The sequence below is a fragment of the Streptomyces sp. NPDC048479 genome (genome assembly GCF_040651435.1).
Lineage (GTDB): Bacteria > Actinomycetota > Actinomycetes > Streptomycetales > Streptomycetaceae > Streptomyces.
In genome coordinates this window covers 338,184-392,767 of the sequence record NZ_JBEZKA010000005.1, presented here as the reverse complement: position 1 = coordinate 392,767, position 54,584 = coordinate 338,184, and the positions used below count along the sequence as shown (strand labels likewise).

The 54,584-nt window shown below is 71.0% G+C and carries 44 protein-coding genes (1 of these 44 only partly in view); 22 read left to right on the top strand and 22 right to left on the bottom strand.

Features of this window, described 5'->3' with window-relative positions; genetic code table 11:
• Nucleotides 1-450 precede the first annotated feature (450 nt).
• Nucleotides 451-900: a PTS glucose transporter subunit IIA gene (locus tag AB0D12_RS11385; RefSeq protein ID WP_362679699.1), complete on the top strand. Its 450-nt coding sequence runs from the start codon at nucleotides 451-453 to the stop codon at nucleotides 898-900.
• 78 nt (nucleotides 901-978) lie between these two features.
• Nucleotides 979-2,649 (top strand): phosphoenolpyruvate--protein phosphotransferase, encoded by a 1,671-nt coding sequence (gene ptsP, locus AB0D12_RS11380; protein WP_362679696.1) that lies wholly within the window; start codon nucleotides 979-981, stop codon nucleotides 2,647-2,649.
• A gap of 81 nt (nucleotides 2,650-2,730) precedes the next feature.
• On the opposite strand, the gene AB0D12_RS11375 is transcribed toward ptsP, so the two are convergent.
• Nucleotides 2,731-3,681, bottom strand: a complete 951-nt coding sequence (locus AB0D12_RS11375) for a hypothetical protein (RefSeq protein ID WP_362679693.1) — start codon at nucleotides 3,679-3,681, stop codon at nucleotides 2,731-2,733.
• 22 nt (nucleotides 3,682-3,703) lie between these two features.
• The gene (locus AB0D12_RS11370) at nucleotides 3,704-4,912 is read right to left on the bottom strand and encodes an MFS transporter (RefSeq protein WP_362679690.1); all 1,209 of its coding nucleotides are present in this window, start codon (nucleotides 4,910-4,912) and stop codon (nucleotides 3,704-3,706) included.
• Nucleotides 4,913-5,024: 112 nt separating this feature from the next.
• Between AB0D12_RS11370 and AB0D12_RS11365 the strand changes: the two genes are divergently transcribed.
• Nucleotides 5,025-6,344: an aminotransferase class I/II-fold pyridoxal phosphate-dependent enzyme gene (locus tag AB0D12_RS11365; protein ID WP_362679687.1), complete on the top strand. Its 1,320-nt coding sequence runs from the start codon at nucleotides 5,025-5,027 to the stop codon at nucleotides 6,342-6,344.
• A gap of 187 nt (nucleotides 6,345-6,531) precedes the next feature.
• On the opposite strand, the gene AB0D12_RS11360 is transcribed toward AB0D12_RS11365, so the two are convergent.
• Nucleotides 6,532-8,508, bottom strand: coding sequence for an acetoacetate--CoA ligase (locus AB0D12_RS11360; protein WP_362679684.1), 1,977 nt, complete (start codon nucleotides 8,506-8,508; stop codon nucleotides 6,532-6,534).
• A 217-nt stretch (nucleotides 8,509-8,725) separates the two neighbouring features.
• Here AB0D12_RS11360 and AB0D12_RS11355 point away from each other — a divergent pair, with 217 nt between their 5' ends.
• Nucleotides 8,726-11,086: a glycoside hydrolase family 31 protein gene (locus tag AB0D12_RS11355; protein WP_362679681.1), complete on the top strand. Its 2,361-nt coding sequence runs from the start codon at nucleotides 8,726-8,728 to the stop codon at nucleotides 11,084-11,086.
• 72 nt (nucleotides 11,087-11,158) lie between these two features.
• Here AB0D12_RS11355 and AB0D12_RS11350 read toward each other — a convergent pair whose 3' ends face one another.
• Entirely contained in the window at nucleotides 11,159-11,662 is a 504-nt protein-coding gene (locus tag AB0D12_RS11350; RefSeq protein WP_362679678.1) for an NUDIX domain-containing protein, read from the bottom strand.
• A gap of 59 nt (nucleotides 11,663-11,721) precedes the next feature.
• On the opposite strand from AB0D12_RS11350, the gene AB0D12_RS11345 reads away from it, so the two are divergent.
• The 6 genes from AB0D12_RS11345 (at nucleotide 11,722) to glpK (ending at nucleotide 17,206) form a co-directional block, all read left to right on the top strand.
• Nucleotides 11,722-12,531, top strand: coding sequence for a M15 family metallopeptidase (locus tag AB0D12_RS11345; protein WP_362679675.1), 810 nt, complete (start codon nucleotides 11,722-11,724; stop codon nucleotides 12,529-12,531).
• 31 nt (nucleotides 12,532-12,562) lie between these two features.
• Nucleotides 12,563-12,910 (top strand): DUF962 domain-containing protein, encoded by a 348-nt coding sequence (locus tag AB0D12_RS11340; RefSeq protein WP_362679672.1) that lies wholly within the window; start codon nucleotides 12,563-12,565, stop codon nucleotides 12,908-12,910.
• Nucleotides 12,911-12,975: 65 nt separating this feature from the next.
• Nucleotides 12,976-13,407, top strand: coding sequence for a zinc ribbon domain-containing protein (locus AB0D12_RS11335; RefSeq protein WP_362679740.1), 432 nt, complete (start codon nucleotides 12,976-12,978; stop codon nucleotides 13,405-13,407).
• Entirely contained in the window at nucleotides 13,404-14,594 is a 1,191-nt protein-coding gene (locus tag AB0D12_RS11330) for a lipid-transfer protein (RefSeq protein ID WP_362679669.1), read from the top strand. Before AB0D12_RS11335 ends, AB0D12_RS11330 begins: the two co-directional genes overlap by 4 nt.
• A gap of 305 nt (nucleotides 14,595-14,899) precedes the next feature.
• Nucleotides 14,900-15,661, top strand: coding sequence for an MIP/aquaporin family protein (locus AB0D12_RS11325; RefSeq protein WP_362679666.1), 762 nt, complete (start codon nucleotides 14,900-14,902; stop codon nucleotides 15,659-15,661).
• Nucleotides 15,662-15,691: 30 nt separating this feature from the next.
• Complete coding sequence (glpK, locus tag AB0D12_RS11320) at nucleotides 15,692-17,206, top strand: glycerol kinase GlpK (RefSeq protein WP_362679663.1); 1,515 nt, start codon at nucleotides 15,692-15,694, stop codon at nucleotides 17,204-17,206.
• A 116-nt stretch (nucleotides 17,207-17,322) separates the two neighbouring features.
• Here glpK and AB0D12_RS11315 read toward each other — a convergent pair whose 3' ends face one another.
• From AB0D12_RS11315 to AB0D12_RS11300, 4 genes are read right to left on the bottom strand one after another with little or no spacing between them, the layout of a single operon-like run.
• Nucleotides 17,323-17,928 (bottom strand): ATP/GTP-binding protein, encoded by a 606-nt coding sequence (locus tag AB0D12_RS11315; protein ID WP_362679660.1) that lies wholly within the window; start codon nucleotides 17,926-17,928, stop codon nucleotides 17,323-17,325.
• Nucleotides 17,909-18,313, bottom strand: a complete 405-nt coding sequence (locus tag AB0D12_RS11310) for a DUF742 domain-containing protein (RefSeq protein ID WP_362679657.1) — start codon at nucleotides 18,311-18,313, stop codon at nucleotides 17,909-17,911. Before AB0D12_RS11310 ends, AB0D12_RS11315 begins: the two co-directional genes overlap by 20 nt.
• Nucleotides 18,314-18,322: 9 nt before the next feature.
• Entirely contained in the window at nucleotides 18,323-18,778 is a 456-nt protein-coding gene (locus AB0D12_RS11305) for a roadblock/LC7 domain-containing protein (RefSeq protein WP_362679654.1), read from the bottom strand.
• Complete coding sequence (locus AB0D12_RS11300; RefSeq protein ID WP_362679651.1) at nucleotides 18,775-21,525, bottom strand: nitrate- and nitrite sensing domain-containing protein; 2,751 nt, start codon at nucleotides 21,523-21,525, stop codon at nucleotides 18,775-18,777. The genes AB0D12_RS11305 and AB0D12_RS11300 overlap by 4 nt, the downstream gene beginning before the upstream one ends.
• A 415-nt stretch (nucleotides 21,526-21,940) precedes the next feature.
• Here AB0D12_RS11300 and AB0D12_RS11295 point away from each other — a divergent pair, with 415 nt between their 5' ends.
• On the top strand, nucleotides 21,941-22,381 hold the full coding sequence (locus AB0D12_RS11295) for a hypothetical protein (RefSeq protein ID WP_362679648.1): 441 nt from the start codon (nucleotides 21,941-21,943) through the stop codon (nucleotides 22,379-22,381).
• A 37-nt stretch (nucleotides 22,382-22,418) separates the two neighbouring features.
• On the opposite strand, the gene AB0D12_RS11290 is transcribed toward AB0D12_RS11295, so the two are convergent.
• The 4 genes from AB0D12_RS11290 to AB0D12_RS11275 all read right to left on the bottom strand — a co-directional run bounded on the left by AB0D12_RS11290 (nucleotide 22,419) and on the right by AB0D12_RS11275 (nucleotide 31,340).
• Nucleotides 22,419-27,833: a hypothetical protein gene (locus AB0D12_RS11290; RefSeq protein WP_362679645.1), complete on the bottom strand. Its 5,415-nt coding sequence runs from the start codon at nucleotides 27,831-27,833 to the stop codon at nucleotides 22,419-22,421.
• Nucleotides 27,834-27,867: 34 nt separating this feature from the next.
• On the bottom strand, nucleotides 27,868-28,767 hold the full coding sequence (locus AB0D12_RS11285; RefSeq protein ID WP_362679642.1) for a hypothetical protein: 900 nt from the start codon (nucleotides 28,765-28,767) through the stop codon (nucleotides 27,868-27,870).
• A gap of 268 nt (nucleotides 28,768-29,035) precedes the next feature.
• Entirely contained in the window at nucleotides 29,036-30,562 is a 1,527-nt protein-coding gene (locus AB0D12_RS11280) for a hypothetical protein (RefSeq protein ID WP_362679639.1), read from the bottom strand.
• Between the two features lie 61 nt (nucleotides 30,563-30,623).
• A complete protein-coding gene (locus tag AB0D12_RS11275; RefSeq protein ID WP_362679636.1) occupies nucleotides 30,624-31,340 on the bottom strand; it encodes a GntR family transcriptional regulator in 717 nt (238 codons plus the stop codon).
• Between the two features lie 161 nt (nucleotides 31,341-31,501).
• Here AB0D12_RS11275 and AB0D12_RS11270 point away from each other — a divergent pair, with 161 nt between their 5' ends.
• The 5 genes from AB0D12_RS11270 to AB0D12_RS11250 are packed head-to-tail and all read left to right on the top strand — an operon-like array spanning nucleotide 31,502 to nucleotide 35,853.
• Nucleotides 31,502-32,779, top strand: a complete 1,278-nt coding sequence (locus AB0D12_RS11270; protein WP_362679633.1) for an MFS transporter — start codon at nucleotides 31,502-31,504, stop codon at nucleotides 32,777-32,779.
• Nucleotides 32,776-33,579, top strand: coding sequence for a putative hydro-lyase (locus tag AB0D12_RS11265; protein WP_362679630.1), 804 nt, complete (start codon nucleotides 32,776-32,778; stop codon nucleotides 33,577-33,579). Before AB0D12_RS11270 ends, AB0D12_RS11265 begins: the two co-directional genes overlap by 4 nt.
• 20 nt (nucleotides 33,580-33,599) lie before the next feature.
• Nucleotides 33,600-34,364, top strand: a complete 765-nt coding sequence (locus tag AB0D12_RS11260; RefSeq protein WP_362679627.1) for a 5-oxoprolinase subunit PxpA — start codon at nucleotides 33,600-33,602, stop codon at nucleotides 34,362-34,364.
• A complete protein-coding gene (gene pxpB, locus AB0D12_RS11255) occupies nucleotides 34,361-34,990 on the top strand; it encodes a 5-oxoprolinase subunit PxpB (RefSeq protein WP_362679624.1) in 630 nt (209 codons plus the stop codon). Before AB0D12_RS11260 ends, pxpB begins: the two co-directional genes overlap by 4 nt.
• Nucleotides 34,987-35,853, top strand: coding sequence for a biotin-dependent carboxyltransferase family protein (locus AB0D12_RS11250; RefSeq protein WP_362679621.1), 867 nt, complete (start codon nucleotides 34,987-34,989; stop codon nucleotides 35,851-35,853). Before pxpB ends, AB0D12_RS11250 begins: the two co-directional genes overlap by 4 nt.
• 150 nt (nucleotides 35,854-36,003) lie before the next feature.
• Here the strand turns inward: AB0D12_RS11250 and AB0D12_RS11245 are convergent, their stop codons facing one another.
• The 6 genes from AB0D12_RS11245 to AB0D12_RS11220 all read right to left on the bottom strand — a co-directional run bounded on the left by AB0D12_RS11245 (nucleotide 36,004) and on the right by AB0D12_RS11220 (nucleotide 45,035).
• Complete coding sequence (locus tag AB0D12_RS11245; RefSeq protein WP_362679618.1) at nucleotides 36,004-39,600, bottom strand: hydantoinase B/oxoprolinase family protein; 3,597 nt, start codon at nucleotides 39,598-39,600, stop codon at nucleotides 36,004-36,006.
• Entirely contained in the window at nucleotides 39,597-40,580 is a 984-nt protein-coding gene (locus AB0D12_RS11240) for an SGNH/GDSL hydrolase family protein (RefSeq protein WP_362679616.1), read from the bottom strand. Before AB0D12_RS11240 ends, AB0D12_RS11245 begins: the two co-directional genes overlap by 4 nt.
• Nucleotides 40,577-41,737 carry a glycosyltransferase gene (locus AB0D12_RS11235; RefSeq protein ID WP_362679613.1) on the bottom strand — a complete coding sequence of 387 codons (1,161 nt, stop codon included), beginning with the start codon at nucleotides 41,735-41,737 and terminating at the stop codon, nucleotides 40,577-40,579. The genes AB0D12_RS11240 and AB0D12_RS11235 overlap by 4 nt, the downstream gene beginning before the upstream one ends.
• Nucleotides 41,734-42,858 carry a glycosyltransferase family 1 protein gene (locus tag AB0D12_RS11230; RefSeq protein WP_362679610.1) on the bottom strand — a complete coding sequence of 375 codons (1,125 nt, stop codon included), beginning with the start codon at nucleotides 42,856-42,858 and terminating at the stop codon, nucleotides 41,734-41,736. Before AB0D12_RS11230 ends, AB0D12_RS11235 begins: the two co-directional genes overlap by 4 nt.
• A 109-nt stretch (nucleotides 42,859-42,967) precedes the next feature.
• Complete coding sequence (locus AB0D12_RS11225) at nucleotides 42,968-44,386, bottom strand: HEAT repeat domain-containing protein (RefSeq protein WP_362679607.1); 1,419 nt, start codon at nucleotides 44,384-44,386, stop codon at nucleotides 42,968-42,970.
• A 256-nt stretch (nucleotides 44,387-44,642) separates the two neighbouring features.
• On the bottom strand, nucleotides 44,643-45,035 hold the full coding sequence (locus AB0D12_RS11220) for an ankyrin repeat domain-containing protein (RefSeq protein ID WP_362679605.1): 393 nt from the start codon (nucleotides 45,033-45,035) through the stop codon (nucleotides 44,643-44,645).
• 296 nt (nucleotides 45,036-45,331) lie between these two features.
• On the opposite strand from AB0D12_RS11220, the gene AB0D12_RS11215 reads away from it, so the two are divergent.
• Together AB0D12_RS11215 and AB0D12_RS11210 are read left to right on the top strand one after the other, a co-directional pair.
• The gene (locus tag AB0D12_RS11215; RefSeq protein ID WP_327322215.1) at nucleotides 45,332-45,526 is read left to right on the top strand and encodes a hypothetical protein; all 195 of its coding nucleotides are present in this window, start codon (nucleotides 45,332-45,334) and stop codon (nucleotides 45,524-45,526) included.
• 80 nt (nucleotides 45,527-45,606) lie between these two features.
• Nucleotides 45,607-47,157 (top strand): ATP-binding protein, encoded by a 1,551-nt coding sequence (locus tag AB0D12_RS11210; RefSeq protein ID WP_362679602.1) that lies wholly within the window; start codon nucleotides 45,607-45,609, stop codon nucleotides 47,155-47,157.
• 80 nt (nucleotides 47,158-47,237) lie between these two features.
• On the opposite strand, the gene AB0D12_RS11205 is transcribed toward AB0D12_RS11210, so the two are convergent.
• Complete coding sequence (locus tag AB0D12_RS11205) at nucleotides 47,238-48,737, bottom strand: PLP-dependent aminotransferase family protein (RefSeq protein WP_362679599.1); 1,500 nt, start codon at nucleotides 48,735-48,737, stop codon at nucleotides 47,238-47,240.
• 64 nt (nucleotides 48,738-48,801) lie between these two features.
• Between AB0D12_RS11205 and AB0D12_RS11200 the strand changes: the two genes are divergently transcribed.
• The 4 genes from AB0D12_RS11200 to AB0D12_RS11185 all read left to right on the top strand — a co-directional run bounded on the left by AB0D12_RS11200 (nucleotide 48,802) and on the right by AB0D12_RS11185 (nucleotide 52,275).
• A complete protein-coding gene (locus tag AB0D12_RS11200) occupies nucleotides 48,802-49,485 on the top strand; it encodes a hypothetical protein (protein WP_362679596.1) in 684 nt (227 codons plus the stop codon).
• The gene (locus AB0D12_RS11195; RefSeq protein WP_362679593.1) at nucleotides 49,482-50,246 is read left to right on the top strand and encodes a glycerophosphodiester phosphodiesterase family protein; all 765 of its coding nucleotides are present in this window, start codon (nucleotides 49,482-49,484) and stop codon (nucleotides 50,244-50,246) included. Before AB0D12_RS11200 ends, AB0D12_RS11195 begins: the two co-directional genes overlap by 4 nt.
• Before the next feature lie 43 nt (nucleotides 50,247-50,289).
• On the top strand, nucleotides 50,290-51,645 hold the full coding sequence (locus AB0D12_RS11190; RefSeq protein ID WP_362679591.1) for an MFS transporter: 1,356 nt from the start codon (nucleotides 50,290-50,292) through the stop codon (nucleotides 51,643-51,645).
• 255 nt (nucleotides 51,646-51,900) lie between these two features.
• Nucleotides 51,901-52,275 carry an RNA polymerase-binding protein RbpA gene (locus AB0D12_RS11185; RefSeq protein WP_161311542.1) on the top strand — a complete coding sequence of 125 codons (375 nt, stop codon included), beginning with the start codon at nucleotides 51,901-51,903 and terminating at the stop codon, nucleotides 52,273-52,275.
• Nucleotides 52,276-52,459: 184 nt separating this feature from the next.
• Here AB0D12_RS11185 and fxsA read toward each other — a convergent pair whose 3' ends face one another.
• The 3 genes from fxsA to AB0D12_RS11170 form a co-directional block, all read right to left on the bottom strand.
• The gene (gene fxsA / locus AB0D12_RS11180) at nucleotides 52,460-53,038 is read right to left on the bottom strand and encodes an FxsA family membrane protein (RefSeq protein WP_362679588.1); all 579 of its coding nucleotides are present in this window, start codon (nucleotides 53,036-53,038) and stop codon (nucleotides 52,460-52,462) included.
• A gap of 99 nt (nucleotides 53,039-53,137) precedes the next feature.
• The gene (locus AB0D12_RS11175) at nucleotides 53,138-53,905 is read right to left on the bottom strand and encodes a polyprenol monophosphomannose synthase (protein ID WP_362679585.1); all 768 of its coding nucleotides are present in this window, start codon (nucleotides 53,903-53,905) and stop codon (nucleotides 53,138-53,140) included.
• A 517-nt stretch (nucleotides 53,906-54,422) separates the two neighbouring features.
• Nucleotides 54,423-54,584: the 3' portion of an amidohydrolase gene (locus AB0D12_RS11170; RefSeq protein ID WP_362679582.1), read on the bottom strand. 1,479 nt of this gene lie beyond the right edge of the window; only the last 162 of its 1,641 coding nucleotides appear in the window; its start codon lies beyond the right edge, outside the window — the gene reads right to left on this strand; it ends in the stop codon at nucleotides 54,423-54,425.

The window sequence follows — 54,584 nt, the reverse complement described above, 5'->3', positions numbered from 1 at the left end:
GGAACCTCGAACCTGCCGAAACAGGCCGGGGTATCAACATATCTGGCGTTGACTTTTGGCACGCTGTTGAGTTCTCAAGGAACGGACGCTTCCTTCAGACCCTTTTCATGGGGTCCTCCGGGCGCTTCCCTTCGGTGTTTCCAAACTCTATCAGGCTCTTTCGCTCTTCCCGACCACCACCCTGCGGACATGCAGAGGTTTAGACCAGTTAGAATCTCGGCTTGATAGCTGCTGCCGACCCCCGACTCAACGTCGCGTTGGGGTCAGGCAGGGGTTCGACCCTACCGGTCGCCAGGAGACGAGGCAAATCGTTTCCGGTGCGCACCTAGGTCCGCCAACTGGTAGCTCTCACGCGGAACTAGGACTTCTTGTGACTTACCCTTCTGAACAGTGCGTCGTCCAGGACAGGCAGTGACGACGCCGTACGAATCTCCGCCCCTGGGAGGCTCCATGACCACAGTGACGTCCCCTCTTGCTGGACGTGCCATCGGACTCGCGGCTGTGCCTGATCCGGTGTTCTCCGGTGCGATGGTCGGCCCCGGTACTGCTATTGACCCCGTGCGTGAGCCGTCGGAGGTCGTCGCCCCCGTTGACGGCGTCATCATCTCCCTGCACCCGCACGCCTTCGTCGTCGTCGACGATCAGGGTCACGGAGTGCTGACGCACCTCGGCATCGACACTGTTCAGCTCAACGGCCAGGGCTTCGAGCTGCTCGTCAACAAGGGCGACACTGTTCAGCGCGGACAGTCTGTGGTGCGCTGGGACCCGTCGGCCGTCGAGGCTGCCGGGAAGTCCGCCATCTGTCCGATAGTGGCGCTCGAGGCCACGGCCGACTCCCTCTCCAACGTCCGCGAGGACGGCGACGTGAAGGCCGGCGACACCCTCTTCGGCTGGCAGTGACGCCGACGCCGCGGTGGCGGCGTCAGTTGGACATCCATCGCGGCGGCAGCTGCCGTCGCTCAATCGGAGACGGGTGAAATGCAGACAACGCTGCGAGGCGTCGGCGTGAGCCACGGTGTGGCGATCGGCGAGGTTCGGCATATGGGCACGGCGGTCCTGGAACCGCCGGCCAAGCAGATTCCGGCGGAGGACGCGGAGCGCGAACAGGGGCGCGCGCGCAAGGCCGTGGAAGCTGTGGCCGCCGACCTGATTGCTCGGGGCAATCTGGCAGGTGGCGAGGCGCAGGCTGTGCTCGAGGCGCAGGCCATGATGGCGCAGGACCCGGAGCTCATGGCAGACGTGGATCGGCGCATCGCCGTCGGCAGCACTGCTGAGCGCGCGGTGTACGACGCGCTCGCCGCGTACCGCGCACTGCTGGCGGGTGCCGGTGAGTACCTGGCCGGACGGGTCGCGGACCTCGATGACGTACGGAACCGGATCGTCGCTCGGCTGCTCGGAGTGCCGATGCCGGGTGTGCCGGACAGCGACGAGCCGTACGTACTGATCGCGCGGGATCTCGCGCCCGCGGACACCGCGCTGCTCGACCCGGCGTTGGTGCTCGGGTTCGTGACCGAAGAGGGCGGACCGACGAGTCACAGCGCCATTCTGGCGCGGGCGCTCGGAGTTCCCGCCGTGGTGGCGCTGCCGGGCGTCTGTGAGCTGGCCGAGGGCACGTTGATCGCGGTCGACGGCAGCACGGGCGAGATCTTCGTCGAGCCGAGCGACGAGAAGCGCGCCGAGATGGAGCGGGCCGCGGCGGAGCGGAAGGCCGCCCTTGCCGCTACCAGCGGGCCGGGGGCGACGTCGGACGGGCACAAGGTGCCGCTGCTGGCCAATGTCGGCGGACCCGCCGATGTGCCGGCCGCGGTGGAGGCCGGTGCCGAGGGTGTCGGGTTGTTCCGTACAGAGTTCCTCTTCCTCGACGACAGCAAGCAGGCGCCGTCCGAGGAGAAGCAGGTCGAGGCGTACCGCAAGGTGCTCGAGGCATTCCCCGAGGGCCGGGTGGTCGTGCGCGTACTGGACGCCGGTGCGGACAAGCCGCTCGACTTCCTGACTCCGGCCGACGAGCCGAACCCGGCGTTGGGTGTGCGCGGGCTGCGCAGTCTGCTGGACCACCCGGAGGTACTGCGGACGCAGCTGACGGCGCTGGCCAAGGCCGCCGAGGGGCTGCCGGTGTACCTCGAGGTGATGGCGCCGATGGTGGCCGATCGCACGGATGCCAAGGCGTTCGCGGACGCGTGCCGCGAGGCGGGGCTGCGGGCGAAGTTCGGTGCGATGGTGGAGATTCCGTCCGCCGCGCTGCGGGCGCGTTCGATCCTGCAGGAGGTCGAGTTCCTTTCGCTGGGGACCAATGACCTCGCGCAGTACACCTTCGCCGCCGACCGTCAGGTGGGTGCGGTGTCGCGGCTGCAGGATCCGTGGCAGCCGGCGCTGCTGGATCTGGTGGCGCTGTCGGCCGAGGCCGCGAAGGCCGAGGGCAAGAGCTGTGGTGTGTGTGGTGAAGCCGCCTCCGATCCGCTGCTCGCGTGTGTGCTCACCGGTCTCGGTGTGACCTCGCTGTCCATGGGTGCGGCGTCGATTCCGTATGTGCGGGCGACGCTGGCGAAGTACACGCTCGCCCAGTGCGAGCGAGCTGCCGCCGCGGCCCGTGCCACGGACACCGCCGAGGAGGCCCGCGTGGCCGCCCGGGCGGTGCTCTCCGGCGAGTAGTCGGTAGATCAGTAGGCGGGCTTCAGCAGACGGATGCCGAAGGGGCTTACTGCCGGGGACGGCAGGGAGCCCCTTGGGCGTTCAGTGATGGTTCCCCGGGTCGTCGGTGGTGATGTCGAAGCCCGCGCAGTACTCCACCCCGGGCTCCGGGGACAGTGGTTCGCCGGTGGTGGCGTCGGTGCAGTAGGCGCTGAAGACCTCGCCGGCGGTGAGCGGGAGGAGTCGGCCCTGGTGGAGCCGCCAGCCGTGGAGGTGGTCCGGGGCACCGGGAGCGCTCGTACGAAGGACTACTCCGCCAGGGCTCTGGAGGGCGATGCCTGCCGCGAGGACGGTGACGAACTCCGCGCCCTCGGAGGCGTCCAGGTGGGCGGGTGCCGCTGTGGCTCCTTCGGCGTGCAGGACGGCAAGGAGTTGTTCGTTTGGAGCGGGGACGCTGCAGACGAGGTGGTGTGTGCCGGGTCCGGCCTCCTCGAGCAGTCGCATCAGGATGCGGGAGGCCCGGTCGAAGGCGGCCCGGCCGATGTCCTGGCCGCAGTCGGCGCACTCTCCGCGGTCGGCGAGGAGCATCGTGGCGTACTCCCAAGTGGCCTGGCGGACTGCCTTGTTGATGAGCTGGGGCAGCAGGCTGTCGAGGGGCTGGCCGGTGTACGGGACGGTGGCGCCGCGGCCGGCGATTTCCGCGGTGTAGCGGGAGCGGCTCATGGCCGCGTCGGGATCGAGGCCCGCTTCCGCGCAGTACTCCGTGAAGTCATCGGGGTCGAAGAGGGCGACGGTGGTGTGCAGTTGCCGGGAGGCGAGAGTTCTGAGCAGATCGTCGACCTGCCGGAGGTAGCTCGCGTGGTCGTCGAAGGTGAAGGTGCGGTAGCGGCGCATCGCGGTGAAGTCCTGCTCGTCGGCCAGCAGGCCTACGGTGCCGGGGACTTCGCGGCGCAGGGTGCGCCGCATGGATGCGTTGTTCCTGGACCGCTGATGTGTGGACCGCGTTGACCGCTTGGGCCGCCTGGACTGCTTGGACTGCTTGGTGTACGCCATCTCTCCCCCTGAGCACTGTTGACTACTGGTGACTCACCGTAACTGGCGGCACTGACAATGCAGGGCCGGGCAGTTGGTTCCGTACGAGCCGGCTCTGGGCGAAGCAGGTGGCCACCAGTCCGGCACCCAGTAGTGCCCAGCCTGCGGGGCCTGCCGCGATGGCTCCGGTGACGATGAGCGGGCCGGCGCTTCGCTGGGCCGATGCGGCCACTCCGTGCACTCCGAGGTAGGCGCCCTGTGCCTCGTCGGGGGCGAGAGCGACGGACAGTTCCCAGGAGATGGTGGCGTGGAGGATCTCCGCCAGCGTGAGTGCGGCGGCGGCGAGGACGAGTGCGGTGATCGCGAGCCAGCGGCTGTCGGCTGCGGACACACTCATGGCGAGGGTGCCGGCGGCGAAGGCGACCGCGAGCGGTCCGAGCAGCCGCCGGGCGGCCTGTGTGGTGGCGCCGAATCGGGCGAGGGGGATCTGGAGGACCACCACCATCACGTTGTTCAGGACGAGCAGAAGCGGGGCCAGGCCGTGCGGGGCTTCGGTGGCATGCACGATCCAGAGCGGCAGCCCGACCATGAAGACCGCGTCGTCCAGGAAGAGCACCGCTTCACTGGCCACGTAGAGGAGATAGGTGCGGTCGCGCCAGGGGTTGGCGGGCTTTGCGGCGGCGGTCGTGCTGCCGGATCCGGTGACGACGCGCGACGGGGCGGGGGGCTCGCCGCAGCGCAGCGTCAGGAGGGCGGCGCACAGGGAGGTGAGCGCGTTGCCCACGAGGAGTGACTGGTACGCGGCTGTGGTGCCGATGCCGAGGGCGGCCGCAGCGGCGAGGCCGCCGATGGCGAAACCGGTGTTGCCGACTGTGCGGTTCACGGCCTGGTAGCGGACGCGCGCGGAGCCGGCGATGCGGGCGGCGTAGAGCTTGGTGAGGACGTTGGCCGCGCGGTCGCCGAGACTGCCGAAGGCCGCGATGACCAGCAGCAGTGCGAAGTGGTCGGTGGTGAGCAGGGCGAGGCCCGCGGTGGCGCGCAGGAGCTGGGCGGCGATGAGGACGCGGGTGATGGGCAGCCGGTCGGCGATACGGCCTGCGATCGGCGCGCCGGCGATGCCGATACCGGCGGAGACCGAGATGAGGAGACCCACCTCGGCGATGGACAGGCCGGTGACGTAGGTGAAGTAGAGCGCCTGTGTGGCGGTCCAGAGGCCGTTGCCCGTCTTGTCGACCAGGGTGATGCCAAGCATGCGACGACCGTCGCGGCCTCCTGGGATGCGGTCTTTCAGTGCGGCCCGGCGGTGGAGCAGGCTCACCGGTTCCCCCTTGACGTGAGTTATGTATTGATACATAGTTGGTTACGTGGCAGCACAATATTCGATCGAGGGTACGACCGCCAAGGGGATTGCCGCGTCCGTCGAACGGGCCGTGGCGGACGGGGGTTTGGGGCCCGGGGACGCCCTGCCGCCTGTCCGGCGGCTCGCCGACGATCTCGGGGTCAGCGCCGGGACTGTCGCGACGGCGTACAAGGAGCTGCGTCGACGCGGTGTCGTGGTGACGCGTGGACGGGGCGGGACGGTGGTCGCCGCGGCGCCGGCAGTGGCTTCCCGGCGGCCGCCGAAGGTGCCCGAGGGGCTGCGGGATCTGGCCGGCGGGCACCCCGATCCGGTCTTCCTGCCGGACCTGGTGCCGCCCGCGCGACTCTCCCCCGGGGCCCGCTCGCACCGTTCGGCCCCCAGGCTGCCGGAGCTGGAGCAGGCGGTCCGGACCTGGATCGGTGACGAAGGGGTGCCGGTCGAGCAGGTCACCTTCGCGCACGGGGCGCTCGACTGTGTGGCGCGGCTGCTCTCCACCGAGCTGCGACCGGGCGATGCGGTGGCGATGGAGGATCCGGGCTACCACCATCTACTCGATCTGGTACAGGCGTTGGGGCTGCGGTCGGTGGCGGTGGCGGTGGATGACGAGGGCATGCGGCCGGAGGCGCTGGACGCGGCGCTGCGGGCGGGGGCACGGGCCGTCGTGTCCAGTCCGCGGGCACAGAATCCGTACGGTGGCTGCTTCTCGGCCAGGCGGCGCGACGCGCTCGTGGACGTACTGCGGGACTCGCCCGAGGTACTGGTGATCGAGAACGACCATGCCTCGGACATCTCGGGCGCGCCGCTCAACTCGCTTACCGCGGGAGGCCTTTCACGCTGGGCGCATGTCCGGACCGTCACCAAGTACCTGGGGACTGATCTGCGGTGGGCCGCGGCCGCCTGCGATCCGACGACGCTGGCGCGGCACGACGGTCGGCTGCTCCTGACATCCGGCTGGATCAGTCATCTGCTGCAGCGGACCGTGCTCGGGCTGATGACCGATCGGGACACGATGGCGCAGGTGGGGCGGGCGCGTACGGCCTACGGGGAGCGGCGAGCGGCCCTGGTGGCCGCGCTGGACTCACATGGTGTCGACGCACATGGTGTGAGCGGTATGAATGTGTGGGTGCCGGTGCGGGACGAGTCCGCAGTCGTCAACGGGCTGCGGTCCAGGGGCTGGTGGGTTGCGGCAGGGGCGAGGTTCCGGATCGCCTCGGGGCCGGGCGTAAGGATCACGACGGCGGAGCTGGAGCCGGCGGAGACGGGGAGGCTGGCCTCGGACTTCGCGGCGGTCCTGGGTGAGTCCGAAGCCACGTACGGGGGGTAGTGCGGTTTGGCCGGGGCCGTCCGGCTGCCGTTTTGTCCTCAATCGCCGGACGGGCTTGATTTCCGGCGCCCGCACCTCGGAAACCGGACGGGCTTGATTTCCGGCCCCCGCACCTCGGAAACCGGACGGGCTTGATTTCCGGCCCCCGCGCCTCGGAAGCCGGACGGGCTTGATTTCGGGCTCCTTGCTAGCCGCGCTTGCGGGCGATGTCTTCGTAGAATCGCAGCAGTTCGAGATTGTCGACCGAGCCGGGGTTGACCGCCTTCGCCAGTGCCGTGCCCTGCAGGAGGCGCTTCACCGGCACCTCGATGCGCTTGCCGGTGAGGGTGTGCGGGACGCCGGGGACCTCGATGATGTCGTCCGGGACATGCCGCGGGGAGAGCTGTTCGCGGATCGTCTGCTTGATGCGCGTCCGCAGTCCGTCGTCGAGGGTGGCGCCTTCGGCGAGGTGGACGAAGAGCGGCATCCAATAGCCGCCGTCCGGTTCCTCCAGGCCGATGACCAGCGACTCGCGGATCTCCGGGAGGCGTTCGACGGCTTCGTAGATGTCGGCCGAGCCCATCCTGACGCCCTGACGGTTCAGCGTCGAGTCCGAGCGGCCGTGGATGACGACGGAGCCCCGGTCGGTGATGGTGATCCAGTCGCCGTGCCGCCAGGCGCCGGGGAACATCTCGAAGTAGCTCTCGCGATAGCGGCTGCCGTCGGGGTCGTTCCAGAACCGGATCGGCATGGACGGCATGGGATTGGTGACGATCAGTTCGCCGACCTCGCCGATGAGCGGCTTGCCCTGAGGGTCCCAGGACTGGAGGTCGGTGCCGAGACAGGCGGCCTGGAGTTCGCCGATGTGCACCGGCAGAGTGGGCACCGCGCCGGCGAAGCAGCTGCACACGTCCGTGCCACCGCTGACCGAGGCGATCCACAGGTCCTCGGCCACCTCGTCGTGCAGCCAGCGGAAGCCGTCGGGCGGGAGCGGGGAGCCGGTGGTGGCGACGCATTTGATACGGGAGAGGTCGTGGTCGCGCGCGGGGTGGACGTCCGCCTTGCGGCAGGCCATCACGTATGCGGCGGAGGTGCCGAAGAGGGTGGCCCGGGTGCGCTCGGCGATGCGCCACTGTGCGCCGGTGTCGGGATAGCCGGGGCTGCCGTCGTACAGGACCACCGTGGTGCCGGTGAGCAGGCCGGAGACGAGGAAGTTCCACATCATCCAGCCGGTGGAGGTGTACCAGAAGAAGCGGTCCTCGGGGCCGAGGTCGCAGTGCAGGCCGAGCTGCTTGAAGTGCTCCAGCAGGATGCCGCCCTGCGACTGGACGATGGCCTTCGGCAGGCCCGTCGTGCCGGAGGAGTACAGCACCCAGAGCGGGTGGTCGAAGGGGACCTGTTCGAAGACGGGTTCAGCGTCACCGGCGGTGACCGCGGACCAGTCGTGGGCGCCTTCGGGGGCTTCGGTGCCGAGCAGCGGGATGTGGATCACGGCGCGCAGGGTGGGCAGTTCGCGGCGCAGCTCGGCGACGGTCTCGGTGCGGTCGTGTGCCTTGCCGCCGTAGCGGTAGCCGTCGACGGTGAACAGGACGACGGGCTCGACCTGCTGGAAGCGGTCGAGGACGCTGCGGGCGCCGAAGTCGGGCGCGCAGGAGGTCCAGACCGCGCCGACGGCGGCGGTGGCGAGCAGGGCGGCGACCGCCTGCGGGATGTTCGGGAGGTAGCCGCTGACGCGGTCTCCGGGGCGTACGCCGAGGGCACGCAGTTCGGCGGCGAGCGCCCCGACCTGGCGGCGCAGTTCCGACCAGCTGATCGGCGTCGGCTCATGTGTTTCGTCCACATGCAGCAGCGCCGCGTCATGGGCGCGGGCCGGGTCCTCGGCAGTGCGCAGCGCATGCTCCGCGTAGTTGAGGGTGGCTCCCGGGAACCACTGGGCGCCGGGCATTGCGGGATCGGCGAGGACACGCTCGTACGGAGTGGAGAACCGCACATCGAACCAGTCGGCGACCGCCCGCCAGAAGGTCTCGAGCTCGTCGACGGACCAGCGGTGCAGCGCCGCGTAGCCGCCCTCGGCCGGGGCTCCGTGGCGCTCGGCGGCCCAGGCCTGGAAACGGGTGATCCGGGCGGCTGCGATGCGGTCGGGGTCCGGCTGCCAGAGAGGGGCAGGGTTCGCTGCTGAGGTCATGGTGCGGCTCCCGGGTGGCTCTACGCGGTGTCTGCGTGTGTCACGCGCACGAGCGGGGTGTGCGCGTGACGCGGCTGACAGGGACGATGCCATGTGATCGTCATTCGCACCAGGGCTCACCACCCATGGCCGGACGAGGGTATATGTGCTCTGACCACGGGTGAACGGGAGTTGAACAAACCCCACGTACGCCCCGCCGGATGGCAGGGTGAGCTGCATGGACGGTCGTGGGCTGGTGCGCTCGGTGAAGATCTTCGGAACGGTGCGGGGGCTGCGCGCGGCACGCTCGGCATGGCGACAACGACGGACCGACGCCCAGGGGCTGCCCGCCCGGGGAGCGGAACGGGCCAGGGTGCCCGGACAGGTGAGCGGCGCCGAGCCGCTGCCCGGCGGCGGGATCATACGGTTCGCCCGTTCGGAGCTGCTCATCCGGGTCGCGGCCGGTGGGGCGGTCTTCTGGGGCTGGGACGGCGCGGAGCCCGAGCCGTCGTACGCGCTCGACGGCACGCCTCCCGAGCCGGATCCGCGCGCCGTGCTGGAACCCGACAAGGACGGCGGCTGGCGCGTGGTGTCGGAGCGGGTGACGGTCGAGGTCTCCCGGCACGGCGCCGTCGAGATCCGGACGCCCGGCGGTGTCGTACTGCGCCGGGATCTGCCGCCGCGCTGGTGGGAGCCGGTGCAGGGCGGTCCGGCGCGGTGGGTGCAGCGGACCGAAGTGCCTGCGGACGCGCGTTTCTTCGGGCTCGGCGGCCGGGCGTCCGGACCGCGGCTGCGCGACGGCACGTACCGGCTGTGGAACACCGACCCCAGGGGCAGCTTCGGTCCCGACGACGATCCGCTGTACATCACCATGCCGGTGCAGCTGGTGGTCGCCGACGCGGGTACCCATCTCGCCTTCCACGACAACTCCTGGGAGGGCCGGGTCACCCTGCGGGAGGGCGAGGAGGGCGCGGGCTCCGGGCACGACCGGCCGGGCACCAGTGAGGTGCGGATGGGCGGCGGGCCGCTGCGCTGCTGGGTGGTGGTGGGCACGCCCGCGCGCGTACTGGCCGGCTGGACGCAGCTGACGGGCGCGCCCGCGCTGCCGCCGTCCTGGGCGCTGGGCCCGCAGCATGCGCGGTGGGGTTTCGGCAGCGAGCAGGAGGTGCGCCGGATCGTCGCCGGCTACCGGGAGCGGGAACTTCCGCTGTCCGCGGTCCATCTCGACATCGACCACTACGACGCGCATCAGGTCTTCACCGTCGACCGGGAACGTTTTCCCGATCTGTCGGCGATGGCCGGGGAGCTGCGCGAGGACGGGGTCCGGCTGGTCTCCATCGTCGATCCGGCGGTGAAGGCGGAAGCCGGGAACGCGGTGTACGACAGCGGGAAAACGGCGGGAGCCTTCGTACAGGACGCACGGGGCAAGGAGGTGCGGGGCGTCGTCTGGCCCGGCGACTGTGTCTATCCGGACTTCACCGACCCGGCGGTCCGCCGGTGGTGGGGAGAGCTGTACGAGGAGCGGCTGGCGCAGGGGTTCTCCGGAGTGTGGCACGACATGAACGAACCGGTGTCCTTCACGCCGTTCGGCGATATGACGCTGCCGCGCTCCGCCCGGCACGCACTGGAGGGGCGTGGGGGTGACCACCGGGAGGCCCACAATGTGTACGGCCTCGCGATGGCGCGCGCCGGCTACGAGGGGCTGCGGCGGCTGCGCCCGCAGGAGCGGCCTTTTCTCTTCTCGCGCTCCGGCTGGGCGGGTATGCAGCGGTACGGAGGCACCTGGTCAGGCGATGTGTCCACCGGCTGGCCCGGGCTGCGCGCCTCGCTCTCCCTGGTGCTGGGGCTCGGGCTGTGCGGCGTCCCGTACTCCGGTCCGGATGTGGGCGGCTTCGACGGCAGTCCGTCGCCGGAGCTGTATCTGCGCTGGTTCCAGCTGGGGGCGCAACTGCCGTTGTTCCGTACGCATGCAGCGATCGACGCGGGGCGCAGGGAGCCCTGGGAGTTCGGCCCGCAGGTTCTCGCCTGTGCGAAGGCGGCGCTCGCCGAACGGGAGCGGCTGCGCCCCTACTTCGTCACGCTGGCGAATCTGGCGAGACGGACCGGGGCGCCGTATGCGCGGCCGCTGTGGTGGGCGTCTCCGGAGGACCGGGTGCTGCGCGACTGTGAGGACGCCTTTCTGCTCGGCGACGCGCTGCTCGTCGCGCCGGTGCTGGAGCGCGGGACGGACCGGCGGGCGGTGCGGCTGCCGCGCGGTCGGTGGTACGACACGGCGACGGGGCAGGCGTACGACGGGCCGGGGCAGGTGCTGGTGGACGCGCCCCTGTCGCGTATCCCGGTACTGGCGCGGGGTGGTGCGGTGATCCCGGTACGGGGCGCGGACGGCGGGATGGAGCTGGAGGTGTGGGCGCCGGCCGAGGGGCGCAAGGGCGGCGGTCTGGTGGTCCCGGACTTGGGTGACGGCTGGGAGCAGACGGAGGTGGAGCGGTACACGACGCGGCTGGTGGACGGGCGGGTCGTGGTGAAGCAGATCAAGGGGGACGGGTCCGCTCCGCCGCGGTGGCGGGTGAGGGTGCGCGGGCTGGGTGGTCAGCCGTAAGGGCACGCGGCTCCCAATCCACACTGAAAGGCGGCTTCCGGTCCGCACCCACAGGCGGCTTCCGGTCCGCATTCAGCCGTAGTGGCCGGCGAACCAGTTCCGTACGGCAATGGTGTGCAGCGGGAACGCCAGCTCGGCGGGGCCGCGCAGCAGATGCCAGCCGTCCGTCTCGTCCGTGGGCGCCGGGCCGGGGAGGTCCGCCGCGGTACGTTCCGGCAGCAGGCCGAAGAGGAGGAGATGGCCGTCCGGCGAGCTCAGCGCGTCGGCGAGCCGGACGTCCGCGCGCGCCGCCTCGATGCCGGTTTCCTCCCTCAGCTCCCGTACGACCGCCTGCTGCCAGTCCTCGCCGTGGTCGATGAAGCCGCCGGGCAGGGCGATGCCGCCGCGCTGCGGTTCGATGGTGCGGGTGATGACAACGAGTCCGGTGCCGTCGGCGTCATGGGCCGGAAGCAGCGCGATGGCGACGGGCAGCGGATTGCGGTACGCGGTCTCGCCGCAGGCCGGGCAGGTACGGGGCCAGCCGGCGACCGGGCCGTACGACGCTCCGCAGTTGCCGCAGTGGGAGTCCTTGGGCACGCGCGGACTGTATCCGATCACCTTTCCCGCCGGGCCGGGAACTGGTAAACGGTGGGCGCATGACTGGACTTGCTTCCGCGTTCCGCGCCCTCGGGGCGACGGCCGCCGCGCTCCTCGCCATCACCGCGGCCACCGCCCCCATGGCGCAGGCCCATCCTGAACCGAAGGCTCCGAAGGAGTTCGTGGCGCTGCGTACCGTGGACCCGACGATCAACCAGGAGATGCGCTACAAGACCGTGCACAACTTCGTGGGCGAGCCGGTGGACGGCTACCGCCAGCCGCTCTGCATCGTCACCCGGCCCGCCGCGCAGGCGTTGCACCGGGCGCAGTCGAAGCTGCTGCGGCAGGGCTACTCACTGAAGGTGTACGACTGCTACCGGCCCCAGCGGGCCGTCGACCACTTCGTGCGGTGGGCGAAGGACCTCGAGGACGAGGCGATGAAAAAGGAGTTCTATCCTCAAGTCGACAAGTCGCGACTGTTCGAGGACGGTTACATAGCGGAGAAGTCGGGGCACAGCCGGGGCAGCACGGTCGATCTCACCATCGTGAAGCTACCGGCCCTGGCCACCAGGCCCTACGTCCCCGGCGAGCGTCTCGTCCCGTGCTACTCGCCGAAGTCCGAGCGTTTCCCGGACAATTCCGTTGATATGGGAACCGGCTTCGACTGCTTCGACACGTTGTCGCACACCGATGACCCCAGGATTCAGGGCAAGCAGCGCGCCAACCGGCAGTTGCTGAAGAGCACCCTGAGCGCGGTCGGCTTTGTGAACCTGCCCGAGGAGTGGTGGCACTTCACCTTCAAGCCGGAGCCCTTCCCCGACACCTTCTTCGACTTCCCCGTGGCGTGGCGTTCGGTCGCCGGGCACTGACGGTTCTCCGCCGAGGGATTACGGTTCCGATATGGCGCAGCAGACATTTGATTCGTACGAGGAGTTCTGGCCCTACTACGTCGCGATGCATTCGAGGTCCGCGACCCGCTGGGTCCATCTGACCGGCACGCTGACCGGCCTCGCGGTGAGCGCGTACGGGCTGGCGCGCGGGCGGAAGCGATATGCGGCCGCCCTGCCGCTGATCGGTTACGGGACGGCCTGGCCGGCCCATTTCTTCATCGAGAAGAACAACCCCGCCACCTTCGGGCATCCCGCCTGGTCGCTGCGGGGCGACCTGCAGATGATCCGGATGATGCTGGCGGGCCGGGACGGCGAACTGGCCGAGATCGCCGCCAAGTGGCTCGCCGAGAACCGCTGACCGTGGCACACTTCTGACGTTCCGTCAGATTGCGGTGCCGGGGAGGAACCTTGACGCGCACACCCGTGGTGGCCGGATGGTTCACGCAGGACAGCGGTGAGGAGGACTTCCGCCTGCTGGGCACCCGCTGTACTGCCTGCTCGTCGGTCTTCTTCCCGCGCGAGGACTCGTACTGCCGCAACCCGGCCTGCGCGGGCGGGGAGTTGGCGGAGGTGCCGCTCTCCAAGCGGGGACGGGTGTGGTCGTACACGGACGGGCGCTACCGCCCGCCGGCGCCGTACGTGTCCGACCCGGAAGCGGAGTGGGAGCCGTACGCGCTTCTGGCCGTCGAGCTCGAGGCCGAGCGGATGGTCGTCCTCGGTCAGGCCGTGCCGGGGGTGACCGTCGCGGAGCTGGCGGTCGGCATGGAGGTCGAGGTCGTACCGGGTGTGCTCAACGAGGAAGCGGAGACCGTCTGGACGACCTGGCACTGGCGGCCCGTGGGGGTGGCGTCATGACCGGCGACGTGGCAGTCCTCGGGGCCGGAATGCACCCCTGGGGCAAATGGGGCCGCAGCTTCGTCGAGTACGGCACGGCAGCGGCCAGGGCCGCGCTGGCCGACGCCGGGATCGACTGGCGGCAGGTGCGGTCGGTGGTCGGCGCGGACACGATGCGCTGCGGCTATCCCGGATATGTGGCGGGGGCGACGTTCGCACAGGCGCTGGGCTGGCAGGGGGCACGCGTCACCAGCGTCTACGCGGCGTGCGCCTCGGGCGCGCAGGCGATCAACACCGCACGCTCCCAGATCCTGGCCGGGATGGCCGACGTGGTGCTGGTGGTGGGCGCGGACTCGGCGCCGAAGGGTTTCTTCGCACCCGCCGGGGGCGATCGGCCGGACGATCCGGACTGGCTGCGCTTCCGGGTGCTCGGCGCGACCAACCCCGCGTACTTCGGGCTCTACGCCCGCCGCCGTATGGCTCTGTACGGGGACACTCCCGAAGACTTCGCGCTGGTCAAGGTCAAGAACGCGGCGGCGGGCGCGCTCAACCGCAACGCCCGCTACCGCAAGACCGTTTCGGCCGAGGACGTCGCCGCCTCCGCGGTGGTCGCCGATCCGCTGCGGCTGCTCGACATCTGCGCGACCTCCGACGGCGCGGCCGCACTGGTGCTGACCAGCATGGACTTCGCGCGTCGGCACGGGGCCGCCGACCCGGTCCGTATCCGCGCCGTCTCCACCGTCACGCCGACCTATCCGAAGGCCGTACTCGACCTTCCGGACATCGCGACCGACTCGGCGGCCACCGTGGAACCCTTCCCGCACTCCTTCCGCGCCTCGATCGCGCTGGCCGCGTACGAGGAGGCGGGCATCGGGCCCGACGACCTCTCGCTCGCCGAGGTGTACGACCTGTCCACCGCGCTGGAGCTGGAGTGGTACGAGGACATCGGTCTGTGCCGGGCGGGTGAAGGAGCCAAGCTCGTACGCGAAGGTGCCACAGCGCTCGGCGGGCGCATCCCGGTGAACGTCAGCGGCGGGCTGGCGTCCTTCGGCGAAGCCGTGCCCGCCCAGGCCATCGCGCAGGTCTGCGAGCTGACCTGGCAGCTGCGCGGTGCGGCCGGAGAGCGCCAGGTGACCGGTGCCCGCGCCGGGATCACCGCGAACCAGGGGCTGTTCGGCCATGGTTCGGCGGTCGTAGCTGTTCGCTGAGCGGACCTGCCAGGCGCACTCCCGCTGCCTTACGTTCCCCGCTAGCGTGTCAACGCACCGTTCGTGAACTGCACTTGCTGTCAACGACCTTGACGACCCATCACGGCCGGTGAACACTGCCTCATCGTCGGCATCGCCGCACTTCGGCACGCTCACCACGCTCGTCACGGACGCCGGGCGGGGTATGGACTCCCCCTGCCTTCGGATCCGTAGCCATGGAACGCCATGGAGCACGAACGCCATGGAGCACGCACCCTGCACGGAGGACCGTGGCAGGGCCCCCGGGCGAGGGCCTAGGAGTTGCCATGAGCAATGGAGACATTTTCGTCGGTGAAGTCATCGGCACCGCGATACTCATCCTCTTCGGCGCGGGCGTCTGCGCCGCCGTCACCCTCCATCACTCCAAGGCGAAGGCCGCAGGCTGGGTCGTCATCGCCTTCGGCTGGGGTTTCGGTGTGCTGGCGGGCGCGTACACCGCCGCTCCGCTGTCGGGCGGTCATCTCAATCCGGCCGTGACCCTGGGCGTCGCCGTGGACACCGGGGAGTGGAGCAAGGTTCCGCTGTACATCCTCGGACAGATGGTCGGCGCGATCCTCGGCGCCGTACTCGCCTATCTCGTCTACTTCGCACAGTTCCAGGCCAACGCGGACGAGAAGAACGCGCAGCCCACGCTCGGGATCTTCTCGACCGGTCCGGAGATCCGCAATCCTGCCGCCAACCTGATCACCGAGATCATCGCGACAATCGGTCTGGTGCTCCCGATACTGGCCTTCGGCAAGAACGACGGCATCGGCATCGGCCAGGTCCCCGGGCAGGACGCCGGGATCTACGGCTCCGGCATCTCCATCCTGCTGGTGTCGCTGCTGGTCGTCGGCATCGGTCTGTCGCTCGGCGGGCCGACCGGCTACGCCATCAACCCGGCTCGTGACCTGGGGCCGCGCATCACCCACGCACTGCTGCCGATCCCCAACAAGGGATCCTCCGACTGGGGTTACGCCTGGGTGCCGGTGGCCGGACCCGTGATCGGCGGGCTGCTGGCCGGCCTCATCTTCAACGCAGCCTTCTAGGCCTTCCGGCCTCATCGACAAGGGGACGTCATGACGGACAGGTTCGTCGCCGCTATCGACCAGGGCACCACGTCCAGCCGCTGCATCATCTTCAACCAGGACGGCGCGATCGTCGCCGTCGACCAGCGTGAGCACCGCCAGATCTTCCCCAAGCCCGGCTGGGTGGAGCACGACGCCACCGAAATCTGGTCCAAGGTCCAGGCCGTGGTGGCGGGGGCCATCGCCAAGGCCGGGCTGCGCGCCGACCAGCTCAGCGCGCTCGGCATCACCAACCAGCGGGAGACGACGGTCCTGTGGGACCGGGCGACCGGCAAGCCGGTGCACAACGCGATCGTCTGGCAGGACACCCGGACCGCCGCGCTCTGCCATGAACTGGGCGGCACGGACGGGCAGGACCGCTTCCGCGACACGACGGGACTGCCGCTCGCCAGCTACTTCTCCGGGCCGAAAGCGGCCTGGCTGCTGGACAATGTGCCCGGGCTGCGCGGCCGGGCCGAGCGCGGTGAGATCGCCTTCGGCACCATCGACTCCTGGCTGATCTGGAACCTCACCGGCGGTACGGACGGCGGCGTCCATGTCACCGATGTGACCAACGCTTCGCGCACCATGCTGATGAACCTGCAGAGCCTCGAGTGGGATCCGACGATCCTGTCGGCGATGAATGTGCCGCAGGCGATCCTTCCCGAGATCAAGTCCTCGGCGGAGGTGTACGGGACGGCTGTCGGCCAGCTCTCGGGCGTGCCGGTGGCATCCGCGCTCGGCGACCAGCAGGCCGCGATCTTCGGGCAGGCCTGCTACGACACCGGCACGGCCAAGAACACCTACGGCACCGGCAGCTTCCTGCTGCTCAACACCGGCAACCGGCCCGTGGCCTCGAAGAGCGGGCTGATCACCACCCTGGGCTACAAGATCGGCGAAGAGGCGCCGGTGTACTGCCTGGAGGGGTCGATCGCCATCACCGGCGCTCTGGTGCAGTGGTTCCGGGACCAGCTCGGCATCATCCGCAGCGCGGACGAGATCGAGACGCTGGCGGCGAGTGTGGACGACAACGGCGGCGCGTACATCGTCCCGGCGTTCTCCGGGCTCTTCGCCCCGTACTGGCGCTCCGACGCGCGTGGTGTGATCACCGGCCTTACCAGGTACGTCACCAAGGCGCACCTGGCGCGGGCGGTGCTGGAGGCGACCAGCTGGCAGACACGTGAGGTCGTCGACGCGATGTACCAGGACTCCGGGGTGCAGATCACCACGCTCAAGGTGGACGGTGGCATGACGTCCAACAATCTGCTGATGCAGCATCAGGCGGATGTGCTGGGGGTGCCGGTGATCCGGCCGAAGGTCTCCGAGACGACCTGTCTGGGGGCGGCGTACGCGGCGGGGCTGGCGACCGGCGTCTGGTCCGACCTCGACGAGCTCAAGGCGCACTGGAAGCGCGATGTGGAGTGGTCACCCCGGATGGAGGCGCAGATCCGCGAGCGCGAGTACCACAACTGGCGCAAGGCCGTGGAGCGGAGCTTCGGCTGGGAGGAGGACGGCGGCCAGTCCTGAGGCGGCGCGCTGCCGACTCGGCGCTCTTGAGCAGGCGATCCTGAGCCGGCCGCAACAAGCTCACGGCCCGTACCCCAGTCGGTGGGGGTACGGGCCGTGTCTCTGCTGGGCCGTGCTCAGGTGGTGGCGTGCTCGCGCTGCCGGTCGGCTCGGGCCAGGGCGTGCTCCACCACTGCCACCAGCACCTCCTTGACCGACTCGCGTTCACGCGCGTCTGTCATCAGCAGCGGCACCTCGGAGTCGAGGTCCAGCGCGGCACGCACGCTCTCGCCGGGGAAACGGCCTGCCCCTTCGAAGCAGTTGACGGCCACGGCGAACGGGATGCCACGGCGTTCGAAGTAGTCGATCGCCGCGAAGGAGTCCTCCAGGCGGCGGGTGTCGGCGAGGACGACCGCGCCCAGCGCGCCCTGCGCCAGCTCGTCCCAGAGGAACCAGAAACGGTCCTGCCCCGGTGTGCCGAAGAGATACAGCACCAGGTCCTCGCGGAGCGTGATGCGTCCGAAGTCCATGGCGACCGTGGTGGTCGTCTTGTTCTCGACGCCTTCGATGTCGTCGACGGGCCGGCCGGCCTCGCTCAGCGTCTCCTCGGTACGCAGCGGTCTGATCTCGCTGACCGCGCCCACCAAGGTTGTTTTGCCCACGCCGAATCCGCCTGCCACCAGGATCTTCAGCGTCACCGGTTCGACGGGTGGCTTTCGGCGGCTAGAGCGCCCGAAGACCATTGATCACCTCGCGGAGAATGCTCACGTCCGGCAGTTCGGCCGGCGGAACGGGACGGGTTACATGCACCAGTGCGTCCTCGACGAGATCGCCGACCAGGACGCGGACCACTCCGACGGGAAGGTCCAGGATGGCCGCGAGTTCGGCTATCGACTGAGGGGTGTCGCCACAGCGCTCGACTATTTCGACATGCTCCGGGGAGAGCAACTGGTCGCGGCCGGGGTCGTCGGCCGCGAGCTCCGGGACGACCAGAGCGATCAGGTCGAGGCGGTGACGGGTCGCGCTGCTGGTCCGTCCGCGCGTCATCGCGTACGGACGGACTACGGGGCCCGCTTCGGCATCGAAGAAGTGGTGGGGCTGCTGAGCGTACTGAGCTGACTCACTCATGCCATCCACTCACCCTCCGGTGCGCAGACCGGCCCGGGGCGCGGTGGTGAGGTGGACGCCGACCCGCTTGACCATGAGCGTCATCTCGTACGCGACCTGGCCGACGTCGGAGTCGGAGTCGGCGAGCACGGCCAGACAGCTGCCGTCGCCCGCCGCCGTGACGAACAGGAAGGCCTCGTCCAGCTCCACGACGGTCTGCCGGACCTTGCCTGCCTCGAAGTGGCGGCCGACGCCTTTGGCGAGGCTGTGGAATCCCGAGGCGACGGCGGCGAGATGCTCACTGTCCTCACGGGTGAGGCCCCGGCAGGCGCCGGTGGCCAGTCCGTCGCTGGAGAGCACCACTGCCTTGCGGATGCTGGCGACACGGTCGACCAGCTCGTCGAGGAGCCAGTTGAGCTCGCCGGAGCCGTTGGTGGTGGGATGGGCGCCGTGGGCGTTGGATGCTGCGGCGTGCGGTGCGGTCATCGACCGTCCCCCTCAGATGTCGTTCCTGGTGCGGTCTCGCCTGGGCCGGTGGCCTGGTCGGTGGCCTCGGCCTCTTCGGCGTTCTGCAGGCGGCCGCGCTGCCAGCCTCGCTGCATTGAAGCCATGCGGGTGCGTACTTGATCCGCGTCCCGCTCGATGTCCTGCTCGGTTGCCGGTGCGGGCGGCTGCCCGGCAGCGCCGGACGTCTCCCTGAGCTGGTGGGCGAGGCTGGCCTGGCGGACCCGACGGGGCAGGCCGTCGAGCGTGGCCGGGGCCGGGTCCGCAGCGGGGCGCGGTGCCGGTGTCGACTCCGGAGTGGGTACTGCTGTGGGTGCGGGTACCGGGGTGGGTGCCGGCCAGGCCGCGGGGCGTGGATCGGGGGCCGACGCGAGTGGAGGCTCCTCGCTGCGCCCGGGGCCGGGAGCCGGGGCGGGGTGGGCCCGGCCCCGCTCGTCCACCCTGCGGCCGTGGTCGGAGACCAGGGTCGGAGGCTTGCGGCGCGGCAGTGGCACCGGGCCGCCGATCTGCCCGGGCGACTGGTCCCGCGCCTGCTGGTGCTGCTCGTCCGGGGTTTCGCGACGACGGTCCCGGGCGCGGGCGCGGAAGATTCCGCCGCGTTCGCTCTCCGTGTCCTCGATGTCGGCGATGGAGTCGCCTCCGCCGAGCACCGGCCGGTCGTCGAAGCCCAACGCGCCCACCGGCGCCTCCAGTTCGACGGGTCCGTCCAGGAGCGTGGAGCCGCCCAGCCCGGTGGGGACCTGGGCGAGCGTCGCGAGCCTGCCCTCGCTGCCGCGGCGTCCGGCCGCGCTCTCGCTCTTGCGGTCGAGACGGAAGCCGGTGCCCTGGGTCTCCGGAGCCTCGGTGAGCAGGGCCGCGGGGATGAAGACGACCGCGGTGGTCCCGCCGTACGGGGAGGGCTGCAGCGAGACCCGGACGTTCTGGCGCTGGGCAAGCCGGCTGACGACGAAGAGGCCGAGCCGGTCGGTGTCGGAGAGCTCGAACTCGGGGGTCTCGGCGAGCCGCAGATTCGCGTCCAGCAGCCCTTCCGGGGCCATGCCCAGGCCGCGGTCGTGGATTTCGAGGGTGAAGCCGTTGGCCACCCGCTCACCGTGCACCTGGACGGCGGTGTGCGGGGGCGAGAACACCGTGGCGTTCTCGAGGAGTTCAGCGATGAGGTGAGTGAGATCGGCGACCGCCGGACCGCCGACACCGATACGCGGCAGCCGGCGCACCTCGATGCGCTCGTAGTCCTCGACCTCGGCGACCGCGGCCCGTACGACGTCCATCAGCTGGATCGGCTTGCGCCACTGGCGGGACGGTGCGGCGCCGGAGAGGATCACCAGGCCCTCGGCGTGCCGGCGCATACGGGTGGTGAGGTGGTCGAGGCGGAACAGGTCAGCGAGTTCCTCGGTGTCCTCGGTGCGCCGCTCCATGGTGTCGAGGAGCGTGAGCTGGCGGTGCAGGAGGACCTGGTTGCGGCGGGCGAGATTGACGAAGACGTCGGAGACTCCGCGGCGCATCTCGGCCTGGCGGACGGCTGCCTCGACGGCGGCCCGCTGCAGGGTGTTGAGCGCCTGGCCCGCCTGGCCTATCTCGTCCTTGTCGTAGTCGAGGCGCGGGGCCTCGGTCTCGACGTCGACATGCTCGCCGGCTGCGAGGCGGCGCATCACGCTGGGGAGGCGGACGCCGGAGACCTCGTGGGCCTCCTTGCGCAGCCGGGAGAGGTCGCGGACCAGGTCCCGGCCGATGCGTACGGAGACGATCACCGAGACGAGGAGGGCGAGGAAGCCCAGTACGCCGGCGATACCCGCCTTCACGAAGACGCTGTACGCCGAGGGCTCGACCCGGTGCCGGTAGCGGACGTCCGCTTCTTTGGCCTCGCGGACGAGGTCGTCGAGGACGGGTGTGGCCGCGGCCTGCCAGCGTCCGGCTTCGGACGCGCCCGCGTCGCCGACCGGGCCGGCCTGGATGAGGCGTTCCTCGGTGTCGCGCAGGGGCGCGCTCTTGGGGCTGCGCCAGTACTGCTCGTAGATCTCGCGTTCCTTGGCGGGCAGGACTTCGAGGTTGGTCTCGTAGAGCAGCTCGCGCTTCGCCACGAAGTCGGAGAGCGAACGGATCTCATCGGCGGTGATCTTGCGGGTGGTCAGCGAGGAGGCGATCAACGCGTCCTCGCGGGACAGCATTTCGGCGGCGCGGACGAGGCCGACGAGTGCGCGGCCCTGGCGCTCCATGTCGACGTCGTCGAGGGCATGGAGTGTCAGCAGGAAGCTGTAGCAGGGGTCGACGAGCCGGTTGTAGAACTCCAGGGCCTGGCTGCGGGAGACCGTGCCCGCCTCCACGGAGCGGCGCAGGGCGCCGAGGCCGTCGAGCGCGTCGAGGAGAGAGCTCAGCTTCTGCGAGGTGTCGGACCGCATGTCCTCGCGGATTCCGGACGTCTCAATATTCGACTTGATCTTGGCCACGGCCCGGTCGGTGGCCTCACGCCGATCGCGCAGGGAGGGCAGAGCGTCGGAAGCCCGGCGGTCGGCAAGGTAGATGAGCGTCTGGCGGCGCTCCTTCTGGATGACGATGGCGGTGTCCGCGACCGGATAACCGACCTTCTTCACCACGGAATTGACATCCAGAAGCTGGCTGGCCTCCCGACCGGTCAGTACGGTGGCGAAGCCCCAGAGCGCGGTGAGGGAGACGAGCGGCACCAGCAACAACGCCACGATCTTCCGGCGGATGGACTTCCCGCGAAAGCGCATGGCCTCCCCCTGCTCAACCCCCGCACGGTGCGGGTGGTGTTCCGTCAACAAACGGCGTGAGCCTACTACTGTCACACGGACAACTCGAAGGCTCGTCCGGATGTTTTTCGGCCGACGACAGGCGCGTTGATCATGGGTTGTCCTGGTATTCGGGGAGATGGCATTCCGGCGATGGCGGACCACACCTGGCGGCACCTCATCTTTCGGACCGTCAGAGATGGCTGGAATTCTTCGCTCTGCGGGAATCTTCCTGCCGGGTCAATCGTCAATCTGTACGGGGCTCGGAGATCCGCAGGCGCCGCGCACATCGCATTCGGTTCGACTTCACTCCGGCTTTGGATTCGGCGGCCGGAGTAAAGCAGCGGAATCCGGGCAGCCACCCTGAAGTCGGACAGAGGTGGGAGTGACAGGGTCCATGGACACGGACGAGCGTCGCAGCGGGGTGCAGGCGACGAGTTATGCGAATGTCCCACGGCAGCTCTGGGTGGAGGAGCCGGCGGTGAGCCGGCGCATGGCCGATCCGGTCCGCACGGCAGCGGTCCGCGCGGTGATCATCGCTTCACTGACGATGATTCAGGGAATGGTCGCCTTTCTCTGCACGCTCACCGGGTCCTGGCTGGCCTTCCCGATGGTGCTCAGCAGCGTGGGCAGCACGGTGGTGGCGACGTGGGCGGTGCTGGACGTCTGGGTGACCCGCCAGGTGTGGAACCAGCGCAATGGCGTGGTGTCCATACCGAGCAGCACGGCACGGCAGCTGCGACGTGAACGCCGCAGGGTGCGGCGGACGGCCAGGGCGGCCGCCCGCCAGGCCGAGCGGATACGGCGAGGCGGCTCGGGCAGGCTCTCGCAAGCCTGAACGGCCGTGCCTCGTGGGTGATGCGGAGCGGGCGGCGCTACTTCTCAAACACGCCCCGGCCGACGGGGTCCGTGGCGGCCGGGGCGGCGTCTACCGGGGCCGTGGCGGGCTGGTCGGTGACGGCCGTGTCCACGCTCGGCCGGTCGGTGGCAACCGGGTCCGGGGCGGCGTCTACCGGGGCCGTGGCGGGCTGGGCGGTGACGGCCGTGTCCACGCTCGGCCGGTCGTTGGCAACCGGGTCCGGGGCGGGCTCCGCCGGGGGCGGGGTCCGCTTGAACATCCGGGTCGCGGTGATCTCGCCGTGCACCGACTCACCTGACGGGTCCTGCTGCGGCAGTCCGGGCCGCAGATGTTCCTCCACGCTGATGTACTTCAGGCCCGCGCGCAGATCGGCGTCGTTGCGAAGCCGGATGACCAGCGGGAATTCGGCGAGGGCCGTGGTGTCGAAGAGCCCGGTCGTATAGAGCAGCTGGACGCCCAGGGCGTTGGAGACGGCGCGCTGGAGCTCCAGCAGATACGTCGCGTTGGCCCGGCCGATCGGGTTGTCGAGGAAGAGCGTGCCGGCGTGCCGGTGCTTGTCCCTGCCGCGGTCGTTGCTGCGCAGGGCGGCCATCGTGCAGTACAGGGCGATCGCCGCGGTGAGCAGCTGGCCGCCGGAGAAGACATCTCCCATCTGCCCCACCGGGACCCGCTCGGCGCGCAGCACGGCGTCGGGCTTGAGGATCTCCACGGCGATCCCCTTCGGCTGGAGCGCTGCCTGAACTCCGCGCAGCAGCAGGGACATTCCGTCCCTGCGGCCCTCCCCGTAGGCCGCGGTGGAGTTCTTCTTCACGGCGGCGCGGGTCGCCTCGTCGATGACCTCGCCGAGCCGCTCGGCGAGCGTCGTCTGGTCCGGCTCGTCGAAGCGGATCCGCAGGAACTCCTGCCCGGACCACTCACCCAGCCCCTCGGGAAGGCGCGAGAGCCGTTGCGCCGAACGCAGCGTCGTCAGCGCCGACTCCACCAGACCGCGCAGCCGGTCGACGATGGTGTCGCGGTTGCGCTCCAACTGCTCCAGCTCGTCGGTCAGTACGCGCAGCCGGGGCGCGAAGGCCTCCGCCCACTTCGCGGCGTGCTCGGGAAGGGATGCCGCGGGCAGCTCCCGGATCTGCTGGCGCGCGGGGGTGCGCACCTGCTCGTACAGGGTGGAGTTGGCGTGCCGTACGAGGATGTCGCTCGCCTCCCGTACGGCTGCCTCGGCGACCGAAAGGTCGGTGGCGCACCCGCGCAGCGAACGCCGGGCCTCGGCGGCGGAGTGCCGCGCCTCCTCCAGGCTGCCCGGGTAGGGATCCGGGTCCTGTGCCGTCTCCTCGTCCTGGCTGTGGTCCCGCAGCAGGTCACGCAGAAGCGCGGCGGTCTCGTCGAAGCCGCCCGCCGCGTCCTCGGCCACCCGGTGTGCCTGGAGCAGGCCGGTGTGAACTGCGCGGGCCGTCTCCAACGCATCGGTGCGGGAGGCCAGTTCGGCGGTGGCGGTACGCAGCTGGGCCTGGGCCTGCTCGGCGTCGGCGGGGACCAGGTCCTCGGGGAGCTCGGTGTGCGCCTCGCCGTCGGCGGGGGCCAGCCGCTCGGACTCGCCGCGCAGCCGGCCGAGCTTCTCGCTGGCTTCCGAGGCGCGCGACTCCAGCATCTGTACAAGCGACTCGGCGCGGGCGGCGGCTGCCTGGCGGGAGGGCCCGTCGGCACCGTCCGTACCCTCCAGGAGCTGCGCGGCGCGGGTGCGGACCTTGTTGGTGAGCCGGTCCAGCTCGGCGAGGGCCGCGCTCTCGTCGCTCTCGGCGCGGGCCTGCTCGGCGCGCAGGTCGGCGCCGACGCCCACCTTCTCGTACAGCTGGGAGGCCGCGCGGTAGGCCTCGCGCAGGTCGGGCAGCGCGGTGCGCCGCGCGTCCGGGTCCGCGTCGGGGAGATTTTCGGGGGCACCGGCGATCTCGGCCCGCTCGGCGCGGAGCGCGCGAGCGGTACGGCGGGCGTCGTCACCGGCGCGCTGGGCGGCACGGCGGTCCTCGTCGGCGGCCTTCGCCCGCTCCAGGCAGGTCGCGGCCCGAGCCTCGGACTCGGCGGCCTCGTCGGCCAGTTCACGCAGTTTCACCTGCCAGCCGGCCCGCTCCCGGAGCCGGAAGGCGAGGCCCGCCAGCGCGTCGGCGGCGCGGCGGGCGCGCTGGGCCGCGTCCTGGCGCTCGTCCCGGACACGGGCCGCGTCCGCCGCGGCCTCGTCCGCCTCCGCGCGCACCGTACGGGCCTCGCTGAGCGTCGCCTCTGCCTCCTCGGCGGCTTCGCGGGCCGTCTGCGCGCCCTGCGCGAGCTCGGCGAGCATGCCGGCGGGGCAGTCGTCGCGCCAGGAGCCGAGGCGGGCGGCGATCGAACGGTCTCCGGCGAGCCGGGCCGCCAGCGTGCGGATCTCCTCGTCCCGGGCGGCGGCCCGGGCCCGCAGCGCCTGCCGCTCCTCGTCGGCGGCGTGCTCGTCGTGCATGGCGGGGTTCGGCGGTACGAGGAACACCTCGCCGTTCTCGCCGCCGGTGCCGGGGCCGGGGCTCGGCACGGGCGCGAGCAGCGCGGCGGCGGTGCCGACGGCCACGGCGGAGCGGGGCAACAGCGCGGCTCCGGCCAGGACTTCGCGCGCGCGGGCGTGCGACGCCGGGTCGGTGATCACCACACCGTCGACCAGCTCGGGCCGGGCGGCGAGCACGGCTGCATGATCGGCCGGGTCGACGGCCTGCGCGAGGTAGCGCCAGCCGGGGAGGGCGGGGATGCCGTGCTCACCGAGGTATTCGACAGTGGCGAGGACGTCGGGTCCCGGGGGCAGCAACCCGCCGTCGCCCAGCGCGCCGAGGATGCGGGCGTCATCGGCTGCGGCGGTACGCAGATCGAAGAGATTCCGTTCGGCGGAGGCGACGGAATGGTCGAGGAGCTCGCGCAACTCGCCGGCGAACCGGTCCAACTCGTCTGCGGTGAGGGGGCCTTCGTCGGCACGGAGGGGTGCGGTGACGACTGCGCGGGTGGGATGAGCTGCGGCGGGAACGCGACCGGCGGCCGGGAGACCCGACCCGTCGGGCCCGGTGAGCGCGTGAGCCATATGTCCCTCGGCTCGCGCGTCGGCGAGCGCGTGAGCCGGACGGAGGCTCGCGTGCCCGTGGTCCGCGCCATGGGTGGCCACTCGCCCGGCACCGGCTCCCGCCTGCCCGTGGCCGCCCGCCCCGCCGGGCGCCTCGGAGACGGCGGGCTCCTGGTCCGGACGGGCAACGCCGTCACCGTAATCGGCCGCCGTGGGGCCGTGGCCCGCAACGGCTCCGGCCTGGGCGTGGGCTGAGCCCCCGCGCCCATCGGCGGACGTCCCTCCGTCCGTACCGGCAACGCCACCGCCCGGCGCCGAGACCGACGGTTCCTGGCCCGCGGGCTCGGCTCGCAGCCCGTCGTCCGAGTGGCCCGCCGCCTGGGAGGCCGTCGCCCCATGCCCGGTAGCGGAGAGTCGCCCGTCGCCACCCGCGGCCTCCGGCGTTCCCCCGGCAGGAAGGTCACCCGAGCCCGCCGCACCCGAGTCCCGCCGCGGGGAGGGCACCGCCGCCGGAGCCGATGGCGGCAGGCTGAGCAGCTCCGCCAGACGCTCGTCCTCGGCGATCGAGTCCGCCGCGCGGCGCTCCGCCTCGTACGCGTTCTCCGCGGCCAGCGCCGCGTCGGCCGCACGGGCCGCGGCCAGTTCCGCGCGCGCCTCCGCCGCGGCCGCCTCCTTCGCCCGGTCCGCCGTCGTACGCCCGGCCTCGCGGGCCGCGTCCCAGGCCACGACCGCCGTCTTCTCCGCGTCGCTCGCCGCGAGCGCCGCTCGCGCCGGGTCGGCGTCGGGTGCGGTGTCGTCGAGCCAGCCGGCCCGTACCGCCTCGGCCGTCTCCTGCTCCACCTCGCTGAGCCGCTGGCGCAGATGACCGATCTCGCTGCGGGCGCGCTGTGCCTCGGTGGCGGCGACCGTGGCGTCGCGGTGGGCGGCCTCGCCCGCCTCCTGGAGCGCCGCGGAACGCTCCTCCTCCTCGTTGGCCACCCGCTCCCCGCCCTCGGCCGCGGCGTGCAGCGCGCGGACGAGATCGGCGGCGGCCGTGGCGCGGGCGGCGAGCGCCGGGGCCGCGTCCCGCTCGGCCTCACGGATCGCCGCGGCGACGCGCGCGGAGCGGTCGCCGGCGGCCCGGTGGCGCAGTACGGCTTCGGCGGCCTGCCAGGCGGAGTGCAGCGTGCGCGCGTCGGTCAGCTCGCGGCGCTGTGCCGCGGCGCCCTTCTCCGCGACGGTGAGCGCCAACGAGGCGTGCCGGTAGGCGAGTTCCGCGGCGATGAGAGAGCTGCGGCTGCGCGCCTGCTCGGCCTCGGTGACCGTGTGGGCGGCGGAGGTGACCTGCTGGGCGAGGTCGCTCGTACGCCCGCGCTCCTCCGCGGCGCGCGCGGAGAGCCGACGCGCGAGCGTACGGGTGCGGCGTTCGGCGCCCGCGTGGATCTCGCGGGCCCTGGCGCGGGTCTCGTCCGCCTCCACGATCCGGGCGAGCAGATCCGCCGATCCCGCAGTGAAGTCGCGTTCGGCGGTGAGCTCCGCGCGGCGGCCGAGCTTGTTGCCGAAGCTGCTGACGAGGTCGGCCAGGCCGTCCGTGTCACGGGTGTCGGTGACGGCACGCAGCAGCAGGTCGGTGAAGTCGGAGTCCTTCTTGACCGCGAAGAGTCCGGCCGCCTCGCCCTCGTCGGCGTTCATCTCCCGCTGGTAGCGGAACAGTTCGGGGTCGAGGCCGATGTCGCCGAGGTGCTCGTTCCAGCGGTCGTGGATCTCCTCCCAGTACACATCGAGGTGCGCATACGCCTTGCCGGCCTCGGTGATGGCGTCCCGGAAGCCCTTCATGGTGCGGCGGCGGCCACGCGCGCCCGATGCGCCGTCGACGGGTGGGCGGACGGTGGTGGCCTCGGCGACCGGGAGCGAGTCGAGGCTGAGGCCGGGGCCCGGCCGGAAGGAGTACCAGGCTTCCGCGAACTTCCGTGGGTCGTTGGAGACCTGGCGGCCGCGCCACTCGCTGACCTTGCCGACCACCACCAGCTCGCCGGTGAGCGTGTGCTGCCACTCCAGGGCGACATGCCCGCAGTCGTCGGCGAGCAGGAACTTGCGCAGTACGCCGGAGCTGGCACCGCCAAGGGTGTTGCGGTGGCCGGGCAGCATCACCGAGAAGATCAGCTTCAGCAGTACGGACTTGCCGCCGCCGTTCTCCAGGAAGAGCACACCCGCGGGGGCGGGGCGGCGCGGCGGGCCGACCGGCTCCTCCTCGAAGAACTCCGCCTGGGCGGGGGCGGGGTGGGGCACGGGCTCGCCGACCCCGCGCAGGTCCAGCACGGTGTCGGCATAGCGCGCACCGGCGGGCCCGATGGAGTAGAGGCGTACCCGGGACAGCTCGTACATGGCGGCGGACTCTCGTCTTCGGCAGGTGGCAGGGTCAGGCGTGGAAGGGCAGACCGGCGTCGGCGGCCAGCTCCAGGTCGTCCGCGTCGGGCGGCGCAACGAGCGTGGCTGTGCCGTCGCTGACCGGTACGACGCCGAGCTCGAGCAGCTCGGCCATGGCCGCGCTGCCCGCCATGTCGCGTACCTGCAACTGGTAGCGGGCGGTGGTGCGGTACGCGCCTCCGGCGTCGTCACCGGTGCGCTGCAAGAAGCCCGAGTCGGTGAGGAAGGCGACGGCCTTGCCGACAATGCCGGTGGTGGATCCGGCGAGACGGCGCGCGTCCTTGGTGGCGCCGGTGGCGCTGCGCCGTGCGTAGATCCGCCAGGCCGCTTCCAGGCCTGGGGCTTCGGTGGCGGGGTCGGTGTTCTCGCCCTGCTCCTCGGCGCGCTCCTCGAGGCGGCGGCAGGCCTGGCGGACGAAGGCATCGACGCCGTTGACGGTGATCCGGCCGATGTACCCGTCGTCGGCGAGGTCTTCGGGGCGCGGGAACGCCATGGCGGCGACGGCGAGATGCGCCAGGCCGTGCAGGAAGCGGTCGGCGGAGTCGGCGGACGCGCGCCGGGCGTAGTCGCCCATGCGGACGGCGAAGACCGAGTCCTCACCGGCGGCCACGGCCATGCCGGCGCGCGGGGAGACTTCGAGGACGACGAGGCCGAGGCCGGTGGCGACAGCGTCGGCGAGCCGGGCGAAGGCGGCGTCTTCTCGGTAGCGGCGCAGCAGTTCGGCGTACTCGGCGTCGCGTGCGGGCAGCAGCTTGGGCTGCAGCCCGAAGGAGACGAGTCGCGCGGCGTCGGCCGCGTCGGCGGGCGTGACCGCGGTCGGGGTGGCCGGGCCCGACTCCTCATGGACGTCCGCCTCACGCCACTCGTGCTGTTCGGCGTGGTGGTCGGTCACTGGTGCTCCTTGCTGCGGAAGAGGTGAAGGGGTGGCCAGAGGCGGGGAGGGACGCCTGCGGCGGGCCTCTCCCCTACCCGCTCCTTCCCGTAACTGTGGGCTTCGCCCGCAGACCCCGGTACGCCCTTCGGAAGTGTCCTCAATCGCCGGATGGGCTGGAAGATCAGCGCCTCCGGCGTTCGAGGAGCGGGGCATGGGGCGGAGCCCCGACATGAGCCTCTCCGGCGGTTGAGGAGCGGGGTCCGGGACGGAGCCCCGGTACTGGTACTCACGCGGCCTCCGTGCGGTCCGCCGCCATGCCCGCCGCGTCCAGCAGTGCCGTGCCCACGATCAGGTCGGCGCCACCGAACTCCGGGTCGTCCAGCTCGGTGCCGTCGTCGACGGCGAACAGCAGGCGCTCCTCGCCCTGCCGGTAGGCGGTACCGACCGGCGGGCTCGCCGCGTGCACGGCCAGCAGCGCTACCAGATACGGCAGTTCGGGGTCGCGGCGGCGGGCCTCGGCGAGCAGGCCGGAGAGCCGGCGCGGTGCGTCGTACTCCAGGTCGAGCAGCTCCATCGCGCTCGCGAGCTGCTCGTCGCTGAACCGGCTGTCGTCCGGGGTGGCGATCAGGTCGGGCTCGGGCATCTCCGCACCCAGATGCTCGCGCTCCACCGGCGGGGTCAGCAGCATGTCGACCAGATCGCCGACCCGTACGGACGACGGCGTGCGCAGCCCGGTGCCGCGCGCGAAGAAGGCGTCCGTGACGCGGATCGCCGCTTCCAGGGGCAGCGGCAGCAGCGGGGCGACGAGCTGCCCGTACAGATCGAGTCCGGAGCGCGCGGTGGGCCGGGCGAAGGCCTGGCGATCCTGCTCGGCGCGGAACAGCGGGCCGGCCTCCAGCAGCCGGGACTGCAGCTGGGTGTGGCGGCGGATGCAGTCCTTGACTATGTCGACGAGTTCGGCGGCGCGCCGCTTGTGCTCCGGGTCCTCGGCCTCGTCGCGTGCCTTGCGGATGTTGGTGAGGATCGCGTTCTCATGGCGGTAGCGGTCGGCAACATGGTCGAGCGCCTCGGCGATCATGTCGGGGACGGCGTTCAGCCAGTCGACGGCCCGCACATTGCGGCGGGTCGCTTCCAGGGTCCTGCGCAGCGTCTCGGCGTACTGCACGGTTCGGTACCTGGCCTGCTCGGCGGCGAGCTGGGCGTCGGCGAGCCTGCCGCGGCTGATCAGGACCTCCAGCTTCACCTCGGCCGCGATCTGCGCGCTGGTGACGTCCGTGTCGAGCGCGCCGACCAGGACGTTGACCGCTTCGTCGGTCGTACGGAGATAGACGCTGCCGCCGTATCCCGGGACCTCCTCGATGAGCTTGAAGTCGTAGTCACGGCGGGTGTAGACGCCGTCGGGTCCGAAGGTGCCGTACACCGCGCGGAATCCGCGGTCCACGCTGCCGACGTTGATCAGGTTCTCCAGCACCCAGCGGGCGACGCGCTCGTGCTCGGCGACCGGGCGCCGCGGGGCCTGGGCAGCGACGCGCGGCAGCAGCCTGGCCACTATCTGGTCATGGTCGGCGCCGGTGTCGAAGTCCATGTTCAGTGTGACGAGGTCGATGGCCGCGAGGGCGACCTCCGCCATCGCGTAGACCGAGTACTCGCCCGCGAGATTGGCCTTGCGCACGTCGAGATCGTGCAGCGGCGCGGTGCACGCGAGCGCGCGCAGCCGCCGCGCGAGCCCTTCGTCGGCGGCCGGGCCCTGTGCGGGCCTCGGCCCCGCGCTGAGCTGGGGCGGAACGAAGTCCGTCGAGGCAGGCGAAGTCACGCTGCACAGATTAGGTCCTCGCACTGACAACGGTCGAAACGGCGCAGAAGCGACCGTCCGGCTACGCTCCGTCCTCGTCCGGCTCGTCGACCAGATGCGCGTATGTCTCCACCATCTGCGTGCGTGAGTCGTCGAGGTAGTCGACGAGCAGCCGTTCGGCGCCCGACCGGTCACCGGCCCGCAGCGCTTCGAGGATGGCGCGGTTGCGTACGAGATAGGGCTGGTGCAGCCGCCGTGGATTGTCCACCACATGGAACGCGAGCCGCAGCTCGGCCAGCACGCTGCGCATCAGCTCGTCGGTGCGGGCGCTGCCGGCCAGCGCGACGAGTTCGCGATGGAAGTGGATATTGGCCGTGGAGACGCCTTGCCAGTCGTGCTCGCGCTCCGACCGCTCGCCGCCCGCGACCGCCGTTTCGAGCGTGTCCAGTGCGTACGGTGGCTCACCGAGCCCGTGCACGACGGCGCATTCGACGAGCTGCCGGGTGCGGTAGATGTCCACGACGTCCTGGACGGCGAGCATCCGCACGAACACCCCGCGGTTGAGCTGGTGCTCGAGCAACCGCTCATGGGTGAGCAGCCGGAACGCTTCGCGAAGTGTGTTGCGCGAAATGCCGAGCGCCTTGCCGATGCTGTCTTCGGAGAGCCGTTCCCCCGGCGGGAAGTAGCCCTCCGCGATGCGGGTGCGCAGGATGTCCGCGACCCGCTCCGCCGTGCTGGTGCGGCCCAACAGCGGGCGGTCGTCCGCCAGTCCACCGATCTCGGGCTCCGTCGTCCCCACAACGCCCTCTCTCCCTCGCCGGCCGCTCCGGCCGCCGCGCGAGCTCCATCGTAGAAGCAAGAACGACCCCACATAACCCTTGTCGGATCGTTCAACAATCCCCTACCTTGGCGTCACCGTACAGTCTCGACAGCACCCTCCTCCCCCTCTGCGAGGTGCAGATGAGTACGACCCAAACCCAGCCGAAGCAGGGCGAACTCCCCGAGGACACCGGCGCGTTCGCATGGCTGCGGGCACTCGGGCCGCGCGGCCGCCGCGCCTTCTGCGGCGCGTTCGGCGGCTACGCGCTCGACTCCTACGACTACTTCACACTGCCGCTGAGCATGGTGGCGATCTCCGCGTACTTCGGTCTCGACAACGGACAAACCGGACTTCTCACCACCGTCACCCTGGTCGTCTCCGCGGTGGGCGGCGCGCTCGCCGGCATCCTCGCCGACCGGATCGGCCGGGTGAAGGCCCTGATGATCACGGTGATCACCTATGCGGTGTTCACCGTCCTGTGCGGCTTCGCCCCCAACTACGAGACGCTGCTGGTCTTCCGCGCCCTGCAGGGTCTCGGCTTCGGCGGCGAGTGGGCGGTCGGCGCGATCCTGGTCGCCGAGTACGCCTCCGCCAAGCACCGCGGCCGCACACTCGGCGCTGTCCAGAGCGCGTGGGCGGCCGGCTGGGCGCTCGCCGTCATCGTCTACACCCTGGTCTTCCAGTTCCTCGACGCGGACACCGCCTGGCGGGTGATGTTCTGGACGGGCGCCCTGCCCGCCCTGCTGGTCATCTACGTACGGCGGAGTGTCAGCGACGCCCCCACGGCGGCCGAGCGACGCCGTACCAGCACCGAGCGCGGGACCTTCTCCACCATCTTCAAGCGGGATCTGCTGCGTACGACGTTCTTCGCGACGCTGCTCTCCACCGGCGTCCAGGGCGGCTACTACACGCTCGCCACCTGGGTCCCCACGTATCTCAAGACCGAGCGGGGGCTCACCGTCGTCGGCACCGGCGGCTATCTGACCTTTCTGATATCCGGGTCCTTCATCGGCTATCTCACGGGCGGCTATCTCACCGACCGGATCGGCCGGAAGAAGAACATCGCTCTCTTCGCCGTGCTGTCCGCCATCGGGATCCTCGCCTACACGAACATCCCTTCCGGAGCGAACGGTCTGCTGCTGATCCTCGGCTTCCCGCTCGGATTCTGCATGTCCGCGATCTTCAGCGGCTTCGGGTCGTTCCTCAGCGAGCTGTATCCGACGGCCGTACGAGGCACTGGCCAGGGCTTCACGTACAACAGTGGCCGTGCCGTGGGCGCGTTCCTGCCCACCCTGGTCGGATTCCTGTCCGACAGCTGGGGAGTGGGCGGTGCGCTCGTCCTCGGCGCCGTCGGCTACGGCCTGGCAGTGGTGGCTCTGCTCGGCCTGCCCGAGACCCGCGGGAAGGAGCTGGTGTGATCCGCACCCTGGAGCGCGTCGACGGGCACGCATGGAGCCCGGTCGAGGCCCGCGAGCAATTCCGTTCCGGAGTGGGCGGGCCGACCGCGGGCCTGGCACCCGGCCACACACAGGCGAACCTGATCTCGGTCCCCGCCGACTGGGCGTACGACATGCTGCTGTTCTGTCAGCGCAACCCGAAGCCCTGTCCGGTACTCGACGTCACCGAAGCCGGTGCCTGGTCCACGCAGCTCGCGCCGGACGCCGATCTGCGCACCGATCTCCCCGGCTACCGCGTGTGGGAGCACGGCGATCTCGTCGACGAACCCACGGACGTTGTGGAGCGCTGGCGCGATGACCTGGTGTCCTTCCTCATCGGCTGCAGTTTCACCTTCGAGTGGATGCTCTCCGAGTCCGGGGTTCCGATGCGCCATATCGAGCAGGGCCGCAATGTCCCGATGTACGTCACCGACCGCCTCTGCCGCCCCGCGGGGCGCCTGCACGGGCCCATGGTGGTGTCGATGCGGCCCGTGCCGCCCGAGCACATCGGCACGGCGGTCAGAGAGAGCGCCATGATGCCCGCGGTGCACGGTGGTCCGGTGCACCACGGCGACCCGGCGGGACTCGGCATCGAGGACCTCGGCCGCCCCGACTTCGGCGATCCGGTGGACGCGGAGCCCGGCGACATCCCGGTGTTCTGGGCGTGCGGGGTCACGCCGCAGGCGGCGGTGATGGCCTCGCGGCCGCCGTTCGCGATCACCCACGCGCCGGGGCAGATGTTCATCACGGATGCCCGCGACGCGCAGTACCGCGTGGCCTGACGAGCAGGAATGAGGAGTACATGACCTGGGCGTCGATCGATCTCAACGCCGACCTCGGCGAGGGCTTCGGCCGCTGGCGGCTGACCGACGACGAACAGCTGCTGTCCGTCGTCACCAGCGCCAATGTCGCCTGCGGCTTCCACGCCGGGGACGCGGTCACCATGCGGCGCGTCTGCGAACTCGCCGCCGACCGCTCGGTGCGGATCGGCGCCCAGGTCTCGTACCGCGATCTGGCCGGCTTCGGACGGCGCTCCATGGACGTCCCGCCGGACGAGCTGGCCGCCGAGATCGCGTACCAGATAGGGGCGTTGGAGATCTTCGCCAAGGCTGCCGGGTCCCGCGTCTCGTACGTCAAACCGCATGGCGCTCTCTACAACCGTGTCGTGCACGACGAGGAGCAGGCAGCAGCCGTCGTCGAAGGCGTGCTGCTGTCCGGCGAGCGCCTGCCGCTGCTCGGACTTCCCGGCTCGAAACTGCACACCATGGCGGAGAAGGCCGGACTGCCCGCCGTCTCCGAGGCGTTCGCCGACCGCGCGTACACCGCGGAGGGCACGCTGGTGCCGCGTGGACAGGACGGTGCGGTCCTCAGCGATCCGGCCGCGGTCGTCGAACGGTCCGTCAGCATGGCCAGGTTCGGCGTGGTCACCTCGCGGTGCGGACAGTCGGTATCGGTACGTGCCCGCTCGCTCTGTCTGCACGGCGACACCGAGGGGGCCGTCGCTCTCGCCCGCCGGGTGCGGCGGCAACTGGAAACCGTGGGCGTCCGTGTGGAGGCTTTCGTATGAGGGCCCTGCCGGTCGGCGACCGGGCGCTCCTCGTCGAGCTGAACGACGGGGACGAGGCCGGGGCGCTCCATGCCGAACTGCTGCGCCGCCGCGCCGCCGGCACCCTTCCGGCGATCCGGGAGATCGTGCCCGCGGCCCGGACCGTGCTGCTCGACGGGCTCGACGAGCCGGGCAGCTTCGCGCGCGAGCTCGCGGAGTGGGAGATTCCGGCGCTCCACGCGCGCGTGCAGGACGGGATCGAGATACCCGTCCGCTACGACGGGCCCGATCTGGCGGATGTCGCGGCGCTGTGGCAGGTGGCTGAGGAGGACGTCGCGGACATCCACTCGGCGGCCGAATTCCGGGTCGCCTTCTGCGGGTTCGCACCCGGCTTCGGCTATCTGACCGGGCTTCCGCAGCCGTACGCGGTACCGCGCAGAGCCACCCCGCGCACCTCCGTACCGGCCGGGGCAGTCGCGCTGGCCGGGCCGTACACCGGTGTGTATCCGCGCTCCTCTCCCGGCGGCTGGCAGTTGATCGGGACGACGGACACGGTGCTGTGGGACCCGGCGCGGGAGCCCGCCGCGCTGCTCTCGCCGGGGACGCGGGTGCGGTTCGTGCCGGAGCGCGCCGGGAGCCGCCGATGACCGACAGGGCCTTCGCGGTCGTACGAGCCGGGGCGCTGACCACCGTGCAGGACCTGGGGCGACCCGGGCACGCCCACCTCGGAGTGCCACGCTCCGGTGCGCTCGATCCGTACTCCGGCCGCCTCGTCAACCGGCTGGTGGGCAATGCGGAGAGTGCCGCGGTCCTGGAGACCACCCTCAACGGGTGTGCGGTGCGGCCGCGTTGCGCGGTGACCGTGGCCGTCGGCGGCGCACACTGCCAGGTCACGGTCGACCGGCGGCCGGTGGCGTGGGGGGCGCCGGTGCGGGTAGCCGCGGGCTCGGTGCTGGAGACCGGCCCGGCGCTGCGCGGCGTACGCACCTATGTGGCCTTCGCCGGCGGGATCGCGGTCGATCCGGTGCTGGGCAGCCGCTCCACCGATCTGCTCTCCGGCCTCGGTCCCGCACCGCTCACGGACGGCGCCGTACTGCCGCTCGGCAAGCCGGCCGGTCCGCCGGCGCGGGTCGACGGCGGCGTGCCGTGGCCCGCCCCACCGGCCGAGCTGGTGCTGCGGGTGCGGCTCGGGCCGCGCGCCGACTGGTTCACGGACGCGGCCCTGCGCACGCTGGCCCGTGGTGCGTACCGGGTGTCGTCGGCGAGCAATCGCATCGGGCTGCGTACCGAGGGGCCTTCGCTGGAGCGGGCGGTGACGGGTGAACTCCCCAGCGAGGGCATGGTGCTGGGGGCCGTGCAAGTGCCGCCGGACGGCCGCCCGGTGGTCTTTCTCGCCGACCATCCCACCACCGGCGGCTATCCGGTGGTGGCGGTCGTCGACAAACGGGATCTCGCTGCGGCGGCCCAGGCGGTGCCGGGCGTTCGTGTGCGTTTCGTCCCAGTTCGCTAATGGTTCGCTGACCGCGAGGGGGTGGCCCTGGACCTTGTGCGGCGGATCGTCCCCGGTACGGACTTCGGCCGTGTCCTCAATCGCCGGCGGGGCTGGAAAGCTCAGCCTCGCCGGCGATTGAACCGCGGGGGTCCGGGGGCGGAGCCCCCGCTACGGCGACGGAGCACCGTACCCCCCGCCCCCCGGTGTGCTCATCACCAGCACGTCCCCCGGGCCGACATCCACCGCGTCGACGCCTTCCAACCGCGTCACGCTGCCGTCGGCCCGCTCGACATGGTTGCTGCCCAGCGCGCCCGGCCCGCCGCCCGCCATGCCGTACGGCGGGATGCGGCGGTGCCCCGTGAGCAGCGCCACCGTCATCGGCTCGAGGAAACGGATTCTGCGGACGACTCCGCGGCCGCCGCTCCAGCGGCCGCGGCCACCGCTGCCTTCCCGTACGGCAAAGGCGTCCACGCGCACCGGATAGCGCCACTCCAGCACTTCGGGATCGGTGAGGCGGGAGTTGGTCATATGGGTCTGTACGGCGTCGGCCCCGTCGAAGCCGTCCCCCGCGCCCGAGCCGCTGGCGACCGTCTCGTAGTACTGCACACGGTCGTTGCCGAAGGTCAGGTTGTTCATCGTGCCCGACCCCTCCGCCTGCACACCGAGCGCGGCGTACAGCGCGCCGGTGACGGCCTGCGAGGTCTCCACATTGCCTGCGACGGTCGCCGCGGGGTGGACCGGCGCGAGCATCGACCCTTCCGGCACCCGTACCTCGAGCGGCTCCAGACAGCCGCTGTTGAGCGGGATGTCGTCGGCGACCAGGGTCCGGAACACGTACAGCACCGCCGCCATCACCACCGACTTGGGCGCGTTGAAGTTCCCGGGCTGCTGCGGCGAGGTGCCGGTGAAGTCGAGGACCGCGCTGCGCTGCTGCCGGTCCACGCGCAGGGCCACCTGAATGATGGCCCCGCCGTCCGTCTCGTAGCGGTACTCGCCGTCGGCCAGACCCGCAACGATTCGGCGCACGGACTCCTCCGCGTTGTCCCGCACATGCTGCATATAGGCCTGGACGACGTCGAGCCCGAACTGGTCGGTCATACGGCGCAGTTCGACGATGCCCTTCTCGTTGGCGGCGATCTGGGCGCGCAGGTCGGCGAGGTTGGTGTCGGGCGCGCGGGACGGGTACCTGGCGGTGGTCAGCAGCTCCCGCGTCTCGGCCTCACGCAGCCGCCCGTCCCGTACGAGCAGCCAGTTGTCGAAGAGCACGCCCTCTTCCTCCACGGTGCGGCTGAATGCGGGCATGGAACCGGGCGTGATGCCGCCGATCTCGGCGTGATGGCCGCGTGAGGCGACCAGGAACCGCAGCTCCTCCCCTTCGAACACCGGCGTCACGACCGTCACATCGGGCAGATGGGTGCCGCCGTGGTACGGGTCGTTGATCGCGTACACATCGCCCGGCCGCAGCGCGCCCTCGTTCCGGCGCAGTACCTCCTTGATGGACTCGCCCATGGAGCCGAGGTGGACGGGGATGTGGGGTGCGTTCGCGATCAGGTTGCCGTCCGCGTCGAAGAGGGCGCAGGAGAAGTCGAGCCGCTCCTTGATGTTGACGGAGTGTGCGGTGTTCTCCAGACGTACGCCCATCTGCTCGGCGATCGCCATGAAGAGATTGTTGAAGACCTCCAGGAGGACGGGGTCGACATCGGTGCCGACCGCGACTCTGCCGGGACGTGGCCGTACCCGCGTCAGCAGCAGGTGCCCGCCGTCGCCCGCTGCCGCCCGCCACCCGGGGTCGACGACTGTGGTGGCGTCGGCCTCGGCGATGATCGCGGGGCCTTCGACGGCGTCACCGGGCCGCAGGTCTCCGCGCCGGTACAGCGGGGTGTCCCGCCGCGCGCCGTCCACGAACATCCGCACCGTGGCGCGCGCCGCGAACCTCTCCTCTCCCGCGGTCCCTTCGACGACGTACTCGCCGTGTTCTCCCGCCGTTCCCACCGCCTCGACGGAGACCGCCTCCACGACGAGCGGCTTGTCCATGGTGAACGCGTAGCGGGCACGGTGGGTCGTCTCGAAGTCCTCCTTCATCGCGGCGACGGTGTCCAGCGGCACGGGCAGGCCGGCGTCCGTTCCGGCGTATCGGAGCAGCACGCGCGCGTGCGTCGTGATCGCGGCGTCAGGGACGGCATCGGCGCGCAGCTCGGCGCGGGTGCGCGCGGCGAGATCGTCGCAGAGGGTGCGCACGCGCCCGAGGGCCCCCTCGTCCAGCTCCGCCTCGACGGACTGCTCACGCATGGCGGTCGCGTCGGCGAGCCCGATGCCGTACGCGGAGAGCACCCCGGCCAGCGGCGGCACGATCACCGTGTTGACACCGAGTGCGTCGGCGACCGCACAGGCGTGCTGGCCGCCCGCGCCGCCGAAGGAAGTGAGTGCGTAGCGGGTGATGTCGTGTCCGCGCTGTACGGAGATCTTCTTGACCGCGTTCGCCATATTGAGGACGGCGATCTCCAGGAAGCCGGCCGCGACCTCCTCGGGAGTGCGGTCTTTGCCGCTCTCCTTGCGTACCTCCTCGGCGAGTTCGGCGAAGCGCTCGCGCACCGTGTCGGCGTCCAGCGGCTGGTCGCCGTCGGGGCCGAAGACCGCGGGAAAGTGGCCGGGCTGGACGCGGCCGAGCATCACATTGGCGTCGGTGACGGTCAGCGGGCCGCCGCGGCGATAGCAGGCGGGACCTGGCACGGCACCCGCGGAGTCCGGGCCCACGCGGTAGCGGCGGCCGTCGAAATGGAGTACGGAGCCGCCGCCCGCCGCGACGGTGTGGATGTTCATCATCGGCGCGCGCATGCGTACACCGGCGACCTGGGTGCCGAGCTCCCTCTCGAACTCGCCCGCGAAATGCGACACATCGGTGGAGGTGCCGCCCATGTCGAAGCCGATGACCCGCCCGAATCCGGCCTGTTCGGCGGTACGGGCCATGCCGACGACGCCACCGGCCGGGCCGGACAGCACGGCGTCCTTGCCGCGGAAGTGCGCGGCCTCGCGCAGCCCGCCGTTGGACTGCATGAACATCAGGCGGATGCCGTCGAGTTCGCCGGCGACCTCGTCGACGTACCGCCGCAGGATCGGCGAGAGGTAGGCGTCCACGACGGTCGTGTCACCGCGCGGCACCAGCTTGATCAGCGGGCTGACCTCGTGGGAGCAGCTGACCTGGGTGAAGCCGAGCGTACGGGCCTCCTCGGCGATACGGGTTTCGTGACCGGGGTGGCGGTAACCGTGCATCAGCACGACGGCCGCGCTGTGGAAGCCTTCACTCCGGGCGGCGTTCAACTGCTCCGTGACGGCGGCCATTTCGAGCGGCCGCACGACCTCGCCGTGCGCGTCAACGCGTTCGGGTACCTCGATGACGCGCTCGTACACCGCCTCCGGCAGCAGGATCCGGCGGTCGAAGAGCCGGGGCCGGTTCTGGTAGGCGATACGCAGCGCGTCCCGGAATCCCTCGGTGATGACGAGGACGGTCGGCTCGCCGCGGCGCTCGAGCAGCGCGTTGGTGGCGACGGTCGTGCCCATCTTCACGCAGGCGACCCGGTCGGCCGGGACGGGCTCGTCCGGGCCGACGCCGAGGAGCAGCCTGATCCCGGCGACGGCCGCGTCCCGGTACCGCTCCGGGTTGTGCGAGAGCAGTTTGCGGGTCACGAGCCGTCCGTCCGGGCGTCGGCCCACGATGTCGGTGAAGGTGCCGCCACGGTCGATCCAGAACTCCCAGGGCCCGCTCATTCCCCCATTCTGGCAAGGGGAACGTCCAGTGACACGGCAGCCAGCGCGGAGGAGAGCGCATGCTCGGCGCTGTGGTCCAGGCGTGCGCTCGTGCCACGCGCCCAGTGCCGTACCTCCGCGCCGGCCATCCGCAGCAGCTGCGGCAGCAGATCGGTGCACCGGCGCGCCACCCATCCGGTACCGGCCGTGGCGAGCCAGAAGAGCGACGCGCAGCGGGTCGGCGAGGGCTGATCGGGCTCGCTTCCGGGCGCGGCGCCGTGCGCGAGCCCGCGCGCGGCCAGCAGTTCATGGAAGCGCGCCGCGATCATCCGGTGCCCGCGCTCGCCCGGATGCAACCGGTCCGCGCTCCACATGGACCGGTCGGCGACCCAGGAGCCGTCGGCGACATGCAGATGTACGGCGCCGTAACGGGCGGACAGGCCGTGGACGACGGCGTTGACCGCCCGCTGGCGTCTGGCAAGGGGGCGCGCGAGCGGCACGGGCAGCCCGAGCATGGTGCCGGGGTCGGGCAGACAGGCGGTCAGCAGTACGGTGCCGCGCGCCGAGAGCGCCGCGCAGACCTCGTCCAGCCGCAGGGTGAGGTCCTCGATGTCGAAGGTGCAGCGCAGGGTGTCGTTGACCCCGACGACGACGGAGGCGATGTCGGGTTCGTACGCGAGTGCCTCGGGCGCCTGGCGCTCGGCGACGTCCTGAGTGAGGGCACCGCTGACGGCGAGGTTACGGAAGTGGGCGGGCGCGCCGGCGTCGGAGAGCCCGCCGGCGAGCAGAGCGGCCCACCCCCGCCAGCTGTCGCCGACGCGATCCCCGACGCCTTCGGTGAGCGAGTCCCCGAGCGCGACGAAGCGGGGGGCACGCGGGGGCCCGGAGGCGACCGAGGCGACCGCATCGAGCCCGGAAGCGCCCGGGGCGTCGTGGGCGCTCGCGGCGGTGTTCTCCGGAACCGGCTCGTCCACGACCGCGGTGCCCGGGCCGGCCGTCATGCCGCCACGCCCTCTCCGCGTGCCCGCTCACGTACCGGCGGGGCGTCGTGTGCCGACAGGAACGCCGACACCGATCGTTGCCAGTCGAAGAGTTCGGCCCGCGCCCTGGCCGCCGCGCGGCGGTCGGCTTCCGTGCGGGACAGCAGCCCCTGTACGGCATCCGCGAAGTCTTCCGGAGTGTCCGTGGCAGCCGCTCCCGCGTCCCCGATGACCTCCGGCAGCGCCGACGACGCGCTCGCGATCACCGGGGTGCCGCAGGCCAGCGCTTCCAGAGCCGACAGGCCGAACGTCTCCGCGGGCCCCGGCGCCAGGCAGAGGTCCGCCGCAGCCTGCAGGTCGGACACCGTTTCGCGGTCGCCGACATGGCCGAGGAAGACCGCGGGCAGCCGTTCCGCACGGGCCCGGCGCGCCAGCGCGGTCCGCAGCGGACCGTCGCCCGCGACCACCAGCGCGGCCCGTACGCCCCGCTTCCGCAGCTCGGCGAGTGCGTCCAGGGCCATTCCCGGGCGCTTCTCCACCGACAGCCGGGAGCAGAGCAGCAGAAGCACCTCGGCCCCGGCGGCGTACTTCGCGCGCAGGACCGTGCTGCGCCTGCCCGGCCGGCAGCGCAGCAGGTCCACGCCGAGCGGGGCGCGCACCACATTGCGCGCCCCGATGCGGACGAATTCCCGCTCCGCCCACTCCGTCGTGCACACGATCCGCGAATACGCCCATGCGGTACGGCGGTTGAGCCGGTCCGCGGTGCGCCCGGCGGCTCCCTCCGACAGCCCCCAGGTCCTCAGCACCCCGTCGGCCGTCTCGTGCGAGACCATCACCGAGGGGACGCGGTTGCGCCGCGCCCACTCCCCCGTCCACCGAAGCGTCGTGCGGTCGGAGACCTCGAGCCGGTCGGGCTCGATGGTTTCCAGGACCTGCCGCAGCCGCCGCCGGCCGGCCAGCACCCGGTAACCGCCGGTGCCGGGAAGCTCTGGTCCCGGCAGGGTGATCACCCGGCCCTGCGGGGTGAGCCGATCGCTCTCCAGATCGCCGGGAACGATCAGCACAGGCTCGTGCCCGGCGGCGAGATAGCCCTTGCCGAGCTCGCCGAGCGCGGTGCGCAGGCCGCCGGAGGACGGGGTGACGAAATTCGCCAGCCGTACGATGCGCAGCGCGCTCATGCCGCCACCGCCGTACGCGCGCCCAGCACCTCGGCGTAGTGGTCGAGCAGCAGGTCCCCGATGACGGCCCAGGTCCTGCCCTCGACGGCGGCCCGTCCCGCGTGGCCGTACGCGGCACGCAGCCCGGCGTCGGCCACCAGGGTCGCGACCGCGGTCCGTACCGCGTCCACGTTCCGCGGTTCCACCAGCAGCCCGGTACGGCCGTGGCCGACCAGATCGAGCGGCCCGCCGGCGGCGGGCGCGATGACCGGTATCCCGCTCGCCATGGCCTCCTGCACGGTCTGGCAGAAGGTCTCGTACGGACCGGTGTGTGCGAAGACGTCGAGCGAGGCGAAGATCCGGGCGAGTTCGTCGCCGGTCCTGCGGCCGAGGAAGACGGCCCCGGGCAGCTCGCCGTGCAGCGATGGCTCGCTGGGCCCGTCGCCGACGACCACGACCCGTACACCCGGCATACCGCAGACGCCGGCGAGGAGCTCGACATGCTTCTCGGGAGCGAGCCGGCCGACATAGCCGACGATCAGTTCACCGTTGGGGGCGAGGCTGCGCCGTAGCTCCTCGTCCCGCAGCTCCGGCCGGAATCGTGCGGTGTCGACGCCGCGCGGCCACAGCCGGACCCGCTCGACGCCGTGTCCCTCCAGATCGCGGAGGGCGGCGGTGGACGGCGCGAGTGTGCGGTCCGCGGCGCTGTGCACGGCACGGATGCGCCGCCAGGCGGCGCCCTCTCCCGCGCCGACATAGGTACGGGCGTAGCCCGCCAGGTCGGTCTGGTAGACGGCGACGGCCGGCAGGCCCAGCCGCGCCGCGGCCGCCATGCCGCGCACGCCGAGTACGAAGGGGCTGGCGAGGTGGACGAGGTCGGCCCGGTGGGCGGTGATGGCCGCCGCCACCCGGCGGCTCGGCAGAGCCACCCGCACCTGCGGGTATCCGGGCAGCGGCAGGGAGGGGACGCGCACCACGGGGCAGGGCGCGTTCGATTCGGAGCTGTCGGCCCCGGCGACTGCCGGGGCTATGACGAGCGGGTCATGACCGCGTGCGGCGAGATGCCGGGCGGTCTGCAGGGCGCAGTGCGCCACACCATTGACGTCGGGCGGGAAGGATTCGGTGACGATGACGACACGCATACCCGTGTTGTCGTCGTGCTCGGGGTGGAGCGGCCAACGTGGATCTTTCCGCCCGTGAAACGTCCCATGAGCGTTTGTGACAGCGGCCCCGTCATCACGGGGCAGACAGTCACACGGCGGGCATATCCGGGCCGATTCTGCTCCGTACCGCGGTCTGTACCTCGGCCTCCTCTGCCGGGTCCGCGGCCAGCCTGCGCAGTCGCTCGGCGACCCGCACATCGCCGGTCTCGGCGTGCAGCGCGGCCACTTCTCTCGTGGTCTCCTCGCAGTCCCACAGACATTCGACGGCGAATCCGGTGGGGAAGGAGGAGTCGGTGGCGGCGAGCGCGCGGGCCGCGCGCCCGCGGAGCTGGGAAGAAGCGGTCTCCCGGTACACATGGCGCAGTACGGGTGCGGCGCAGGCGATACCGAGCCGTCCCGCCCCGTCGACGAGTGTCCACAGCGGCAGTGCGTCAGGACCGTCGGCGCGTACGGTCTCGCGCAGGGCGCCCAGTACCAGCTTGGCGTCCTTGGCGCTGCCTCGGCAGGCGAGCACACCCGCCGCTGACGCTCCGAGCGCGTCGGGCCGGTGCACCCAGCCGCGCGCCCGGTCAACAGCCTCGTCGCCGCACATCCGCTCGAATGCGGAGACAGCGGCGTCGGCGACGGCACGAGAGCCGCTGAGCGTCGCGGCCTCGATCAGATCGAGGACGACCGGGTCCCGCGATTCGGCGAGATAGTGCAGGGCGGCACAGCGCGCGCCGTCGGGTCCCTGACGTGCGGCTTCGACGATGAGCAGCCGGTCGTCGGGTCCGGCGACGGCGGACAGGCAGCGGGCGGCGGGCACATGGAGGGCGCTGCCGCGCTCCAGGCCCTGCTCGGCCCAGTCGAAGACTGCCTGGACGCTCCATCCGGGCCGGGGCCCGGTGGGCCGCATCTGGCGCTGCCAGCGGTCGAAGGAGCCTGCCTCCTGTGCTGCCCGCACGCGGGTGCCGACGGCGTCCCGCTGGTCCTCCGCCCACAGCCGCCACGGACGCGGTTCGAAGGCGTCCCGTACGGCGACGGCAAGTTCGGCGTCACCCTCCGGAGTGGCCGGGAAACGGGCGAGAACCGAAGTGGCCAGCGCCCGCAGACCCGAGTCGTTGTCGCGCAGGGCGAGCTCGTCGAGGGCCCAGGCCCAGTTGGCTCCGCTCGCGGCGTATCTGCGCAGCAGGGCGAGGGCGTCGCCCCTGCCGTACGAGGCGAGGTGCCCGAGCACCGCGAGCGCGAGGCCGGTCCTGGCCTCGTCGGTGTCGAGGTGGTCGTCGGTGTCCCAGAGGTGCCGCTCGATCTCCTCGAGACTGCCGTGGAGATCCAGGTAGAGGCGTGCGTAGTACAGCGAGCGGTTCTCGACCTGCCAGTCGTGGCGGGGATCGCTCAGTACGCAGTGGTTGAGGGCCGCGAGCGCTTCGGCGCGCGGCGCGGCGAGCGCGTGCAGCGTGCCGTCACCGCGGCCTCTCTGCAGCAGGCCGAGCAGCGTACCGCTCGGCGCTATGACTGGATCGAACATGGGGAAAGCCTCACATCAAGCTGTCGACGCAACCGGGGGGTGGAGATGCCTAGGCCGCGCAGCAACATGTAGGAGCGCCCGTCGTCTTCCGCTTGGTGTAGACCATCTTTGTCTGCCTCTCGTCTGTGGCCCCAGGGGAACTCCCGGATGAAGTCCGGGGTAGGGCCCGACGTCATGATGACCCACCCATTTCGCCACCGCGACCACATTTACGGCGTCCCTCTCAGCGGCTTCCCAACGGCCCCTCGGCAGCCGCTCAATGGCCGCCGAACAGCTCCAAGAGGTCTGTCTTCCCAAACATCCGCGCGGTATCCATCGCGGATGGAGTTCCGGCTTCCGGATCTGCTCCGCCGGCCAGCAGGGCGCGGATGACGGCATCCTCGCCCTTGAAGACGGCTCCGGCGAGCGGCGTCTGGCCGCGGTCGTTGGCCCGGTCCGGCTCCGCGCCGCGGGCGATGAGCGCCTCCACCGCGGAGGCGTGCCCGTGGTAGGCGGCCAGCATGACGAGGGTGTCACCGCGGTCGTTGGTGAGGTTCGCCGGGACGCCGGCGTCGATGTACGCGGCGAGCGCCTCGGCCTCTCCCTGACGGGCCAGATCGAAGACCTTGGTCGCGAGCTCGATCACCTCGGGATCCGGGGCTTCGCTCATCGGACGGACCGCCTTTCACCGCGTTGACCTGGGGCGCACGGCAAGAGCGGCCGTACGAGTGAATCGACAGGGTACTGCCCGCGCAGCGACATGACGCGGCCCGCCGGAGGCAAGGATCACCGCATGCGAGGCACTGTGCCGCGCAACCGAGCAGTGTGCCCCCCGAACGGTTCTCCGACGTCCTCCAGTGCAGTGAAATACGGGACATTTCACCCATTTGCACCTTTTATCACATGAGTACTTCCTGTGAGCATGGGAGAACTCATGGTGACTGTCCCTCGACCAGGAGAACTCTCATGATCCTTTCATGCTCAGGTGTCGTGCTGCTCGGAATCGTCGTCTTCCTCTTCGTCAGGAAGGACGGGCTCAAGACGTCCCACGGATTCACGTGCGCGCTCTTCGGCTTCTTCCTGGCGGGCACCGCCATCGCGCCCAGCGTCAAGGCCGGCACAGCGAGCCTCGCCAGTCTCCTGGGCGGGATCAAATTCTGACGCCCCGCCCCGCTCAGCACCTCCAGCACCTCCAGAACCATCAGAACCATCAGAACCATCAGCACCTTCAGGAGACCGATGTGGCCCGGCGCCCACTCCCCCGCATTCTCAGCAGCGGCAGCGCACAGCTCGCCCGGAGCCGCGAGATCGCGCGCACAGCCGCCGACAGCGCCACGGACGTCCTTCATCCGCTGATCACGATCGCCCGTGGTCTGCGGCAGCTGGCCGCCACGGCAGCCCGCAGGTGGGCCGCCACCCCCAAGGAACGGCGTGGTCCCGCGCTGTTCCTGATCGTGGGCTGCGGCCTGGTGGTCGTGCTCATCCCGTACGGGCCACTGCTCGCCCTGATCTCGGTGATGGCCGCGGCCGCCTGGAAGGGCCGGGTGCGTACGCCGGTGAGGACCGGCCCTGACGAAGCGGAGACCGGGCGGCTCCAGGCCCTCTATGAGGCGCTCGTGCCGTACTTCTCCGTCGCCGAGGACCCGGCTCCGCTGTTCGCCCACGGCGGCGAGTGGAGCAAGGCCTTCAGCGGCTACGCATTCGACGGCAACGGACGCCTCACCCGGCTGTCGGTGAAGTACCCCGCCTACTTCACCGACGGCGAGTCCGAGTCCCGGGCCCGGATCGAGAAGCTGCTGCATGCCAAGTCCGGACGCGGCCGCGAGTATCTCTTCAGCTGGGACGAGGAGGGCAACCACCTCGTGATGAGCGTGCTCCCCGCACTGCCCACCTCCATCGCCGCCCAGCGTTTCGTCACCGTCCCCGGCGAAACCGTGCTGGGCTTCACCGACGCCGACGCGGTGCAGCGCACCGTGCCGGTGACGGCAGGCGTGGAGACCAGGGACGCGCCGCCGGTCGTCTGGCGTACGGGTCCGCGTTCGACGGAGCCGCATCTGCTGGTCGTCGGCGAGCCCGGCAGCGGCGCCACCACGCTGCTGCGCTCGATCGCTCTGCAGGCCCTGCAGCACGGAGACGTACTGATCATCGAGGGCAGCGGCACCGGTGAGTACGCCTGTCTGACGGGGCGGACAGGCGTACTGGCTGTGGAGTGCGGGCTGGCCGGGGCGCTGGCGGCCCTGGAGTGGGCGGCGCACGAGACCGAGCGCAGGCTGATCGCCGCCAACCGGGCCCGGCAGGCCGGGCACCCCGCACCCGAGGACACCAAGCGGCCCTTGTGGATCCTGCTGGACCGCCCGAGCATCCTCGGCCATCTGGCGGCGGCCGACGGGCACACCGATCCGCAGCAGCTACTGCAGGTACCACTGCGTCATGGCCGGGCGGCCCACGTGACGGTGGTCGTGGCCGAGCAGTTCGACAGCCTGGACGCGCTCACCGAGGCCGTACGGACGCATACGCGTGCCCGAGTGGTGCTGGGTCCTGCCGTCTTCGAGCAGGTGGAGTCCGTGCTCGGCGTGGAGCCGCACACCACGCCGACGACCGAAGTGCCGTCCGGCCGGGGCTACGCACGGCTCGGTACGGGTTCGGTGCTCAGGCTGCAGGTGCCGGCGACCCCGGACCCGTACGACGAAACGACGAGCGAGGCACACCGGCAGGCTGTGCTGGACCTGCTGCCGGAGAGGCTGGAGCGAGTCGAGGCGGCGGCCCCGGATCCCGTACCGGCCGAGGGCTGATGTTCATCGACCGACCAATGACAGTTTTCGCCTGACGATGCAAAGGACCACAACTGACAGCTGACGGATTCCGGAATCCGTCAGGCAACAAACGTCCGTGGCGCCTCCGTGCCGGTGCTCGCGCCCGTCTCGACGAGCCGCGCCGCCGCCGCCAGCCGCGCCGCCGCCTCGTCCGCGACCGCCCCGCCGACCGTGAACGGCAGCCGTACGTAGCCCTCGAAGGCCCCGTCGACACCGAATCGCGGCCCCGAAGGCACCCGCACCCCCACGCGCTCACCGACCTCGGCGAGCCGGGATCCCGACAGCCCTCCGGTGCGCACCCAGAGCGTCAGCCCACCGCTCGGCACATCGAACTCCCAGTCCGGCAGCTCCCGGCGGACCGCCGCGACCAGCGCGTCGCGGTTCTCGCGTGCCTGGGTACGCCGAATGGACACGGCTTCCTCCCAGCCCCCGGTCTGCATCAGCCAGTTGACCGCGAGCTGTTCCAGCACCGGCGTGCCCAGGTCGGCGTATGCGCGTGCCGCGACCAGGGAGCGGATCACGTCGGGTGCCGCGCGCACCCATCCGATCCGCATGCCGGCCCAGAAGGCCTTGCTGGCCGAGCCGACGGTGAGGACCGTGCTGCCCGCCGGGTCGAAGGCGCAGACGGGCCGCGGCATGTCGATGTCGTCGTCCAGGTGCAGCTCGGACATGGTCTCGTCGACGACCAGGACGGTGCCGGCCGAGCGTGCGGCGTCCACGAGGCGGCGCCGCTGGTCCTCGTCGGCAAGTGCACCGGTGGGGTTGTGGAAGTCGGCGACGACGTAGGCGAGCCGGGGCGCCGCGTCGCGCAATACCTGCCGCCACCGGGACAGGTCCCAGCCGGTCAGCCCTTCGGCCATGGCCACCGGCACGAGGCGGGCCCCGGCCTCGCGCATCAGCTGGAGGATGTTGGCGTAGGAGGGGGATTCGACGGCGATGCGTTCGCCGCGCCCCGCGAAGAGGTGGCAGATGGCGTCGATGGCGCCCATCGCGCCGGTGGTGACCATGATCTGCTCGGGCATCGTGGGGATGCCGCGCCGGGTGTAGCGGTCGGCGAGCATCTGGCGCAGGGCGGGCAGGCCGGCCGGGTAGTCGCCGTGGGTGTGTGCGTATGGGGGCAGCTCTTCGAGCGCTCCCTGGACGGCTCGGGTGAGCCAGGGTTCGGGCGCGGGCAGGGCGGCGCAGCCGAGGTCGATCATCGAGCCGAGCGATTCCGGCGGCAGGGGTTCCAGTCCGCGGGCGGGCAGTGGGTTCCCGGCGGGTACGGCGGTCCAGCTGCCCGCTCCCCTGCGGGACTCGAGGAAGCCTTCGGCGCGCAGCGCTTCGTAGGCCGCCGCGACGGTGGTGCGGCTGACGGAGAGGGCGAGGGCGAGTTCGCGTTCGGCTGGGAGCCGGGCGGCGACAGGGACGCGGCCTTCGAGGACGAGGAGCCGGATGCCGTCGGCGAGTGCGCGGTAGGCGGGGGGCTTACGGGTGCCTGGTCCGGCCGGGCGGGATTGCTGGGAGGTGAGCTGCCTGGCGAGCTGAGCCGCGCCTACCGCTGAGGTCCACTGCGTCATGGAAGTCAGTCCACCTTCCTCGAATTGGCCATGGTTGCCGTCTGTTCCGTAGCCACAGAGTGTCATGCGTCAGTCCACAACCACCAGAGGGGGCGCCATCGTGTCCGCGCATCTCACCCGCAGGCTGCTGTATCTGTACATCGGTCTGGCGCTGTACGGCGTGAGTTCGGCGCTCCTTGTGCGCGGCGGGCTGGGGCTCGAGCCGTGGGGTGTGCTTCATCAGGGTCTGGCCGAGCGCACGGGACTGACGATCGGCGTGGTGTCGATCATCGTCGGCGCGGCCGTTCTGCTGCTGTGGATTCCGATCAGGCAGCGGCCGGGTCTTGGCACTGTTTCGAATGTCTTCGTGATCGGAATCGCGATGGACGGCACACTGGCGCTGGTGCCGGATGTGTCCGGGCTCGGGGCGCAGATTCCGGTGATGGCCGGGGGCATCGTGCTCAATGGGGTGGCAACGGGCCTGTACCTCTCGGCGCGGTTCGGGCCGGGTCCGCGGGACGGTCTGATGACGGGGCTGCATCGGCTCACGGGGCGTTCGATCCGGCTGGTCCGTACGGCGATCGAACTGGCTGTGGTGGCGACCGGCTCTGTGCTGGGCGGCTCGGTGGGTGTCGGCACGGTCGCGTATGCGTTGGCCATCGGGCCGCTGGCGCAGTTGTTCCTGCGTGTCTTCGCCATCTCGGAGCGGGACGGTGGCAGCACGGTGGTCGCCGGCGCGACACCGAAGCAGGCGATACTGCGGCAGTGACTCGCGTACGCCACCCTTACCTGGACCATCCGTCGGTACTCGCCTTCGCCCATCGCGGCGGGGCGGCCGACGGGATAGAGAACACCGCGGCCGCTTTCCGGCGGGCCGCCGATGCCGGCTACCGCTATTTCGAGACCGATGTGCACACCACCGCGGACGGGCAGCTGGTCGCCTTTCATGACGCGACGCTGGACCGGGTGACGGATGCGCGTGGCCGGATAGCGGCGCTGCCGTGGAGCGAGGTGCGGCAGGCGAGGGTGGCGGGCCGGGAGCCGTTGGCGCTGTTCGAGGAGCTGCTGGAGGAGTTCCCTCGAGCGCGCTGGAATGTGGACGTCAAAGCGGAACCGGCACTGGTTCCGCTGGTGGATCTGATTCGCAGGGCGGGTGCCTGGGACCGGGTGTGTGTCGGTTCCTTCTCGGAGGGCCGGGTGGCCAGGGCGATGCGTCTTGCGGGGCCGCAGCTGGCGACGTCGTACGGAGTGCGGGGCGTGGTGGGCCTACGGCTGCGTTCGTACGGGATTCCGGCGGCGCTGCGGGCGGGTGCGGTGTGTGCTCAGGTCCCGGAGTCGCAGGGCGGCATCCGGGTGGTGGACCGGCGTTTTGTGCGGGCGGCGCACGATCGGGGTCTGCAGGTGCATGTCTGGACGGTGAATGAGGCGGATCGGATGGCGGCGCTCCTGGATCTCGGCGTGGATGGCATCATGACCGATCATCTGGAGACGTTGCGCACGGTACTGACCGACCGGGGGGTCTGGGTCTGAGACCCCGCGCGTCTGCACTACGGGACGAGCGAGGGGGCGCGGGATGACGGCCGACACCGCGGACCGGACAACCGGGACGACCGGGGCGAGTGAGCGCAGACGCGAGCAACGCGGCTGGTATTTCTATGACTTCGCGTGCTCGGTCTATTCGACGAGTGTGCTGACGGTCTTCCTGGGGCCGTATCTGACGTCGGTGGCGAAAACCGCGGCGGACGCCGAGGGTTTTGTGCATCCGCTGGGTGTGCCGGTGCGGGCGGGCTCCGTTTTCGCGTACTCGGTGTCCCTGTCGATGGTGGTGGCGGTGCTGCTGATGCCGCTGGCGGGCGCGGCGGCGGACCGTACGGGCCGGAAGAAGCCGCTGTTGGCGGTGGCGGCATATGTGGGTGCGACCGCGACGGCGGGGATGTTCTTCCTGGACGGCGACAGGTATCTGCTGGGCGCGTTTCTACTGATCGTCGCCAATGCGTCACTGTCGGTGTCGATGGTGTTGTACAACGCGTATCTGCCGCAGATCGCAGCGCCGGACGAGCGTGATGCGGTGTCGTCGCGCGGCTGGGCGTTCGGCTACACGTCGGGCGCGCTGGTACTGATGCTGAATCTGGTCGTGTACTCGGGTCACGAGACGTTCGGGCTTTCGGAGTCCGAGGCGGTGCGGATCTGTCTGGCGTCGGCGGGGCTGTGGTGGGGCGCCTTCACACTGGTGCCGCTGCGGCGGCTGCGGGACCGGCGGCTGGCGCCGAGTGGCGAGGGGGCGGTCGGTTCGGGGTGGCGGCAGTTGATGGCCACGCTGCGGGACATGCGCCGGCATCCGTTGACGTTGTCGTTCCTGCTGGCCTATCTGATCTACAACGACGGCGTGCAGACGGTCATCTCGCAGGCTTCGATCTACGGGTCGGAGGAGCTGGGTCTTGATCAGACGACGTTGATCACGGCAGTGCTGCTGGTGCAGGTGCTCGCGGTGGCGGGTGCGCTGGGCATGGGACGGCTGGCCAGGACACATGGGGCCAAGCGGACGATTCTGGGTTCACTGGGGGTCTGGACGCTGATTCTGGCGGCGGGGTACTTCCTGCCGGCCGGGGCGCCGGTGTGGTTCTTCGGTCTCGCTGGGGCGATCGGGCTGGTTCTGGGCGGGAGCCAGGCGTTGTCGCGGTCGTTGTTCTCACATCTGGTTCCGCGCGGCAAGGAGGCCGAGTATTTCTCGGCCTATGAGATGAGCGACCGCGGGCTGAGCTGGCTGGGGCCGCTGGTGTTCGGGCTTGCGTACCAGCTGACCGGCAGTTATCGGGACGCGATCATCTCTTTGGTGGTCTTCTTCGCGCTGGGATTCGTGCTGCTGGCGCGGGTACCGGTGAGGCGTGCCGTGGCGGCCGCGGGCAACCCTGTGCCGGAACGGATTTAGACGTTGAAGTGAAAGGCCGGTAGTGTACGCCTTTGGCCTGCCAGATGGACCGTTACTGCGTGCTGAAGAAGTGAATTCACTGGGTGACACTTTCTGTCAGATGTGACAAAACGGGCACTGGTGGGTACAACAAGGGGCGGCACGACGGGCGACGCATGACCCGGAACGGGAATCTTTACCGCCGACCGGACGTTGACCGGATGACGACGACAGCGACACCTGTCCTGTGGGCGACAAGCCCGGGAGGCACGATTCATGAGTGAGCGAGCTCTCCGCGGTACGCGACTCGTGGTGACCAGCTACGAGACGGACCGCGGCATCGATCTGGCCCCGCGCCAGGCGGTGGAGTACGCATGTGAGAACGGCCATCGATTTGAGATGCCGTTCTCCGTTGAGGCGGACATTCCGCCGGAGTGGGAGTGCAAGGCGTGTGGCGCCCAGGCACTCCTGGTGGACGGCGACGGCCCCGAGGAGAAGAAGGGCAAGCCGGCGCGAACGCACTGGGACATGCTCATGGAGCGGCGCACCCGCGAGGAGCTGGAGGAGGTGCTGGCCGAGAGGCTGGCCGTCCTGCGCTCCGGCGCCATGAACATCGCTGTGCATCCGCGGGACAGCCGGAAGTCCGCCTGACCCCGTAACAACACCGCACTACAAGCACCACGCAAGATCAAGAGCCGCGGGCCGTGTCACACCGAATGTGTGACGCGGCCCGCGGCTCTGCTGTGCCCTGGATGCGCTCGCGTCCCTCTCGGGACGCGCCTGCGTGCCCCCTCGTAAAAAGGGACGGCCCGGCCGTGGGGGAGGGACGGCCGGGTCAGGGGGTCAGCGGGGGCCTCGGGCCGTCGTCCTCGTAGCCCCGCGAGGGCTGCGTGGCGTCCTGCCGGATGACCTCACCCTGAACGACTTTGCCGTCCGGGCGGTGGATGCGGGCCTGCTGGAAGGCATCGCCCAGGCTGCCGGGGGCGGCGACGCGCATCCGGTGCTCCAGGGAGCGCTCCGTGTACCGCCCGAGCGCCGAGCGGACGGGCTGCAGCAGGAGCAGCAGGCCCGCCACGTCGGAGATCAGACCCGGCAGCATCAGAAGAAGGCCACCGAGCATCAGGAACCCATTGCCGGTGCTGCCGGTCCCGGGCGCCGGGCTGTTGCCGGCCTGCGCCTGCTGGAGGATCTCGGTCAGATTGCGGAAGGCCCGCCGGCCGGCCCGCTTGATGACGACGGCGCCGACGATGGCGCCGCCGACGAGCAGGGCAAGGACGGTGAGTCCGCCGGCCGCTCCGGCCACCAGGGTCAGCAGCCAGATCTCGAGCACCAGCCAGGCGGCGATGCCGAGCGGCACGAGATTGCGGGCGCGCGAGCGCTTGGGGGCTGTCGGGGGCGGAGTGCCGGTCGTCATGCCCCCAGTGTGCCTGGACGCCCGCCGAAGCGGCGTAAGGGTGTGATCAGGAAGATCGCCCGGCTGACGCGAGAGGGCGGGAGGACACCGGGAGGCGGTTCAGGAGGACTTGCGGCCGAGGAGACGATTCGCCCGGTCGCCGACGCCCCAGGCGGTGACCCGCCACAGCGCCTCGACAAGGATGTCGCGGCTCATCTTCGAGTCGCCGACCTCGCGCTCCACGAAGGTGATCGGGACCTCGACAACGTGGTAGCCGGCGGCGACGGCCCGTCGAGCGAGGTCGACCTGGAAGCAGTAGCCCTGCGAGGCGACGTCCGCGAGGCCGAGCCCTTCGAGGGTCTCCTTGCGAAAGGCCCGGAAGCCGCCAGTGATGTCACGGAGCGGCAGGCCGAGGAGCAGCCGGGAGTACGTGCTGCCGCCGCGCGAGATGAACTGACGGTGCTTCGGCCAGTTGACCACGCGGCCGCCGGGGACCCAGCGCGAGCCGAGGACCAGGTCGGCGCCCTTGAGGGCGGTGAGCAGCCGGGGCAGCTCCTCGGGCTGGTGGGAGCCGTCGGCGTCCATTTCGACGAGTACGCCGTAGCCGTGCTCGATGCCCCAGGCGAAGCCCGCCAGGTAGGCGGCGCCGAGGCCTTCCTTGCCCTTGCGGTGCAGCACATGCACCTTGTCGTCGTGGGCCGCGAGTTCATCGGCGAATTTGCCGGTGCCGTCGGGGCTGTTGTCGTCGGCGACGAGGATGTCCGCCTCGGGCACGGCAGCGCGCACCCGGGAGACGATCGGCTTGATGTTCTCGGCCTCGTTGTAGGTCGGGATGATCACCAAGGCTCTGCCGAGCGGGCCGTACCGCCGCTGACCGCCGTCGTTCACTACTGCCCCTTAATGTCCGTACGCAGAGCCCCACCATAGCGAGCGCTCGCCGCGCCGCTGCGGCGGCACGGACCTGGGGAGTCGTGTCTTCGGCGCGGAAGTGTGACAAGGGGCTGCGGATCGGGGCCCGGCGTCCTTCGGGCCGACCTGGGACCCGCTGGCTGCGGATCTACCGAGAGCCGTTGTCTACTGAACGCCGGGCCCCACCCGGGTCACACCTGCCGGCCGGCTGAGACCTTCCCTCGCCCCCGAGGCGCGGGCGCTGAACCTGGCTCCCAGTGGCAGTGCGCCGGTGCGACGCACCACCCCATGACCCAGCGGCGTTCGACGACTGCGTGAAGGTCTGCCGGTCGGACGTCCCGTGGTGGACTCGGCCGAACCTACCGGCCGGTGGGCGCTCGCTGTCAATACTCCCCTGATCTGCGATCCTTGCCCAAATCACCAGGTCAGCGCGGAAGATGCGCAGGTCGCGCCGGAGCGCGGCGGGCATCGATCGGCGGTACGAAATGTCCGCACGTCACTCGTTCAGCCTCTCATAGACCGTTTGTCCGAAGACCACCGTCCGCAGGCAGCGGGGCAGTTCGGTGCCGGGGGTGAGATCGGGCAGGCCCGGGGTGCCGGAGCGCGGGTCGGTGGACCAGCGGGCGACGCGGTCGTCGGGGGCCTGGACGACGAGTTC

Excerpts from the sequence above, each read along its gene's own strand:
- AB0D12_RS11200 (WP_362679596.1), top strand. The coding sequence starts at position 48,802 with ATGCGTCAGTCCACAACCACCAGAGGGGGCGCCATCGTGTCCGCGCAT.
- glpK (WP_362679663.1), top strand. The coding sequence starts at position 15,692 with ATGACGGACAGGTTCGTCGCCGCTATCGACCAGGGCACCACGTCCAGC.
- AB0D12_RS11340 (WP_362679672.1), top strand. The coding sequence starts at position 12,563 with ATGGCGCAGCAGACATTTGATTCGTACGAGGAGTTCTGGCCCTACTAC.
- ptsP (WP_362679696.1), top strand. The coding sequence starts at position 979 with ATGCAGACAACGCTGCGAGGCGTCGGCGTGAGCCACGGTGTGGCGATC.
- AB0D12_RS11345 (WP_362679675.1), top strand. The coding sequence starts at position 11,722 with ATGACTGGACTTGCTTCCGCGTTCCGCGCCCTCGGGGCGACGGCCGCC.
- AB0D12_RS11245 (WP_362679618.1), bottom strand. The coding sequence starts at position 39,600 with ATGAGCGGGCCCTGGGAGTTCTGGATCGACCGTGGCGGCACCTTCACC.
- AB0D12_RS11360 (WP_362679684.1), bottom strand. The coding sequence starts at position 8,508 with ATGACCTCAGCAGCGAACCCTGCCCCTCTCTGGCAGCCGGACCCCGAC.
- AB0D12_RS11240 (WP_362679616.1), bottom strand. The coding sequence starts at position 40,580 with ATGACGGCCGGCCCGGGCACCGCGGTCGTGGACGAGCCGGTTCCGGAG.
- AB0D12_RS11250 (WP_362679621.1), top strand. The coding sequence starts at position 34,987 with ATGACCGACAGGGCCTTCGCGGTCGTACGAGCCGGGGCGCTGACCACC.
- AB0D12_RS11310 (WP_362679657.1), bottom strand. The coding sequence starts at position 18,313 with ATGAGTGAGTCAGCTCAGTACGCTCAGCAGCCCCACCACTTCTTCGAT.
- AB0D12_RS11205 (WP_362679599.1), bottom strand. The coding sequence starts at position 48,737 with ATGACGCAGTGGACCTCAGCGGTAGGCGCGGCTCAGCTCGCCAGGCAG.
- pxpB (WP_362679624.1), top strand. The coding sequence starts at position 34,361 with ATGAGGGCCCTGCCGGTCGGCGACCGGGCGCTCCTCGTCGAGCTGAAC.
- fxsA (WP_362679588.1), bottom strand. The coding sequence starts at position 53,038 with ATGACGACCGGCACTCCGCCCCCGACAGCCCCCAAGCGCTCGCGCGCC.
- AB0D12_RS11230 (WP_362679610.1), bottom strand. The coding sequence starts at position 42,858 with ATGCGTGTCGTCATCGTCACCGAATCCTTCCCGCCCGACGTCAATGGT.
- AB0D12_RS11185 (WP_161311542.1), top strand. The coding sequence starts at position 51,901 with ATGAGTGAGCGAGCTCTCCGCGGTACGCGACTCGTGGTGACCAGCTAC.
- AB0D12_RS11220 (WP_362679605.1), bottom strand. The coding sequence starts at position 45,035 with ATGAGCGAAGCCCCGGATCCCGAGGTGATCGAGCTCGCGACCAAGGTC.
- AB0D12_RS11270 (WP_362679633.1), top strand. The coding sequence starts at position 31,502 with ATGAGTACGACCCAAACCCAGCCGAAGCAGGGCGAACTCCCCGAGGAC.
- AB0D12_RS11295 (WP_362679648.1), top strand. The coding sequence starts at position 21,941 with ATGGACACGGACGAGCGTCGCAGCGGGGTGCAGGCGACGAGTTATGCG.
- AB0D12_RS11225 (WP_362679607.1), bottom strand. The coding sequence starts at position 44,386 with ATGTTCGATCCAGTCATAGCGCCGAGCGGTACGCTGCTCGGCCTGCTG.
- AB0D12_RS11325 (WP_362679666.1), top strand. The coding sequence starts at position 14,900 with ATGAGCAATGGAGACATTTTCGTCGGTGAAGTCATCGGCACCGCGATA.
- AB0D12_RS11260 (WP_362679627.1), top strand. The coding sequence starts at position 33,600 with ATGACCTGGGCGTCGATCGATCTCAACGCCGACCTCGGCGAGGGCTTC.
- AB0D12_RS11305 (WP_362679654.1), bottom strand. The coding sequence starts at position 18,778 with ATGACCGCACCGCACGCCGCAGCATCCAACGCCCACGGCGCCCATCCC.
- AB0D12_RS11300 (WP_362679651.1), bottom strand. The coding sequence starts at position 21,525 with ATGCGCTTTCGCGGGAAGTCCATCCGCCGGAAGATCGTGGCGTTGTTG.
- AB0D12_RS11290 (WP_362679645.1), bottom strand. The coding sequence starts at position 27,833 with ATGTACGAGCTGTCCCGGGTACGCCTCTACTCCATCGGGCCCGCCGGT.
- AB0D12_RS11330 (WP_362679669.1), top strand. The coding sequence starts at position 13,404 with ATGACCGGCGACGTGGCAGTCCTCGGGGCCGGAATGCACCCCTGGGGC.
- AB0D12_RS11215 (WP_327322215.1), top strand. The coding sequence starts at position 45,332 with ATGATCCTTTCATGCTCAGGTGTCGTGCTGCTCGGAATCGTCGTCTTC.
- AB0D12_RS11375 (WP_362679693.1), bottom strand. The coding sequence starts at position 3,681 with ATGGCGTACACCAAGCAGTCCAAGCAGTCCAGGCGGCCCAAGCGGTCA.
- AB0D12_RS11385 (WP_362679699.1), top strand. The coding sequence starts at position 451 with ATGACCACAGTGACGTCCCCTCTTGCTGGACGTGCCATCGGACTCGCG.
- AB0D12_RS11190 (WP_362679591.1), top strand. The coding sequence starts at position 50,290 with ATGACGGCCGACACCGCGGACCGGACAACCGGGACGACCGGGGCGAGT.
- AB0D12_RS11315 (WP_362679660.1), bottom strand. The coding sequence starts at position 17,928 with ATGGTCTTCGGGCGCTCTAGCCGCCGAAAGCCACCCGTCGAACCGGTG.
- AB0D12_RS11370 (WP_362679690.1), bottom strand. The coding sequence starts at position 4,912 with ATGCTTGGCATCACCCTGGTCGACAAGACGGGCAACGGCCTCTGGACC.
- AB0D12_RS11355 (WP_362679681.1), top strand. The coding sequence starts at position 8,726 with ATGGACGGTCGTGGGCTGGTGCGCTCGGTGAAGATCTTCGGAACGGTG.
- AB0D12_RS11235 (WP_362679613.1), bottom strand. The coding sequence starts at position 41,737 with ATGAGCGCGCTGCGCATCGTACGGCTGGCGAATTTCGTCACCCCGTCC.